This is a genomic window from Metapseudomonas boanensis (assembly GCF_018704125.1).
Lineage (GTDB): Bacteria > Pseudomonadota > Gammaproteobacteria > Pseudomonadales > Pseudomonadaceae > Metapseudomonas > Metapseudomonas boanensis.
Map to the genome: position 1 here is coordinate 631,432 of NZ_JAGTIS010000002.1, position 55,891 is coordinate 687,322.

Annotated in this window: 55 protein-coding genes and 1 pseudogene (2 of these 56 running past the window's edge); 27 read left to right on the forward strand and 29 right to left on the reverse strand. The window is 64.6% G+C overall.

Going from position 1 to position 55,891, the window contains the following annotated elements; genetic code table 11:
* Positions 1–274 carry the final stretch of an exopolyphosphatase gene (gene ppx / locus J7302_RS06885; protein ID WP_215372149.1) on the forward strand. Its footprint begins 1,229 nt before the window's first position, so only the last 274 of its 1,503 coding nucleotides appear in the window; its start codon lies beyond the left edge, outside the window; the stop codon is at positions 272–274.
* A 52-nt stretch (positions 275–326) separates the two neighbouring features.
* On the opposite strand, the gene ppk1 is transcribed toward ppx, so the two are convergent.
* Positions 327–2,561, reverse strand: coding sequence for a polyphosphate kinase 1 (gene ppk1 / locus J7302_RS06890; protein ID WP_215372151.1), 2,235 nt, complete (start codon positions 2,559–2,561; stop codon positions 327–329).
* 20 nt (positions 2,562–2,581) lie between these two features.
* Complete coding sequence (gene hemB, locus J7302_RS06895) at positions 2,582–3,595, reverse strand: porphobilinogen synthase (protein WP_215372153.1); 1,014 nt, start codon at positions 3,593–3,595, stop codon at positions 2,582–2,584.
* A 226-nt stretch (positions 3,596–3,821) separates the two neighbouring features.
* Between hemB and J7302_RS06900 the strand changes: the two genes are divergently transcribed.
* Positions 3,822–4,379, forward strand: a complete 558-nt coding sequence (locus tag J7302_RS06900) for a DedA family protein (RefSeq protein ID WP_215372155.1) — start codon at positions 3,822–3,824, stop codon at positions 4,377–4,379.
* Here the strand turns inward: J7302_RS06900 and J7302_RS06905 are convergent, their stop codons facing one another.
* Positions 4,380–5,615 carry a sterol desaturase family protein gene (locus J7302_RS06905; protein WP_215372158.1) on the reverse strand — a complete coding sequence of 412 codons (1,236 nt, stop codon included), beginning with the start codon at positions 5,613–5,615 and terminating at the stop codon, positions 4,380–4,382.
* Between the two features lie 117 nt (positions 5,616–5,732).
* On the opposite strand from J7302_RS06905, the gene J7302_RS06910 reads away from it, so the two are divergent.
* From J7302_RS06910 to J7302_RS06920, 3 genes are all read left to right on the forward strand, one after another.
* Positions 5,733–6,563 carry a dienelactone hydrolase family protein gene (locus J7302_RS06910; protein ID WP_215372160.1) on the forward strand — a complete coding sequence of 277 codons (831 nt, stop codon included), beginning with the start codon at positions 5,733–5,735 and terminating at the stop codon, positions 6,561–6,563.
* A 13-nt stretch (positions 6,564–6,576) separates the two neighbouring features.
* Positions 6,577–7,233: an isoprenoid biosynthesis glyoxalase ElbB gene (gene elbB / locus J7302_RS06915; RefSeq protein ID WP_215372162.1), complete on the forward strand. Its 657-nt coding sequence runs from the start codon at positions 6,577–6,579 to the stop codon at positions 7,231–7,233.
* Between the two features lie 133 nt (positions 7,234–7,366).
* Positions 7,367–7,837 (forward strand): thioesterase family protein, encoded by a 471-nt coding sequence (locus J7302_RS06920; RefSeq protein ID WP_215372165.1) that lies wholly within the window; start codon positions 7,367–7,369, stop codon positions 7,835–7,837.
* A gap of 6 nt (positions 7,838–7,843) precedes the next feature.
* Here J7302_RS06920 and J7302_RS06925 read toward each other — a convergent pair whose 3' ends face one another.
* The 5 genes from J7302_RS06925 to J7302_RS06945 form a co-directional block, all read right to left on the reverse strand.
* Entirely contained in the window at positions 7,844–8,296 is a 453-nt protein-coding gene (locus J7302_RS06925; RefSeq protein WP_215372168.1) for a YaiI/YqxD family protein, read from the reverse strand.
* A gap of 62 nt (positions 8,297–8,358) precedes the next feature.
* Positions 8,359–10,248, reverse strand: a complete 1,890-nt coding sequence (locus J7302_RS06930) for an FTR1 family protein (protein WP_215372170.1) — start codon at positions 10,246–10,248, stop codon at positions 8,359–8,361.
* Positions 10,249–10,378: 130 nt separating this feature from the next.
* A complete protein-coding gene (rhtB, locus tag J7302_RS06935; protein WP_215372172.1) occupies positions 10,379–11,011 on the reverse strand; it encodes a homoserine/homoserine lactone efflux protein in 633 nt (210 codons plus the stop codon).
* 77 nt (positions 11,012–11,088) lie between these two features.
* Positions 11,089–11,628 (reverse strand): mechanosensitive ion channel family protein, encoded by a 540-nt coding sequence (locus J7302_RS06940; RefSeq protein WP_215372175.1) that lies wholly within the window; start codon positions 11,626–11,628, stop codon positions 11,089–11,091.
* Positions 11,628–13,538 carry an ATP-binding cassette domain-containing protein gene (locus tag J7302_RS06945; RefSeq protein WP_215372178.1) on the reverse strand — a complete coding sequence of 637 codons (1,911 nt, stop codon included), beginning with the start codon at positions 13,536–13,538 and terminating at the stop codon, positions 11,628–11,630. Before J7302_RS06945 ends, J7302_RS06940 begins: the two co-directional genes overlap by 1 nt.
* Before the next feature lie 51 nt (positions 13,539–13,589).
* Here J7302_RS06945 and J7302_RS06950 point away from each other — a divergent pair, with 51 nt between their 5' ends.
* A complete protein-coding gene (locus tag J7302_RS06950) occupies positions 13,590–14,054 on the forward strand; it encodes a TIGR02444 family protein (RefSeq protein ID WP_215372180.1) in 465 nt (154 codons plus the stop codon).
* On the opposite strand, the gene J7302_RS06955 is transcribed toward J7302_RS06950, so the two are convergent.
* The 3 genes from J7302_RS06955 to J7302_RS06965 all read right to left on the reverse strand — a co-directional run bounded on the left by J7302_RS06955 (position 14,051) and on the right by J7302_RS06965 (position 16,600).
* Complete coding sequence (locus J7302_RS06955) at positions 14,051–15,151, reverse strand: AlgP family protein (RefSeq protein WP_215372183.1); 1,101 nt, start codon at positions 15,149–15,151, stop codon at positions 14,051–14,053. The genes J7302_RS06950 and J7302_RS06955 overlap by 4 nt on opposite strands.
* Positions 15,152–15,391: 240 nt before the next feature.
* Positions 15,392–15,862 carry a sigma D regulator gene (gene rsd / locus J7302_RS06960; RefSeq protein ID WP_215372185.1) on the reverse strand — a complete coding sequence of 157 codons (471 nt, stop codon included), beginning with the start codon at positions 15,860–15,862 and terminating at the stop codon, positions 15,392–15,394.
* Between the two features lie 246 nt (positions 15,863–16,108).
* On the reverse strand, positions 16,109–16,600 hold the full coding sequence (locus J7302_RS06965) for a disulfide bond formation protein B (protein ID WP_215372187.1): 492 nt from the start codon (positions 16,598–16,600) through the stop codon (positions 16,109–16,111).
* A 108-nt stretch (positions 16,601–16,708) separates the two neighbouring features.
* Between J7302_RS06965 and J7302_RS06970 the strand changes: the two genes are divergently transcribed.
* Entirely contained in the window at positions 16,709–17,785 is a 1,077-nt protein-coding gene (locus J7302_RS06970) for a PQQ-dependent sugar dehydrogenase (protein WP_215372190.1), read from the forward strand.
* 193 nt (positions 17,786–17,978) lie between these two features.
* Here J7302_RS06970 and J7302_RS06975 read toward each other — a convergent pair whose 3' ends face one another.
* The 6 genes from J7302_RS06975 to J7302_RS07000 form a co-directional block, all read right to left on the reverse strand.
* The gene (locus J7302_RS06975; RefSeq protein WP_215372192.1) at positions 17,979–19,229 is read right to left on the reverse strand and encodes a heme biosynthesis HemY N-terminal domain-containing protein; all 1,251 of its coding nucleotides are present in this window, start codon (positions 19,227–19,229) and stop codon (positions 17,979–17,981) included.
* Complete coding sequence (locus tag J7302_RS06980; RefSeq protein WP_215372194.1) at positions 19,226–20,353, reverse strand: uroporphyrinogen-III C-methyltransferase; 1,128 nt, start codon at positions 20,351–20,353, stop codon at positions 19,226–19,228. Before J7302_RS06980 ends, J7302_RS06975 begins: the two co-directional genes overlap by 4 nt.
* Positions 20,354–20,369: 16 nt before the next feature.
* Positions 20,370–21,140 (reverse strand): uroporphyrinogen-III synthase, encoded by a 771-nt coding sequence (locus J7302_RS06985; protein WP_215372196.1) that lies wholly within the window; start codon positions 21,138–21,140, stop codon positions 20,370–20,372.
* Positions 21,137–22,075 carry a hydroxymethylbilane synthase gene (hemC, locus tag J7302_RS06990; protein WP_215372198.1) on the reverse strand — a complete coding sequence of 313 codons (939 nt, stop codon included), beginning with the start codon at positions 22,073–22,075 and terminating at the stop codon, positions 21,137–21,139. The genes J7302_RS06985 and hemC overlap by 4 nt, the downstream gene beginning before the upstream one ends.
* 271 nt (positions 22,076–22,346) lie before the next feature.
* Positions 22,347–23,093 carry a LytR/AlgR family response regulator transcription factor gene (locus J7302_RS06995; RefSeq protein ID WP_215372200.1) on the reverse strand — a complete coding sequence of 249 codons (747 nt, stop codon included), beginning with the start codon at positions 23,091–23,093 and terminating at the stop codon, positions 22,347–22,349.
* Entirely contained in the window at positions 23,090–24,172 is a 1,083-nt protein-coding gene (locus J7302_RS07000; RefSeq protein WP_215372202.1) for a sensor histidine kinase, read from the reverse strand. Before J7302_RS07000 ends, J7302_RS06995 begins: the two co-directional genes overlap by 4 nt.
* 218 nt (positions 24,173–24,390) lie before the next feature.
* Between J7302_RS07000 and argH the strand changes: the two genes are divergently transcribed.
* The 4 genes from argH to J7302_RS07020 all read left to right on the forward strand — a co-directional run bounded on the left by argH (position 24,391) and on the right by J7302_RS07020 (position 29,458).
* The gene (gene argH, locus J7302_RS07005) at positions 24,391–25,785 is read left to right on the forward strand and encodes an argininosuccinate lyase (RefSeq protein WP_215372204.1); all 1,395 of its coding nucleotides are present in this window, start codon (positions 24,391–24,393) and stop codon (positions 25,783–25,785) included.
* A 57-nt stretch (positions 25,786–25,842) separates the two neighbouring features.
* Entirely contained in the window at positions 25,843–26,118 is a 276-nt protein-coding gene (locus J7302_RS07010) for a hypothetical protein (protein ID WP_215372206.1), read from the forward strand.
* Between the two features lie 139 nt (positions 26,119–26,257).
* On the forward strand, positions 26,258–26,500 hold the full coding sequence (locus J7302_RS07015; RefSeq protein ID WP_215372209.1) for a TIGR02647 family protein: 243 nt from the start codon (positions 26,258–26,260) through the stop codon (positions 26,498–26,500).
* A 108-nt stretch (positions 26,501–26,608) separates the two neighbouring features.
* On the forward strand, positions 26,609–29,458 hold the full coding sequence (locus J7302_RS07020; RefSeq protein WP_215372211.1) for a class I adenylate cyclase: 2,850 nt from the start codon (positions 26,609–26,611) through the stop codon (positions 29,456–29,458).
* 28 nt (positions 29,459–29,486) lie between these two features.
* Here J7302_RS07020 and rnk read toward each other — a convergent pair whose 3' ends face one another.
* From rnk to J7302_RS07040, 4 genes are all read right to left on the reverse strand, one after another.
* Positions 29,487–29,894: a nucleoside diphosphate kinase regulator gene (gene rnk / locus J7302_RS07025; RefSeq protein ID WP_215372213.1), complete on the reverse strand. Its 408-nt coding sequence runs from the start codon at positions 29,892–29,894 to the stop codon at positions 29,487–29,489.
* A 140-nt stretch (positions 29,895–30,034) separates the two neighbouring features.
* On the reverse strand, positions 30,035–30,238 hold the full coding sequence (locus J7302_RS07030; RefSeq protein ID WP_215372215.1) for a DUF1289 domain-containing protein: 204 nt from the start codon (positions 30,236–30,238) through the stop codon (positions 30,035–30,037).
* The gene (gene cyaY / locus J7302_RS07035) at positions 30,219–30,551 is read right to left on the reverse strand and encodes an iron donor protein CyaY (RefSeq protein ID WP_215372217.1); all 333 of its coding nucleotides are present in this window, start codon (positions 30,549–30,551) and stop codon (positions 30,219–30,221) included. The genes J7302_RS07030 and cyaY overlap by 20 nt, the downstream gene beginning before the upstream one ends.
* Before the next feature lie 10 nt (positions 30,552–30,561).
* Complete coding sequence (locus tag J7302_RS07040; RefSeq protein WP_215372487.1) at positions 30,562–31,605, reverse strand: AraC family transcriptional regulator; 1,044 nt, start codon at positions 31,603–31,605, stop codon at positions 30,562–30,564.
* Between the two features lie 160 nt (positions 31,606–31,765).
* Here J7302_RS07040 and lptM point away from each other — a divergent pair, with 160 nt between their 5' ends.
* From lptM to J7302_RS07070, 6 genes are read left to right on the forward strand one after another with little or no spacing between them, the layout of a single operon-like run.
* The gene (lptM, locus tag J7302_RS07045; protein ID WP_151138324.1) at positions 31,766–31,906 is read left to right on the forward strand and encodes an LPS translocon maturation chaperone LptM; all 141 of its coding nucleotides are present in this window, start codon (positions 31,766–31,768) and stop codon (positions 31,904–31,906) included.
* A gap of 14 nt (positions 31,907–31,920) precedes the next feature.
* Positions 31,921–33,168, forward strand: coding sequence for a diaminopimelate decarboxylase (gene lysA / locus J7302_RS07050; RefSeq protein ID WP_215372220.1), 1,248 nt, complete (start codon positions 31,921–31,923; stop codon positions 33,166–33,168).
* 10 nt (positions 33,169–33,178) lie between these two features.
* Entirely contained in the window at positions 33,179–34,009 is an 831-nt protein-coding gene (dapF, locus tag J7302_RS07055; protein ID WP_215372221.1) for a diaminopimelate epimerase, read from the forward strand.
* A complete protein-coding gene (locus J7302_RS07060; protein WP_215372224.1) occupies positions 34,006–34,713 on the forward strand; it encodes a DUF484 family protein in 708 nt (235 codons plus the stop codon). The genes dapF and J7302_RS07060 overlap by 4 nt, the downstream gene beginning before the upstream one ends.
* A gap of 30 nt (positions 34,714–34,743) precedes the next feature.
* Positions 34,744–35,643 carry a tyrosine recombinase XerC gene (gene xerC, locus J7302_RS07065; protein ID WP_215372226.1) on the forward strand — a complete coding sequence of 300 codons (900 nt, stop codon included), beginning with the start codon at positions 34,744–34,746 and terminating at the stop codon, positions 35,641–35,643.
* Positions 35,640–36,344 carry an HAD family hydrolase gene (locus tag J7302_RS07070; RefSeq protein WP_215372228.1) on the forward strand — a complete coding sequence of 235 codons (705 nt, stop codon included), beginning with the start codon at positions 35,640–35,642 and terminating at the stop codon, positions 36,342–36,344. The genes xerC and J7302_RS07070 overlap by 4 nt, the downstream gene beginning before the upstream one ends.
* Positions 36,345–36,565: 221 nt before the next feature.
* On the opposite strand, the gene sutA is transcribed toward J7302_RS07070, so the two are convergent.
* The 4 genes from sutA to glnK all read right to left on the reverse strand — a co-directional run bounded on the left by sutA (position 36,566) and on the right by glnK (position 39,209).
* On the reverse strand, positions 36,566–36,886 hold the full coding sequence (gene sutA / locus J7302_RS07075; RefSeq protein WP_215372231.1) for a transcriptional regulator SutA: 321 nt from the start codon (positions 36,884–36,886) through the stop codon (positions 36,566–36,568).
* Positions 36,887–36,962: 76 nt separating this feature from the next.
* On the reverse strand, positions 36,963–37,388 hold the full coding sequence (locus tag J7302_RS07080; protein ID WP_215372233.1) for a secondary thiamine-phosphate synthase enzyme YjbQ: 426 nt from the start codon (positions 37,386–37,388) through the stop codon (positions 36,963–36,965).
* Positions 37,389–37,519: 131 nt separating this feature from the next.
* A complete protein-coding gene (locus J7302_RS07085; RefSeq protein ID WP_215372235.1) occupies positions 37,520–38,836 on the reverse strand; it encodes an ammonium transporter in 1,317 nt (438 codons plus the stop codon).
* Positions 38,837–38,870: 34 nt separating this feature from the next.
* On the reverse strand, positions 38,871–39,209 hold the full coding sequence (glnK, locus tag J7302_RS07090; protein WP_003457590.1) for a P-II family nitrogen regulator: 339 nt from the start codon (positions 39,207–39,209) through the stop codon (positions 38,871–38,873).
* Between the two features lie 409 nt (positions 39,210–39,618).
* Between glnK and J7302_RS07095 the strand changes: the two genes are divergently transcribed.
* From J7302_RS07095 to J7302_RS07120, 6 genes are all read left to right on the forward strand, one after another.
* Entirely contained in the window at positions 39,619–39,879 is a 261-nt protein-coding gene (locus tag J7302_RS07095; RefSeq protein WP_215372237.1) for an accessory factor UbiK family protein, read from the forward strand.
* Between the two features lie 284 nt (positions 39,880–40,163).
* On the forward strand, positions 40,164–41,867 hold the full coding sequence (locus tag J7302_RS07100) for an AMP-binding protein (protein WP_215372239.1): 1,704 nt from the start codon (positions 40,164–40,166) through the stop codon (positions 41,865–41,867).
* A 90-nt stretch (positions 41,868–41,957) separates the two neighbouring features.
* Complete coding sequence (locus tag J7302_RS07105) at positions 41,958–43,469, forward strand: CoA-acylating methylmalonate-semialdehyde dehydrogenase (protein ID WP_215372242.1); 1,512 nt, start codon at positions 41,958–41,960, stop codon at positions 43,467–43,469.
* Between the two features lie 123 nt (positions 43,470–43,592).
* On the forward strand, positions 43,593–44,489 hold the full coding sequence (gene mmsB / locus J7302_RS07110; RefSeq protein WP_215372244.1) for a 3-hydroxyisobutyrate dehydrogenase: 897 nt from the start codon (positions 43,593–43,595) through the stop codon (positions 44,487–44,489).
* Positions 44,490–44,558: 69 nt separating this feature from the next.
* A complete protein-coding gene (locus J7302_RS07115) occupies positions 44,559–45,710 on the forward strand; it encodes an acyl-CoA dehydrogenase family protein (RefSeq protein WP_215372247.1) in 1,152 nt (383 codons plus the stop codon).
* A gap of 154 nt (positions 45,711–45,864) precedes the next feature.
* Entirely contained in the window at positions 45,865–46,545 is a 681-nt protein-coding gene (locus tag J7302_RS07120) for a TetR/AcrR family transcriptional regulator (RefSeq protein ID WP_215372249.1), read from the forward strand.
* On the opposite strand, the gene J7302_RS07125 is transcribed toward J7302_RS07120, so the two are convergent.
* The gene (locus tag J7302_RS07125; protein ID WP_215372251.1) at positions 46,527–47,477 is read right to left on the reverse strand and encodes a LysR family transcriptional regulator; all 951 of its coding nucleotides are present in this window, start codon (positions 47,475–47,477) and stop codon (positions 46,527–46,529) included. The genes J7302_RS07120 and J7302_RS07125 overlap by 19 nt on opposite strands.
* Positions 47,478–47,641: 164 nt before the next feature.
* Between J7302_RS07125 and J7302_RS07130 the strand changes: the two genes are divergently transcribed.
* From J7302_RS07130 to J7302_RS07140, 3 genes and pseudogenes are all read left to right on the forward strand, one after another.
* A complete protein-coding gene (locus J7302_RS07130) occupies positions 47,642–49,138 on the forward strand; it encodes a YifB family Mg chelatase-like AAA ATPase (protein WP_215372253.1) in 1,497 nt (498 codons plus the stop codon).
* A gap of 123 nt (positions 49,139–49,261) precedes the next feature.
* Positions 49,262–50,760 (forward strand): annotated as a pseudogene (locus J7302_RS07135) (BCCT family transporter).
* Positions 50,761–50,924: 164 nt separating this feature from the next.
* Positions 50,925–51,740 (forward strand): TlpA disulfide reductase family protein, encoded by an 816-nt coding sequence (locus J7302_RS07140; protein WP_215372255.1) that lies wholly within the window; start codon positions 50,925–50,927, stop codon positions 51,738–51,740.
* Here the strand turns inward: J7302_RS07140 and J7302_RS07145 are convergent.
* Positions 51,737–52,654 carry a LysR substrate-binding domain-containing protein gene (locus tag J7302_RS07145; RefSeq protein WP_215372257.1) on the reverse strand — a complete coding sequence of 306 codons (918 nt, stop codon included), beginning with the start codon at positions 52,652–52,654 and terminating at the stop codon, positions 51,737–51,739. The two genes, J7302_RS07140 and J7302_RS07145, sit on opposite strands and share 4 nt — an antisense overlap.
* A gap of 138 nt (positions 52,655–52,792) precedes the next feature.
* On the opposite strand from J7302_RS07145, the gene J7302_RS07150 reads away from it, so the two are divergent.
* Positions 52,793–54,187 (forward strand): NorM family multidrug efflux MATE transporter, encoded by a 1,395-nt coding sequence (locus tag J7302_RS07150; RefSeq protein WP_215372259.1) that lies wholly within the window; start codon positions 52,793–52,795, stop codon positions 54,185–54,187.
* A 49-nt stretch (positions 54,188–54,236) separates the two neighbouring features.
* On the opposite strand, the gene J7302_RS07155 is transcribed toward J7302_RS07150, so the two are convergent.
* Together J7302_RS07155 and J7302_RS07160 are read right to left on the reverse strand one after the other, a co-directional pair.
* Positions 54,237–55,595: a hypothetical protein gene (locus J7302_RS07155; RefSeq protein WP_251701888.1), complete on the reverse strand. Its 1,359-nt coding sequence runs from the start codon at positions 55,593–55,595 to the stop codon at positions 54,237–54,239.
* Between the two features lie 151 nt (positions 55,596–55,746).
* Positions 55,747–55,891, reverse strand: the final stretch of a protein-coding gene (locus J7302_RS07160) for a putative bifunctional diguanylate cyclase/phosphodiesterase (protein WP_455429744.1). Its footprint extends 1,532 nt past the window's final position; 145 of the gene's 1,677 nt are visible here — the last part of the coding sequence; its start codon lies off the right edge, out of view; it ends in the stop codon at positions 55,747–55,749.

Sequence of the window (55,891 nt, forward strand, 5' to 3'; positions counted from 1 at the left end):
CCACCGCCGCAACATCCCCCAGGACAAGTTCGCCGAGTTCGGCGACGAAGGCACCAAACTGCTGCGCCTGTGCGTGCTGCTGCGCTTCGCCATTCTCTTTCACCACATCCGCGGTACCTCGGCCATGCCCCAGGTGAAACTCAAGGCCGATGGCAACATCTTTGCCGTGCAGTTCCCCAAGGGCTGGCTGGAGGCAAATCCGCTGACCCAGGCCGATTTCGAGCAGGAGGCCCAGTGGCTGAAGCGCATCGACGTGGTGCTTAAGGTCAGCTGACCGCAGCTGCAACGAATAACGGGGCCCAAGGGCCCCGTTATTCATGGCTGGCTCAACGCACGCTGATCGGCGGGTTGGTCAGCTTGTCCAGCAGGAGCATCTGGGCATTGCGCGAGTTCTGGTTGCCGCTCGGGCTGTTGCGCAGATAGCGGCCGTCCGGTTGCAGCACCCAGCTCTGGGTGTTGTCGGCGATATAGGCTTCCAGCTCTTTCTTCACGCGGGTAAGCAGCTTCTTGCCCTCGACCGGGAAGCAGGTCTCGACGCGCATGTCGAGGTTGCGTTCCATCCAGTCGGCACTGGAGAGGTACATCTTCTCGTCACCGCCGTTGAGGAAGTAGTAGATGCGGCTGTGTTCGAGGAAGCGGCCGATGATCGAGCGCACCTGGATGTTGTGCGACACCCCCGGGATGCCCGGGCGCAGGCAACACATGCCGCGCACCACCAGGTCGATGCGCACACCGCTCTGGCTGGCCTTGTATAGGGCGCGAATGACCTTCGGATCGGTCAGCGCGTTGACCTTGACCATGATGTGCGCAGGCTTGCCTTCACTGGCGTGCAGGGTCTCGCGGGCGATCATGTCGAGGATGGTCTTCTTCAGCGTGAAGGGCGCATGCAGCAGCTTCTTCATACGCAAGGTCTTGCCCATGCCGATCAACTGGTTGAACAGCTTGTGCAAGTCTTCGCAGAGGGCATCATCGGCGGTCAGCATGCTGTAGTCGGTGTACAAGCGCGCGTTGCCGGCGTGGTAGTTGCCGGTGCCGAGGTGCGCATAGCGGCGCAGCTCGCCGTTTTCGCGACGGAGGATGAGCATCATCTTGGCGTGGGTCTTGAAACCGACCACACCATAAATCACCACCGCACCAGCCTGCTGCAGGCGGCTCGCCAGTTGCAGGTTGGACTCTTCGTCGAAGCGCGCGCGCAGCTCGATCACCGCGGTGACTTCCTTGCCGTTGCGGGCGGCCTCCACCAGGGAGTCGACGATTTCCGAGTTGGCACCGGCGCGATACAAGGTCTGCTTGATCGCCAGGACGTTCGGGTCCTTGGCCGCCTGACGCAGGAAGTCCACCACTGGGGTGAAAGACTCGAAGGGGTGCAGAAGCAGGATGTCCTGCTTGCCAACCACGTTGAACAGGTTCTCGGCTTTCTGCAGCAACTTGGGAATCACCGGGGTGAAGGTGGCGTGCTGCAGCTCCGGATGGCTTTCCAGACCAGTGATGCTGAACAGGCGGGTCAGGTTCACCGGACCATTGACCTGGTACAGCTCACTTTCCGCCAGGCCGAACTGCTTGAGCAGATAGTCGGACAGGTTCTTCGGGCAGGTGTCGGCAACTTCCAGGCGCACCGCATCGCCATAGCGGCGCGAGAACAGCTCGCCGCGCAGGGCGCGGGCCAGGTCGTCGACATCCTCGGTGTCCACCGAGAGGTCGGCGTTACGGGTCAGGCGGAACTGGTAGCAGCCCTTCACCTTCATGCCCGGGAACAGGTCGTCGGCATGGGCGTGGATCATCGAGGAGAGGAAAACGAAGTTATCCCCAGCCCCGCCGATATCCTCGGGCACGCGAATGACCCGCGGCAGTAAGCGCGGAGCGGGGATGATCGCCAGACCGGAGTCACGGCCGAAGGCGTCGACACCCTCGAGCTCGACGATGAAGTTGAGGCTCTTGTTCACCAACAACGGGAAGGGGTGCGTCGGGTCCAGGCCGATGGGGGTGATGATCGGCGCGATCTCGTCGCGGAAGTAACGACGCACCCAGCTCTTCAGCTTCGCGGTCCAGTAGCGACGGCGAATGAAGTTGACCTGGTGCTTGGCCAACTCGGGCAACAGGATGTCGTTGAGAATGGTGTACTGCCGCGCCACCTGCTCGTGCACCAGCTCGCTGATGCGTGCCATCACCTGGTGCGGCAGCAGGCCGTCAGCGCCGGCCTGCTCACGGGCGAAGGTGATCTGTTTCTTCAACCCGGCAACGCGAATCTCGAAGAATTCATCCAGGTTGCTGGAGAAGATCAGCAAGAACTTCAGACGCTCGAGAAGTGGATAGGACTCGTCCAGCGCCTGCTCCAGCACGCGGATGTTGAACTGCAGCTGGGACAGTTCGCGATGGATGTACAGGCTGCTGTCATCCAGGCTGGGCACCACCAGCGGGGCGGGGGCGGGGGCCGGCGCAGGTGCAGGTGCAGGGGCAGCGACGGGCGCCACCACCGCCTCCGGAGGCGCCGGCTCAGGGGTGATCTGAGCCTCGGCAACGGGTTCTAGCAATGCGCTGGGATTGAGTCCTTCGGTGTTCATCTGCAGTTCCTGGGGGGAGTTCAGGCTCCCGTCTTGAGCATTTCTGCGGCGCGTTTGGCGAAGTAGGTGAGAATGCCATCAGCACCGGCGCGTTTGAAGGCCACCAGGGATTCGAGGATGACCGCCTCGCTCAGCCAGCCGTTCTGGATGGCGGCCATGTGCATGGCGTACTCGCCGCTGACCTGGTAGGCAAAGGTCGGCACGCGGAATTCATCTTTCACCCGGCGCACGATATCAAGGTATGGCATGCCCGGCTTGACCATCACCATGTCGGCACCCTCGGCCAGGTCGGCCGCCACTTCATGCAGGGCTTCGTCGGTGTTGGCCGGGTCCATCTGGTAGCTGGCCTTGTTGCCCTTGCCGAGGTTGGCGGCCGAGCCGACGGCATCGCGGAAGGGGCCGTAGTAGGCGCTGGCGTACTTGGCCGAGTAGGCCATGATGCGCACGTTGGGGAAGTCGGCCAGTTCCAGGGCTTCGCGGATGGCCTGGATGCGACCGTCCATCATGTCGGATGGCGCCACTACCTGAGCGCCGGCTTCGGCGTGGGACAGCGCCTGCTTGACCAGCGCATCGACGGTGATGTCGTTCTGCACGTAGCCGTTGTCGTCGAGGATGCCGTCCTGGCCGTGGGTGGTGAAGGGGTCCAGGGCCACGTCGCTGATCACACCCAGCTCCGGGAAGCGCTCACGCAGGGCGCGAATGGCGCGCTGGGCGATGCCCTCCGGGTTCCAGGCCTCGGCGCCATCGAGGGACTTCTTCTCCAGCGGCGTCACCGGGAAGAGCGCCAGCGCCGGAATACCCAGGGCCACCCATTCGGCGGCTTCTTCGAGCAGCAGGTCGATGGAGAGGCGCTCCACCCCCGGCATCGAAGGCACGGCTTCACGGCGGTTTTCACCATCGAGTACGAACACCGGCAAGATCAGGTCATCGACGGTCAGGACGCTCTCGCGCACCAGGCGGCGGGAGAAGTCGTCACGACGATTACGGCGCAGTCGGGTGGCGGGGAACAGGCGGTTGGCAGGGGTAAAGCTCACAGCAAACTCCAGGGCCCGGATCGGACGCAGTCTGACAATATAAGCCCCGATTATGACCGAATGGTAACAATCCGCGACAGCGACCCTTGGTCGCGTTGGCACGGCCTACGACAGGCTCCGCAAGGGGCGGCCAGCCGACGACGGGCCTGCTCCGGGGGGCCAGAAGCTTTTCCCCAGACGCCATCCCGGTTAGGCTGCGCGTTCATTTCGCTGCCCAGCCCATTCCATGCTGCAACAAGCTCTTCAGGATTTCGGCTACCTCGCCCTCTTCCTCGGTACCTTCTTCGAGGGTGAGACCATCCTGGTCCTGGCCGGGTTCCTCGCCTTCCGCGGTTATATGGACATCAACTACGTGGTGGCCACGGCCTTCTTCGGCAGCTATGCCGGGGACCAGCTGTGGTACTACATGGGACGCCACAAGGGCCGCCAGATCCTGGCCCGCCGGCCACGCTGGGAGGCGATGGGCGAACGCGCACTCAAGCACATCCGCCGTCACCCGGACATCTGGGTTCTCAGCTTCCGTTTCGTTTACGGGCTACGCACCGTCATGCCTGTGGCGATTGGCCTGTCCGGTTACCCTCCTCTGCGCTACCTGATCCTCAATGGCATCGGCGCCATCATCTGGGCGCTGGCCCTGGGCTTTGCCGCTTTCCACTTCGGCGCCGTGCTCGAGGGCATGCTGGGCAATCTGAAGCGCTATGAGCTGATGGTCCTTGGCGGCCTGCTGGCAATCGGGGGGCTGCTCTGGCTACGCCGCCGATTGCGCAGCAATGGCCGGCGCTGATCAGAGCACCAGCGCCGTTTCCCGCCGAGGCAAGCCAAACAGTCCGGCCAGACTGACCAGACTGTAGGCCAGCAACAGCCATGCAGCGACGGCTCCGAATGGCAACAGCCCCAGGTCCATGGCCAACCAGAGCACCGGCCAATTCGCCAGCAGGCGGGCCAGCTCCAGGGCACACGCCCAGGGGCGGTTCTCCAGCCAGGCACCGATCACATAAAGACCGAACGCCATCCAGGCCAGCCCCAGCCACATTGTTCCGCTGCCCAGTTCAGCCCCCCTGCCCAACAGATAAGTACCTGCCGCCACGTAGGGCACGAACTGCAGCACGGCGTAACACGTCTGCCCCAGCCCCAGGGGCACCTCGAATTTGACGAACTGCCCGAGGTCCGGCTTGGCCTGTGGATACTTCGCGGCCACGTCCGCCGGCCGCCAGCCGGTGCGCATGAACCAGATGCGCAGCTTGTCCCAACGGGACTCGGCACGCATCGCGTCGTGCCACAGATGCACATAGAACTGCAGGTTGGCCCACAGCGGATTCCAGCTGGCCAGCGGTGTGGTCACACCGAAGACCACCGGGTCCTCGATCAGCTCCTCCTGGAAAGTGCCGAACAGCCGGTCCCAGAGGATGAACACCCCGCCGTAGTTGCGATCCATATAAACGGGATTCTGCGCATGGTGCACCCGATGATTGGACGGCGTGATGAACACCCACTCGAACCAGCCCAGCTTCGGCACATGGCGGGTATGCACCCAGAACTGGTAGAGCAGGTTCAATGCGCCCACAGTGAGAAAAACCAGCGGCGGCACGCCGACGATGGCCATCGGCAGGTAGAAGATCCAGCCCAAGAGGAAGCCGGTACTGGTCTGCCGGAGGGCAGTGGACAGGTTGTATTCCTCACTCTGGTGGTGCACCGAGTGGGCTGCCCAGAGCACATTACGCTCATGGCCGAGGCGGTGGTTCCAGTAGTAGCAGAAATCGTAGAAGACGAACGCCAGCAGCCACACCCACAGGCTCTGCGCCGACAGATCGAACAACGCCAGGTGCTGCCAGGCAATACTGTAGGTCAGCAGGCCCAGCCCCTTGGTCAACAGGCCACTGGTGGTGGACAGCACCCCGGCGCTGAGGCTGTTGAGCGTGTCGGCGGTGCGGTAATTGCGCATCCCGCGCAAGCGGTCGGCCAGCAGTTCGAGCCCGATCAGCAGGAAGAAGAAAGGCACTGCATAGAAGATGTAATTCATGGGCCTGCCATATCGTTATGCGTATCCAAGGACTAGGATTGCTCGTTAGGATGCTACCCCGCAGCCGGGCCAGGTCCTCGGCGTGGCGTGCCAACACAACCGGCATATGACGACAGCATGCGCAGACTCCTGAAGCCCCTACTGATCTTCCTGACAATCGCCGCTGGCGTCGCCCTGCTCGGGCTTTACCCCTATCGCAATGCCCTCTGGCCTCAGGCGGCCGACCTCGACGCCGCCAGCGCCCGCCTGGCGCCGCACCTGACGCTGCGCGCACCTATCGGCAAGGGCCCCTTCCCTACGGTGTTGGTGTTCCACGGCTGCAGCGGCCAGAGCCCCGGATTCGTCAAGAACGTGACCGGCTGGCTGCTGCCGGCCGGTTATGCCGTGCTCTTTGTCGACAGCCATGCCGCCCGTGGCATCAACGACTGGCACCCGGTCTGTGACGGCAAACAGTTATGGGGCAACGAACGCGCACTTGATGTGTATGCCGCCCTGGCCCTGGCCCATGGCTATCCCGAAATCGACCAGCAGCGCCTGGCGCTGCTTGGTTACTCCCATGGCGGCTGGACCATCCTCGACGCGCTGGCTTACGACGGCGCCGCCGGCCACGGTTTCCCCGCCACCGGCAAGGCGACGCTGGGTGGCGTGCGAGGCGTCGTTGCCTTCTACCCCTACTGCGGCTTCCCGGCGCATCTGCGCGACGGCGTGGGCAACACGGCGCCCGTCCTGATGTTCCTTGCCGGCAAGGACAGCGTCACCGATCACCAGCAATGCCTGTCCGCTCTCGACAGCCTGGACGGCGGCCGATTGCAACTCGTGCAGTACGGCAATGCCGACCATGTCTTCGACCAGCGCAGCGACCTGAATACCTACCAACCCGGGCTGGCCCAGGATGCCCAGCGGCGTACGCTGGCCTTCCTGCGGGAAACCCTCGGCCCCACCCCATGACCTGGAGATGCCTATGACCAAGAAAGTTGCCGTGATCCTGTCCGGCTGTGGCGTATACGACGGCGCAGAAATCCACGAGAGCGTGATCGCCCTGCTGCGTCTGGACCAACGCGGCGCGAAGGTGCAGTGCTTCGCACCGAACATTGCCCAGCACCATGTAATCGATCACACCACCGGCGACGAAATGCCGGAAAGCCGCAACGTCCTGGTGGAGTCGGCGCGCATCGCCCGCGGCGAAATCAAGGACGTGCGCGAACTGAAGGCCGAAGACTTCGATGCGCTGATCGTGCCTGGCGGATTCGGCGCGGCGAAAAACCTTTCCGATTTCGCCATCAGCGGTGCCAGCTGCACAGTGCAGCCCGACGTGCTGGCTGCGGCCCGTGGCTTTGCTGAAGCGCACAAGCCGGTTGGCCTTATCTGCATCTCCCCGGCCCTGGCGGCGAAGATCTATGGCGCGGGCGTCTCCTGCACCATCGGCAACGACGCCGGCACTGCCGCCGCCCTCACCGAAATGGGTGCCCAGCACGTCGAGTGTGAGGTCAGCGAGATCGTCCAGGATGAGAAGCGCAAGCTGGTGACCACCCCTGCCTACATGCTGGCGCAATCGATCAGCGAGGCCGCCGCTGGCATCAACAAGCTGGTCGACCGCGTGCTCGAACTGACGCACTGACCACCCGGGACGGGCAGTTCGCGCTGCCCGTCTGCGTGCCAATCCGGCCATTCCTCCAGCCACTCCTGCCAGGCCACTGGCACAGCGCCCCTTCCTGCGGCAGCGTCAGGCAATCGGGCATACAGGAGGCACCATGACCCCATCCGACTTCACCCTCACCCCTGAGCTTCATCAGGCCGTGAGCGGCTTCTTCGAACGCATTCCGTTCAATCGCGTGCTGGGGATCCAGTTGGGCGAGATGTCCACCGAGAAGGTGGTCATGCACCTGCCGATGAAGGACGAGCTGATCGGCAACTTCGTGCACGGCATTCTCCACGGAGGGGTGATTTCCAGCCTGCTCGATGTAGTAGGAGGCGCCATGGCGCTGATCGGCGCCTTCGAACGCCATCAGCACTTGACCGGCACGGAGCGCATGGCTCGGCTGTCCAAGCTCGGCACCATCGACCTGCGGATCGACTACCTGCGGCCCGGGCGTGGCAAACACTTCACCGCCACCGCCGTACTGCTGCGCTCAGGCAACAAGGTTGCGGTGGTGCGCTCGGAACTGCACGCGGATGACGGCACTCTGGTTGCGGTCGGGACCGGCACCTACCTCTGTGGCTAGGCAGGATCAGCTACGGCTGAGGCGCGTCAGCACTCGGTCGAGAGCATTGGCGAAAGCCTGGCGATCGCGCTCGCCATAGGCGGCCTGGCCACCGCCCATCTGCCCCTGATCACGCAGGTCCGTCAGCAGATTGCGTACCGCCAGGCGCTCGCCCATGTTGCGCTCATCGAACTCCTTGCCGCGTGGGTCCAGCGCCGCCACGCCTTTCTTGATCAGACGATCGGCCAGCGGCACATCACTACAGATCACCAGCTCCCCGGGCATGGCGCTTTCCACCAGATAGTCGTCGGCCGCATCCGGGCCGCTGGGCACGACGATCAGGCGCACGCACGCAAAAGCCGGCTTGACCTGACTCTGCCCGGCCACCAACAGCACCTCGAACTTGCGTTTCAAGGCGAACTTGATCACCTGGTCCTTGGCCGCCCGAGGGCAGGCATCGGCATCGATCCAGACACGCATGCTCGGCTTCACACCTTTCACAAACAGACAGGGCGAGGAGTATGCCACTCCCCGCCACCGGCTCAAGCCTGCGCCGTGCTCCGCTCGCGCAGCCAGCTGCGACCATAGAGCATGGCAATGGCCAACAGCACCAAGCCCTGGGCCGACAGGCTGTAAGCATCAGGATGGATGCCTAGCCAGTCGAACTCGAAGAACGGCACCGGGCGCGTGCCCAGGACACCGGCCTCCTGCAGGGCGGCTACACCATGGCCGGCAAATACCACGGACAGCGCGCAGAGCAGCGCTGCGTTGGCGCTGAAGAAGGTCCCCAGCGGCAACTTCGCCGAGCCACGCAAAATGACCCAGGCCAGCCCCACCAGCAGCACCAGCGCGGTCAAGGCCCCGGCCAACACCATGCCATGGCCGGCCGGACCCGCCTGCAGCCAGAGGGTCTCGTAGAACAGGATCACCTCGAACAGTTCGCGATACACCGAGAAGAACGCCAGCACCGCGAACCCAAAGCGTCCGCCGCCACTGAGCAGGTTCTGCTGGATGTAGTTCTGCCACGCCGCCGCATGGCGTCGGTCATGCATCCACACGCCGAGCCAGAGCACCATGACGGCAGCGAACAAGGCCGTGCAGCCCTCCATCAGCTCGCGCTGAGCGCCACCGACATCGATTACGTAAGCGGCCAGCGCCCAGGTGCCAATACCTGCCAACAGCGCTACGCCCCAGCCGATATGCACACTCCGTGCGGCATGTTCCTGGCCGGTATTGCGCAGGTACGCAAGGATAGCCGCCAGCACCAGGATGGCCTCCAGCCCTTCACGCAGGAGGATCAGCAGACTGGAGAAGAAACTCAGGGAGCCGCCAAGAGCATCGCCACCCAGGAGTTCGGCGGACTTGCCCAGCTCCGCCTTGGCCTGCTCCAGCAACTGCGCCGCCTTGCCAACCGGCTGGCGATCCTGCAGGGCTTGGCGATAGGCCATGAGGGCGCGCTCGGTGGTCTTGCGCTGTGCCGTATCGAGGTTATCGAGGGAGTTCTCCACCAGCTCGAAACCTTCCAGGTAAGCCGCCACCGAGAGGTCGTAAGCCTGCTCCGCATCTCCGGCGCGATAAGCCTTGAGGCTCTGCTCCAGGGTCGCCTGGGTATGCCCGATAAGCTGCTTGGGCCCGCGCTGCTGCAGCGGCGGCTGCGCGCGCTGCGCACGGAACAGGGCTATTGCCTCGACGCCCTGGCTGGCACCGATCTCCTCCGGCGTACGTCCCGCCAGCTCTGCCAGCGAGATGGGCGCGCCTTTCACGGCAGCATCGGCACTGAAGCCGGCAATGTAGCTGGCCAGGTCCCAGCGCTGCCGATCATCCAACTGGTCGGCGAACGCCGGCATGTCGGTGCCTTCGACACCGAGGCCGAGGGTGTTGTAGAGGTCATAGAGGCTCAACCGGTCAAGCCTGGCCTGGTCGCGCAGGTTGGCCGGAGGGGGCTCCAGGCCAACCCCGGCCGGTCCATCACCAGCACCCATGTCACCATGGCAGACGCTGCAATGCTGGGCATACAGCGGTGCGCCGCGCGCAGGGTCGGGGGTAATGGCCGGTGTCTGGCTGACGTCGTAGGCCACGGCCAGGTGAGCGGCCAATTGGCGCGCCTGACGAGCCACCTTGTCACCCTCCTGACGGGCTTCGACGGCTTGGCGCAGGCTCGCCACGCCGGATACCAGGTCCCTCTGTTCGGTGCGCGCCGGCAGGGCCACGATCAGGCCCTGCAGGACGCCAAGAAATTCAAGTTGTTCGCGGTACTCGCCCTGATCGATCACGTCGCCATTGGCGACAGTGGCCGGGTAATCGGCACCGATATAACCCAGTAGATGCAGCGCCTGGGCAGCGCCGTCGGCCGGATCGGCCATGAGGTTGAAGCTGCAAATGGCCAACAACGGCAGTAGCAGGCAGCTAAGAAACCGGGAAAACGGGAACATGTTTCAATCTCAAATGAGAATGGGGATCGAGATTGTTACGCTCCCAACGATTCAGCTCAACCCCCTATTTCCACGTCCCTTGTGACGCTTTGCCGCAACGCCCCTCTGAAACGATGCCAGCAAGGCCGTGCTAGACGGTGGCGCGACGCACGGTGGCCAGCAAGGCTGCTGCGCCGACGAACAACGCGGCAAAACTGCGATTCATCATCCGCTGTTGGCGCGGCGTCCGCAGCAGCCGCAATACGCGGGCAGCCAGGCCGGTGTAGCCAGCCATCACGATCAGGTCGACGGTGATCATGGTCGCGCCCATGACCAGGTACTGTTCAACCAGAGGTGCATGCGGATCGATGAACTGCGGCAGCACCGCGAGCATGAAGACGATGGCCTTGGGGTTGCTGAAGTTGACCAAGAAGCCGCGCAGCACCAGCGTCAGCGGGCGCCCCAGTGGACGTTCGGCGGAATCGTCGGCGAGGTCGCTCGGCAGCGCCTGCCATTGCTTCAAGGCGAGGTAAACGAGGTAAACCACGCCGAACCATTTGATCAGACTGAAGGCCAGGGCCGAAGCTGCGAGGATGGCGCCGACGCCGGCCGCGACAATGGCGATCTGCAAGGCCAGACCCAACTGCAGGCCGATGGCATTCCAGTAGCCGCGCCAGAAACCATATTGCAGGCCGGACGACATGGAGGCGATGGCACCGGCACCCGGTGACAGGCTGATCACCCAGCAGGCGACCAGAAAAGCGAGCCAGGTTTCGAGCGCCATGGCACTTACCTCGGAAATGAAAAAGGGGCAGGCCGCACAGCCTACCCCTTGTCATCCTTACTGCACAGAGCCTTGTGTCAGCGCCAGCGGCGCACAGCCTTCTGGAAGAACAGGCTGTTGGGCACCTGAACCATGGCGCCGTGATTGTCCGTACCGAGGTCTTCCAGGGTGGTGTAGAAGAGGTTGATGGAGACCACCCGCCCCTTCACCCCCAGCTTGTCAGCGCTTTCCACCACCTCCACCGTATCGCCCAGGCGGAACGGGCCGAGGGAGAAGATCAGCACCGCGCAGAACATGTTCGACAGCACGCTCCATATGGCGAAGAACGCCACCGCAGCAACGGCGGTAAAGCCGGTGAGCGCTGCCCAGAGCACCTCGGCGGAAACGCCGAAGCGCTCCAGCACCAACATGAAGGCGCTGCCCAGGATGATCCAACGCAGCAGGCCTCGCAGCGGCAGCAACAGCTCCTGCGGCAGCTGCGGGTAGCGCGCACCCAGGCGGGAGATGCCACGCGTGACGATGCGCTGAACCAACCAGGCCAACAGTAGAATCAGCAATACCTGGGCGGCGCGGATCAGCGGTTCGCTCCAGGCGGTGAGGAGTTGCAGTTCATCCATCAATCGGCTGCCTCCAACTGACGCTGCAGTTCCTCCAGGCTCTCCAGGGCGTCCAGCCAGCGTTCTTCAAGCTCGGCTTCACGACCTTTCAACTTCGCTTGCTCAGCCAGCAGGTCGCGCAGCTCGTCCTTGCGCGCGACTTCGTAGAGGGCGGAATCGCCCAACCGGGTCTCGATCTCGGCGAGTTTCTCGTGCACCTTGCCGAGCTCTTTTTCCAGCTTCTCTGCCTCGCGCTTGTGCGGGGCCAGCTGCTGGCGAAGGGCGGCGGCAGCCTGACGCTGCGCGCGCTTATCGGTCTTGTCCGGGCTTGCTGTCGCCGGGGCGACCGACGCCTGCCGCGCACGGAAATCCACCAGCCAGCGCGTGTAGTCGTCGAGGTCGCCATCGAACGGCTGTACGCGACCGTCGGCCACGAGCAGGAACTCATCCGTGGTGCTCTTGAGCAGGTGCCGGTCGTGGGACACCACCAGTACAGCACCGGCAAAATCCTGCAGGGCCATGGTCAAGGCCAGTCGCATTTCCAGATCGAGGTGGTTGGTCGGTTCGTCAAGTAGCAGCAGGTTGGGCTTCTGCCAGGCGATCAGGGCCAGGGCCAGGCGCGCCTTTTCGCCACCGGAGAAGTTCAGCACCGGCTCGTCGCAGCGGTCGCCACGGAAGTCGAACCCACCCAGGAAGTCGCGCAGGGTCTGCTCACGCTCGCCCGACGCGATGCGTTGCAGGTGCAGCAGCGGGCTGGCCTGCGGGTCCAGGGCATCCAACTGGTGTTGGGCAAAATAGCCAATGGCCAGGTTTTCGCCGCGAGCCAGACGCCCGCCAAGCGGCTCGAGCTCGCCGGCCAGGGTCTTGATCAGAGTCGACTTACCGGCTCCATTGGGGCCCAGCAGACCAATGCGTGCACCCGGCACCAGTTGCAATTTGACCTGTTCGAGCACGGCCTTTGAGCCGTAACCCAAGCGACCTTCCGCAAGGTCGAGCAACGGGCTGGAGACCTTGTCCGCCTCACGGAAGCTGAAGTCGAAAGGCGAGTCGACGTGGGCCGGCGCCAACTCTTCGAGGCGCTCCAAGGCCTTGATCCGGCTCTGCGCCTGGCGGGCCTTGGTGGCCTTGGCCTTGAAACGGGCGATGAAGCTTTCCATGTGGGCGCGCTGCGCCTGCTGCTTCTCGTAGGCCTGTTGCTGCTGCGCAAGGCGCTCGGCGCGGGTGCGCTCGAAGGCCGAGTAGCCGCCGCGATAGAGCGTCAGCTTGCGTTGCTCGAGATGCGCGACATGGTCGACGACGGCGTCGAGGAAGTCCCGGTCATGGGAGATCAGCATCAGGGTGCCGGGGTAACTCTTGAGCCACTCCTCCAGCCAGAGGATGGCGTCCAGGTCAAGGTGGTTGGTCGGCTCGTCGAGCAGCAACAGCTCGGAAGGACACATCAGCGCTTGCGCGAGGTTCAGGCGCATCCGCCAGCCACCGGAGAAGTCGCCGACGCGGCGATCCATCTGCTCCGCGGTGAAGCCCAGACCGGCCAGCAGCTTGCGGGCACGGGCATCGGCGGTGTAGCCATCGGCGCTGTCCAGCTCGATGTGCAGGCGGGCGATGGCGGTACCGTCGTGGCCTGCCTCGGCCTCGGCCAGCGCTCGCTGGACCTGACGCAGGTGCAGGTCGCCGTCGAGGACGTAGTCCACTGCCAGACGTTCGAGGTTGTCCACTTCCTGGCGCATGTGGGCAATGCGCCAGTCAGGCGGCAGGCGGCAATCACCGGCGTCCGGCCCCAGCTCGCCGCGCAGCAACGCGAACAGGCTGGATTTGCCAGCGCCATTGGCACCGATCAGGCCGACTTTCTGGCCGGCATGCAGGGTCAGCTCAGCGCCTTCTAGCAGGCGCTGCGGACCACGCTGTAGAGTGAGGTTTTGCAGTCGAATCATGATGGCGGCGGAGTGTACCAGCTTCGCCGCATCGTCGCCCGGGGGAGCGCAATGCCTTCAGACCTGTGGACCTTTTCCCTGAAGCTCTATGCCCGCCCTGGTATCGAGCAAGCCTGCCTGTACCTGCAGGATCAGGGCGCTGACATCTGCCTGCTGCTGTGCGCCTGCTGGCTTGGACGACGCGGCACCCCCTTCGAGGAGACCTACCTGGACACCCTCGAGCAACTTGCCGGGCCTTGGCAGGAAAGCGTCGTGGGTCCACTGCGGGCCCTGCGTCAGGAGTGGCGTGCAGAAGCGCAAGTGGATAGCGCACTGGCGACGTTGCGCAAACGAGTCAAGGAGCTGGAGCTGGATGCGGAGCGCGAGCTGCTGACGCGCCTGGAGCAGGCCGCACAACTCTGGCCGCGAGCAACGGCGGACGACTTGGGCGAATGGCTGCTCAACAGCGCCCCAGCGCTGGAGAAGTCAGGCCACGACGCGCTTGATCAACTGCGCGCCGCGGCCTTTGCGCTTTAGTTTGACGACGAAGTCGGTGCAGCGCTATTGCCACTGGCCGACGCAACGCTGGCAACCGGTGCAGCTGCGGCGACAGGTGCCGGAGCAGGAGCGGCAGGTGCGGGAGCCGGTGCAGGAGCTGCCGGCTTCACTGCGGGTGCCGGAGCGGCGGCCTTGGTAGCGGACTCGGGTTTCTTTGCCGCTGGCTTGGCCGGCGCTTTCTTGGCAGCAGGTTTCGCAGCACTGGCCGCAGGTGCGGTTTTAGCTGCGGGCTTGGCGGCTGGGGCAGCAGGCTTGGCTGCAGTCTTGGGGGCTGCTTTCACAGCCGGCTTGGCGGCAGCGGTCTTGGCTGCAGGTTTCGCCGCAGCAGCCTTGGCAGCCGGCTTAGCCGCTGGCTTAGCTGCAGGCTTGGCCGCAGCAGCCTTGGCTACCGGTTTAGCCGCTGGCTTGGCTGCAGGCTTGGCCGCAGCAGCCTTGGCTACCGGTTTAGCCGCTGGCTTGGCCGCAGCAACCTTGGCCACCGGCTTAGCGGTTGGCTTGGCTGCAGGTTTGGCGGCAGCAACCTTGTCCGCCGGCTTAGCGACTGGCTTGGCTGCAGGTTTGGCGGCAGCAGTCCTGGCCACCGGTTTGGCGGCTGGCTTCGCTGCAGGTTTGGCTACCGGCTTGGCAACAGCCTTGGGAGCTGGTTTGGCGGCAGCTTTCGCGGCTGGCTTGGCTTCACGAGCAGTCAATGCTTTGCCAACCGCCTCTTTCACCTTGCCGACGCCTTGGGCGAGTTTCAGACTTTCCTGAGCGTCACGCTTGAGTTGGCCGATGTAGTCGCGGGTTTCGGACTGACGAGCCTTGAGGGCTTCCAACAACTCCTCCAGCTCTGCAATCGCGTCCTTGGCCTTGGCTTGCGCCTTGGCCTTTCCGGCCTTGGCAGCATCCTGCAACTTGGCACGGGCAGCATGGAGTTTTTCCTGAGTCTTGCCGCGCTGTTTTTCCAGCTTGGTCAGCAGCTTTTCAGCATCGACCATGGCTTGGCTGCAAGCGCTTTCAAGGTGTTCAAGCAGGCTATGGGACAGTTGGTGCAACAGGTGCAGCGGAGTGCTGACGGGCTTCTTCTTGGCCGACATGGTATGCCTCCTGGCGGGCGTTATTTGGCCCATACTAGTCGCCATATCGCCTAGTCGCCAGAGCCGGCGCCACTGCAGATCACTTAGGCATTCGCCAGGTGATCTGCACGCACAAAAAACACCCCCGAAAAGCATCCGGTCATTGACTGGCGAGTGCAGCCATAAACGGCCATGCTGGCGGGCGGAAATGCGTTCAGGAAGGGAGCCCGGCGACGTTTCCGTACCGGGCCGCTGGCTAGCTCAGACCGGCAAGGCGCTCTGGCCTTGATGGGCGTTGTGCAGCACTTCGATCAGGCAGTCTTCCAGTTCGAAACGCTCGTGGAGCAACTGGCCCAGGTTGTTGAGCTCGGAGGTCAGGCAGATGTCGCGGCAATCGCCGTTATCGCAGCGATCGTTGAACGCCAGCGCGACTTCGGTAATGGCCTCGATGCGCGGATAGATCTGCTTGGCAAGCTCGAGGCCTCGCTGGTCACCGAATGCCTTGGCTTCATTCAGCAATTGTTCGTAGACCTCGAAGTGGCCGGCGGAAACGTAGTCGACGAGGACTTCGCAAAACCTCTGCAGGTCTTGCTCATTGGCACTGGGGGCCTGCGGTTTGTCGCTCAATGAACGGAACACCTTGACCAGTTCCTGGCGCTCCTGCAACCAGCGATCGATCAGCCGGTGCACGCCACCCCATCGTTCCTGAGCGTTCTGGCAACTTTCAAGCATGGTGACGACCTCACTTCCCTAATTCGGTAATGCCGTTATACGTCTGCTCCGAGACGGTTTTTTGTCGACCGGTGCAAGATCATGGGAAGACGACACCAAAACGGCAAGTTTCCGGCGTCGCGTGCGGGCCAGATTATGCCCGCCGGGCAGTGCCTTCAAGGCATCACCGCGAAAAAATTCATACATGCGTTTGATCGGTGGCCCGCGCCCTGTCTGGCTCGCGGCATGGCCATCACTTGGGTCAAATCAGGCGCGGCGAAGCATCTGGAACAGGGCGAAGAGAATGCAGCCGGCAAACGCGAGCAGGCTCCACTCCGGAATGCTCATACCGAAGAGCGTCCAGGTTACTTCCGCGCAATCGGCGGTGCCATGCAGCATCAGCCTGACGATGTCCTGGAAGGGCAGCGCCTCCATCATGTAATCAAGGCTTGGCAGGCACGCCGGCAGTTGATCCGCCGGAATTCCCTGCAGCCAGACCTGACGGCCGGCTGAAGCCGCTCCGCCCGCTGCGAAGAGCAACGCCAAGCCGGCGTAAACGCGTCGGCCACGCGCTTGCGGACCGTGCAGTGCGGCAACCAGGCAGACCAGACCGAAGGCAATGATGAAAACTCGCTGAACGATGCACAGTGGGCAGGGCTCGAGCCCAAGCGCATGCTCAAGGTATAGCGCGCCTCCCATTACGGCGACACAACCAAGGAATGCAATCAGGAACAGCGAACGCGGGCTGGCCAGGGACATGGCGGCTCCGTTGGGTGATGAGAAAGGCCGATACGGTAGAGGAAAGCGCCCCAGCCTTTCAAGGCGAGTGTCTAGGCTGTTTCGGGCAGCCCTCAGGAGACCACGCTCATGTACAGGCTACTTTTTGCCTTGCTCCTACTTCCTCTTCTGGCGAGCGCCGGGCTCCCCCTGGAGCGCATTCGTCTTCCTGAAGGCTTCCGCATAAGCCTGGTCACCGATGAGCTGCCCAACGCCCGAGAGATGGCCTGGGGAGCTCATGGGACCTTATTCGTCGGCAGCAACGCCGCCGGCAAGGTCTATGCACTGGAACCCGCCAGCGGGCGGGTCCGGGTGGTTGCAAGCGGCCTGCAGTTGCCCGTTGGCGTCGCCTTCAAGGATGGTGACCTGTATATCTCGGCCGTCAGCCAGATCCTGCGCCTGCGTGAGATCGAGTCGCGGCTGGACGCGCCCCCCGAACCCGAAGTGGTCCGCAGTGACTTCCCTCGCGAAACCCATCACGGCTGGAAGTTCATCGCCTTCGGCCCCGACGGCAAGCTCTACGTGCCGGTCGGCGCACCCTGCAACGTTTGTGCGAAGGACCCAGACCGCTACGCCACCATCCACCGCATGAACTCCGATGGCACTGAGCTGGAGCTCGTCGCACGGGGAGTGCGCAATACCGTGGGCTTCGACTGGCATCCGCAGACCGGGGAGCTGTGGTTCAGCGACAACGGCCGCGACCTTATGGGTGATGACGTGCCGGATTGTGAGCTGAACCGGCTGACCCGTCTCGGTCAGCACTTCGGCTTTCCCTTTTGCCATGCAGGCAATGTCGCTGATCCGCGGTTCTCTCAGCGCCCTTGCAGCGACTTTGTCGCCCCGGTCGCCAGGCTCGGTCCCCACGTTGCGCCGCTGGGTATTCGCTTCTACACGGGCCGGCAATTCCCTAAGGAATATCGGAACAATCTCTTCATCGCCGAGCATGGTTCTTGGAACCGCAGCGAAAAGATCGGATACCGCATCAAGCGCGTCGAGCTCAACGAAGACGGAAGCCTCAAGCGCCAGACGGTATTCGCCGAGGGCTGGCTGGAAGACGGGGATGTGTGGGGGCGTCCGGCGGATGTGCTGGTCGCCCCGGATGGCGCCCTGCTGGTCAGCGATGACTACGCCGGTGCCATCTACCGTATCGAGTACGTGGGGCGCTGAGCCTGACGTTAGGCAGGCCCGTGGCCTGCTTGGCGAATAAATTCGCCCCCACAGGAAAGGCGTACCCTGCACAACGGCGGCCGGCTTAAGTCACCCCTCTCCTACCGAGAGGGGTGGCCGGGGTGAGGGACGTTGGGCTGACAGGCCGTCGCCCGCCTCGCGAATGAGTTCGCCCACAGGGCTGCGGCCAGGATCAGGCAATGCGCTCGGTCGGCAAAGGCAAGACGGGCAAACGCTGATCGAGCAGGCCAAGTCCTTCCTGGAACAGCTGGTTGCTGCGCTCCACCTCGCCCATCTGCGACAGCAACCGCGCGAGCTCAGCGCAGGTTTCAGGATCGCGCTTGAAGCTCAGGCTGCTTTCGAAATACTCCCGCGCCTTGCCCCACAATTGATTGCGCAGGCACAGGCGGCCCAGGGTCAGGAGCAAGGCGCTTTCGCTGGGATGCTCCTTGAGCCAACCTTCGGCCGTCTGCAGCTGGCGAGCCGCATCGCGGCCGCGCAGCAGGCCGTAGAGGCGCACCAGGGCGCTGTCGTAGCTGCGTTTGATGGCATTGCGAACGGCCTCTTCGGCCTCTTCCTGCGCACCCAGCCGACGCAGCTGCTCGGCAAACGCCAGGACCAGTCGGGGTTCGTTGCGCTGACTAGAGGAGAGCTGCTGCCAGGCTTGGGTCAATGGCTGCAGTGCGATTTCACCCTTGTTCAGACCCTCTTCTCCCGCCTGGTGCAGACGAGCACTCCAGACCCGGAGCTCCAGCTCCGCCAGCTGCGCTTCAGGCAATGCCTTCTCCTTGCGCAGGTCAGGCAACAGACCGACCAGTGCGGACCAGTCGCCACGGGACTCATGCAGTGCCAACAGTTGGCGCAGCACCTGGTGATGGCGCGGATGGCGTTCGTGCATGAGCTTGAGGGTCTCCAAAGCCCCATCCACCTCACCTCGCTCCTGCTGAAGCTCGGCATGGGTCAGCGCAATAGCCAGCTCGGCCTTGGGCTGACGCTCGAGCGCGAGTTCCAGCAACTGATCGCTTTCTTCATGCAGACCCAAATTGTGCGCTGCGCGGGCCGCACCAAGGTAATACATCAGGGGTTGCGGGTCGGCATCGGCAGCCCGGCGCAGATGACGCAGGGCCCGTGCCCAGCGCCCCTCGGCGAGATCGAGCAAGCCCTGTTCGGACGCCAAGCGTGCTCGACGGCGGTTGTTGCGTCGCGACCAGGGATTGACCACTCCGCCGGAAGCCAACAGCAACGCCAGCACCAGGCGTAGACCGCGATACAGCAGCCAGATAGCCGCCAGCAGGGCCAACGTCGCCCACAAGGTGGATTCGTAGCGGAAGCCCTTGAAGGCGATGAGCACATAGCCTTTGTGCTGGGCGACTGCCGCAGCGACCAGGGTGATGGCTGCGCCGATCACCAGCAGCACCAGCAGGATCTTGAGCGCGCGCTTCATTGCTCCGCCCCCTCGCCCGGATCGGCGGCCTCGGGCCCTGTACCATCTGCTGCTTCCGGGCTGCGCTGCAGATAAGCCTGCAAGGCCGTCAGGGTCGGAGCCAGGTCAGGGACTTTCACCTCGACCGGCTGGCTGGACAACTCGTCGATACGTGCAAGCAGTGCGCGGCTGTCCGGATTTTCTTTGTTGAAGTGTCCATCCAGTACTTCGCGCGCCTGGCTCAGTGACTGCTGGTAAACCTGGGTCTGGCCATGCAGCGCCCCCCATTGAGCTTGCTCAAGGGCTAGCGAAAGCGCCAGGCGAACCTGGGACAGGCTCTGCCCCGCCAACAACGGTTTGATGTTCTGGTCAGCGTTGAGCTGGATACGGAAGTAGTGCGACAGGGTTTCCAGCCATTCTGACCAGCGACTGCGACCATCGCCTTCGGCGGCCATGTCGAGGAGCACGCCGCCTTTGTCTTCGAAGGCAGGGACCAGCGGATTGAGCTGGGCAGCCTGGTCGCGCAGCGCGCCCAGTTGTAGGAAGAGCCCGGTACGGTCCGGCTGAGTGGTGGTGCGCAGTTCCATGAGGCTCTTCGCCAACTGCTGGCGGGCTGCATAGGCTGCGGGGTCGTCCTGCTCACGCAAGATGTCGTCGGCAGCCTGGACCAGAGCAGTGGCGCTGGTGATGTCCTGCAAGGCGGACAAGCGCAGGCTGGCCAGGCGCAGCAGATGTTCTGCCTCGGCCAGGCGCCAGTCCTTGCGGCTGGCGCCGAGGATGGTTTCCAGGCGCTGCCTGAGTTGCTGCTGGTCGCCCTGCAGGTCGACCAGCAGACGCCGGCGTTCGTCGAGTTCCGCAGCGCTGGGCAGTTCGGCAAGACGGGCCGAAAGCAGCTGTTCACGCTGAACGAGTGCCTGGGTTTGGCCCCGGGCCTCCTCGACCATGCCGAGTTGCTGCTGATCGCGGCTTTCCAGGCTACGCACCTGCCAGAGTCCCCAGCCGGCCACGGCGACGCCGGCAGCGCCAACCAGCAGGGCCAGCAACGCCAGGCCATTGCCCCGCCGCGCGGGGGCAGTACCGACGGGGGGAGCAGATTCTGCGGCGGGGGTGTTTTGCTCTTGTTTCGGGAGGTCTGCTTCGCTCACGTATCCATCCTTCGCATCAGAGGGCAGGCGCCGGCTGTTGCATCAGCGCCGCCAGCAATGCCGAGGCATTCGCGCCACGACAATCCACAACATTCGCAGCACCCGCCGCACGGGCCTGCTCAGCCACCCTTGGGCTGGGCACGAACAGCACCCGGCGGGACACTTCCGGCCAGGCCTCGGCGGCGAGCCGCTGCAGGTTTTCCAGCCCTTGGCCACTGCTGACCACCAGGCCGTTCAGGTGTTCCGCCTCGATTCGCTGCACCAGGGCACCGGGGGGGTAGTCCGGCAGCTGGCGACGGTAGAGTTCCAGATAGTCGACCGCGACGCCTTGGCCGCGCAAGCGCTCGGCGAGGAACTCTCGGCCACCCTCGCCGCGCATGATCAACACGCGCGCCCCGGGTTCCGCCAGGGCTTCGGTGAACTCGGGCAGTGTCAGCAGGGCCTCGCTGTCGTCACCCGTGTCTGGCCAATGAACGGTAAGGCCATAATCCGCGAGCAGCTTGCCGGTAGCCGCGCCTACACTGAACCAGGCCTGCTGGGTTGGCGGCTGCGGCCAGTAGCGGTCGAGCAGATCGAGCCCGAGCCGCGCGGCAGGTTTGCTCACGACGATGACGGCGCAGTAGCGATCAAGCTCGAGGATGATCGCCCGCTGCCCGGGGCTCTCCACCAGCGGCTCGATCGCGAGCAAAGGCAGGCTGCTGCTGAAAATGCCCTGCTCGGCCAGGGTCGCCGACAACGCTTCGCACTCCTCGACCGGGCGGGTCAGCAAGAGACGCCATTCCGTCACGGGCGACCGGCCTCGCCGTAGACCGCTTCGAGGATTTTCCCGGCGCCTTTCTCCAGAAGTTCATCCGCCACCTTCACACCCAGCGCCTCGGCATCGACGGCAGTCGCGCGAGCCTCGGCCCGCAGCAGCTGGCCACCATCGGGCTGGCCAACCAGGCCGCGCAGCCAGAGGGTCTCACCCTCGAGCACGGCGTAGCAGGCGATGGGCACCTGGCAACCACCGTTGAGACGTTTGTTGAGGGCACGCTCGGCGGTCACGCGCACGGCCGTATCCCGATGGTGCAAGGGCGCGAGCAAGGCGTGGATTTCACTGTCGGCAGTGCGGCATTCGATACCCACTGCGCCCTGGCCGCCTGCGGGCAGGCTGTCCTCGACGCTGATGGAGGAGCGGATGCGCGCCTCGAACCCCAGACGGATCAGGCCGGCAGCGGCGAGAATGATGGCGTCGTACTCACCCGCATCGAGCTTGGCCAGGCGGGTGTTCACGTTGCCGCGCAGGAACTGGATCTTCAGGTCGGGGCGCTTGGCCAGCAATTGCGCTTGGCGACGCAAGCTGGAGGTGCCGACAACACTGCCGGGAGGCAGGGCGTCGAGGCAGTCGAAACGGTTTGAAACGAACGCATCACGCGGGTCTTCGCGCTCGCAGATGCAGAAAAGGCCGAGCCCCTCGGGGAAGTCCATCGGCACGTCTTTCATCGAGTGCACGGCAATGTCCGCTTCCTGCTCGAGCAGGGCGGTTTCCAGCTCCTTGACGAACAGGCCTTTGCCGCCAATTTTCGCCAGCGGCGCGTCCAGCAGCTTGTCGCCACGGCTGACCATGGGCACCAGGTTGACCTTGAGACCGGGATGGGCCTGCTCCAGGCGGGCTTTGACGAATTCGGCCTGCCACAGGGCCAGGGCACTTTTGCGGGTGGCGATGCGGATCTCGCGGGACATGGTCACTTCCGGGAAAAGAACTGACCGAAATCATAACAGGCCAGGGCGCCCGCGGCTCGTGGGATGGTTCTGGAGCAGATCAGCCCGCCCGGCGCCGAACCCGGCGCCACGACGCATCAGCACTGGGATCGGCAATGAATCAGTGCCCGAGTGGATCAATCGGGCAGGTCGAAATCGCGCAGTTATGGGTCGCAAATGGACAGTTGCCGGGGCGCTACGGCCCGTCCGGAGAGCACCGGGATGCCGAACGCCCGAGATCCACAGCCACCGTTCAGAGATGGTTCATCAACTTGCGCACCCCGGCCACGTGGCGCCGACTCACGGTCAGGGCATCGCCACCCAGTCCCTTCAGGAACAGCTGAAAGTGCCCCAGCGCCGTGCGCTGCAAGCGCTCGATGCGCTCACGGGCCACCAGTGCGTTGCGGTGGATCCGCACGAATCGATCCCCGAACTCGTCCTCCAGCGCCTTCAAAGGTTCGTCCAGCAGGACCTCGCCGTGCTCATGACGCAAAGTCACGTACTTGTGGTCGGCGATGAAGTAGACGACCTGGTCCAGCGGGATCAGCTCGATGCCTTTCCGGGTCCGCGCGCTGATGTGGCTTCGGGGGCCACTACCACTGACCGCAGCCGGACGGGTCAGCGCAGCAAGTTGGACACGATTGGGCCTCTCGGCTTTCTTCAGGGCCTCGGCCAGCGACTCGGAGCGCACCGGCTTGACCAGGTAGCCCACAGCGCTCACCTGGAAGGCCTCGACGGCGAACTCGTCGTGCGCTGTACAGAAGATCACCGCAGGCGGTGCCTCCCGCTCGCAAAGCTTGGCAGCCACCTGCAGGCCATCTAGGCCAGGCATTCGAATGTCGAGCAACACGACATCCGGCTTGAGGCTGTCGATCAGTGTAAGTGCCTCCTCGCCATTGCTGGCGGAAGGCTCCAGTACCCGGTAACCATCGAGCTCGCCGACCAGGCGGCTGAGGCGCTCACGGGCAAGTGGTTCGTCATCGACGATCAGGACATTCATATTGCTCGGGCTTCCTGCGTGAGTCTCGCACAAGGATAGCGTAGACAGGTGAAGTGGCGGCCGTCACGGCGCTCCACGCTGAGACTTGCCCTCGGCCCGAAAAGTGCCGTCAAGCGGGCGTCAATATTGCGCAAAGCCTGCTGGGTGCCGCGCTTGGGAGACTGCTCCGGGTCTTCGTTGTAAGGGTTGCTTACGCAAAGACTGAACATGCCCTCCCGGTAACTCGCCTCGATTCGCACCAACCCACCTTCGATGCGCGGCTGGATGCCATGGATCAGGGCATTCTCCAGCAAGGGCTGCAACGTCAGTTGAGGAATGGGCAGATCCTCTGGCACTTCATCCACCTGCCACTCCAACTGTAGCCGGTCTCCGAGACGGTATTGCTCAATCGACAGATATCGCTTGGCGAGTTCCAGTTCCTCGCCCCAGTCCACCAGCGTGCCTGGCTTGGCCAGGCTGGCCCGGAAGATGTCGGAAAGGTCGAGGACCGCTTGCTCGGCCTTGTCAGGATCGATCACCACCAGACTGGCGATGCTGTTCAGGCTGTTGAACAGGAAGTGTGGTCGGATGCGCGCCTGCAGCGACTCGATACGCGCCCGCAATTCGGCCTGCTGCTGCTTGCGCCACTGGCTTTGTAGGTAGAAGTAACGCAGCAACAAGGCAGACATGATCAGGCTGATCAGCCCATGACGCAGATACAGATTGACCTCGCCGCTACGCGGCAATGGCCCACCGAGATCGAAATAGTCAGCCAGCCCGGTGCCCGCCAGGGTCAGCGTGACCACCAGGGCGCAACACAGGCCTCCGGCCAGTGATGCGCGCATGCGCGCCAACACCGGCCGCAATTGGCACAACATTGCCGCCGAAAGCAGCACGATCCACTGCACGAACAACGAGGTCAGCGCCAGGCGAACCCAGTTGAAGTTCGGCAACATCGGTTCGGCCAGCACCAGCACCAGCACCAGCAACTCGGCCAGCAGCACCAGAGCAAGCAGCGCCTCGGGCAGGCACAACTCCGGCAGGAAGAAATCGTCGGCGGCGGTTCTGGAGCGCGTGCTGTTGTTCTGACGCTTCGGCATCCTGACTACATCCCCATGGCCCGGCGAACGACTAGCCTCGGCCGTCGGGCAAAAAACTGTTCTGAAACAGCAAACCCACCGCAGCGTCATGGCTTCACGGTAGCGCCACGCCGAACCGCAACCGGACCACGCGCGCCGGTTTTACCGGCAACACTGTTATTATCGACGGTATTTTCCAGCCCAGTGGCTTTCTTTCACCTTCTGCATCGAGTGAACCCATGAGCACCGAAAAGACCAACCAGTCCTGGGGCGGCCGTTTCAGCGAGCCAGTCGACGCCTTCGTTGCCCGCTTCACCGCGTCCGTCGACTTCGACAAGCGCCTCTACCGCCATGACATCATGGGCTCCATCGCCCATGCCACGATGCTGGCACAAGTCGGCGTGTTGAGCGATGCCGAGCGCGACGCCATCATCGACGGCCTGAAGCAGATCCAGAACGAGATCGAAGCCGGAAATTTCGACTGGCGCGTCGACCTGGAAGACGTGCACATGAACATCGAGGCACGCCTGACCGATCGCATCGGCGTGACCGGCAAGAAACTGCACACCGGCCGCAGCCGCAACGACCAGGTCGCCACCGACATCCGCCTCTGGCTGCGCGATGAGATCGACACCATCCTGGCCGAGGTCAGCCGCCTGCAGCAGGGCCTGCTGGAGCTGGCGGAGCGCGAGGCGGACACCATCATGCCCGGCTTCACCCACTTGCAGACCGCGCAACCGGTGACCTTCGGCCACCACCTGCTGGCCTGGTTCGAGATGCTCAGCCGCGACCACGAACGCCTGGTCGACTGCCGCAAACGCGTCAACCGCATGCCGCTGGGCAGCGCCGCCCTTGCCGGCACCACCTACCCGATCCAGCGGGAAATCACCTGCAAGCTGCTGGGATTCGAGGCGATCTCCGGCAACTCCCTGGATGGCGTATCCGACCGCGACTTCGCCATCGAATTCTGCGCCGCCGCCTCGCTGGCGATGATGCACCTGTCGCGCTTCTCCGAAGAGCTGGTGCTCTGGACCAGCGCCCAGTTCCAGTTCATCGACCTGCCTGACCGCTTCTGCACCGGCTCCTCGATCATGCCGCAGAAGAAAAACCCCGACGTCCCTGAACTGGTTCGCGGCAAGTCCGGCCGGGTGTTTGGCGCGCTGACCGGCCTGCTGACCCTGATGAAGGGCCAGCCACTGGCCTACAACAAGGACAACCAGGAAGACAAGGAACCGCTGTTCGACGCCGCGGACACCCTGCGTGACTCGCTGCGCGCCTTCGCCGACATGGTCCCGGCGATCAAGCCCAAGCGCGAAATCATGCGCGAAGCGGCACGCCGAGGTTTCTCCACTGCCACTGACCTCGCTGACTACCTGGTACGCAAGGGCCTGCCCTTCCGCGACTGCCACGAGATCGTCGGCCATGCGGTGAAGTACGGCGTCGACAGCGGCAAGGACCTTGCCGAAATGAGCCTCGATGAACTGCGCCAGTTCAGCGACCAGATCACCGACGACGTCTTCGCCGTACTGACCCTGGAAGGCTCGGTAAATGCCCGCGACCACATTGGCGGCACCGCGCCGAACCAGGTCCGGGCGGCTGTGCAACGTGGCCGGGAATTGCTCGCGACCCGCTGACCCCCACCGTGCGGCTCCGACCGGGAGCCGCACGATGCCCCTATGCAGGAAGACACCATGAGCGAACCAGATGACGGTGAAGAAGCCTTCGCCGAAGCGACCCTGACCCAAGCCATCGAAAACCAGATCGAAGCCGACGACCCGCCCGCAGCCCGGGCAACCTTCAATAAGCTCACCCTGGTGGGTTACGAGCGTGAGGAAATCCTCCAGTTGATGGCCCTGGTGCTGGCCCATGAAATCGACGCCATGCTGCGTGCCGACCGCCCCTTCGACACAGCCTGGTACGAACAGGCCTTGCGCGCGCTACCCGAACTGCCGGAGGATCAGGCCTGACGCCCGGGTAACCGGACCTCGCCAAGGCGCTATAGGAAAAGTCGTCGAGCGACGGGATTTTTCGTACAGAGCCTAAACTGCACAGACGCTGGCCGGTATTTGCCTGGCCCGCGCCTAATGACAAGAACAAGGAGCGACCATGGTCTTCACCCCCGAGCTGATTGCCGAGTTCGAACTGCTGGCCCTGTTCAACCTGGACAACACCCAGGAAGGCATCAAAGTGCACAACAGCGCCAACCCCCGCGTTCAGGCCGCAGTGACGCGGCTGTTCCAGAAGGGCCTGATCACCCAGGCCGACGGTGGCTACCTCACCAGCCTCGGCCTGGATGCCGCCGAGCACGTCCAGGCATTGCGCACCATCCTCCTGCCCACCCCTGCCTGACCCCACCTACGCCGCTCAAGTTGGCGGCATACCGGGCGATACAGTGCCATGGCCTGCTGCCAGTGACCGCTGCCTGGCAGGCCACTGGCATCGGGGCATGAAGTGAGCATGTGGCGTACCCAGGAAATCCACCCGGACATCGACGACGGCATCGACCGCAAGGTCCTGGCGCAGCTTCGCGCCCGCTTTCTCAAGGTCAACAGCGGCCGGCTGGAACGTGCAGTGCAGGGACTGTCGACACGCCAGCAACAGGCGCTCAAGCTGTTGCCACTGCTGTTTCACGTCAACCACCCGCTGCTGCCAGGCTACGTGTCAGGCAGCACGCCAGCAGGGCTCTCGGGCTACGAACCGGATAACGAACTGCTCGCCGAGGCCCGGCGGCTGACCCGCTCTTTCGTCTACAAGCCACGCCGAGGTGCAAGCCCTCAACCGATTTACGGCCTGTTCCTGATGGGCAGTCTGGGCACGATTGCCCAAGCTGAACAGAGCGACATGGATATCTGGGTGTGCCACGCGCCGGATCTGGACGCCCAATCCCTCGCAGAGCTGCAACGCAAATGCACACTGCTGGAAGCCTGGGCCACGAGCCAGGGCACCGAGGTTCACTGCTTCCTGGTCGACCCGGCACGCTTCGCTCTCGGCGAGCGTGAGACACGCCTGACGTCCGATGACTGCGGCACGACCCAGCACTACCTGCTGCTCGACGAGTTCTACCGTACCGCCATCTGGCTCGGTGGACGCACGCCGCTCTGGTGGCTGGTGCCGACCTACGAAGAGCCCCGCTACGAGCAGTACGTGGAGACCTTGCTGTCCAAGCGTTTCATCCGAGCCGACGAAGTGCTGGACCTCGGGCACCTGGCGTGGATCCCGCCGGGCGAGTTCATCGGCGCCAGCATGTGGCAGCTGTACAAGGGCATCGAATCACCGCACAAGTCGGTGCTCAAGCTCCTGCTGACCGAGGTCTATGCGAGTGAACATCCGCGGGTGGCGTGCCTGTCACTGCGCTTCAAGGAAGCGATTTACGCCAACCGCCTCGACCTTGACGATCTGGACCCCTACATCGCCGTGTACCGACGACTAGAGGAATACCTGCTGGGCCGGGGCGAACGCGAACGCCTTGAACTGATTCGCCGCTGCCTCTACCTCAAGGTCGACAAGAAGCTCAGCCGACCGCCACACAATCGCCGCAAAAGCTGGCAGTGGCTGTTGCTGGAACGCCTAACCGCCGACTGGAAATGGGAGGCCCGCCAGCTGGCGATGCTCGACAGCCGCAGCCAGTGGAAAGTCCGCCAGGTGCTGGCAGAGCGTCGCGCCCTGGTCAACGAGCTGACCTACAGTTATCGCTTCCTTTCCCAGTTCGCACGCAGCGGTCAGTTCAGCGGCACCCTCAGCAACCGCGACCTTGGCGTACTGGGCCGCCGTCTGTATGCCGCCTTCGAGCGCAAGGCTGGCAAGATCGAATTCATCAACCCTGGTATCGCCCCCGACATCGCCGAGGACGCCCTCACCCTGGTGCAGTGCCCCAGTCCTGGGGGTGCCAGGGGAAGCCTCTGGGCCCTGTTTGCGGGCAGCCTGAATGGGCTGGAATGGCAGGACTTCGCCCCGCTGAAACGCTCCCGTGACCTGGCCAGCCTGCTTGCCTGGTGCCATCGCAACGGAGTGATCGATGCCGGTACAGGCATGTCACTGCACCCTGGCGACAGCGACCTCGGCGAGCATGAGCTAAGCAACCTGCTGGCCAGTCTGCAACAAGCCTTTCCCCTGCCCTTGCCACCGATCGAAGAAAGCGCCCTGCTCTGCGCCAGCGCACCCGTTGAAGTGCTGTTGTTGATCAATGTCGGGGTCGACCCACTGAAACAGCACAGCCTGAAGAACGTCCACCTGACCAGCGGCCGAACCGACGCCCTGAGCTATTCTGGTGCCCGCGACAACCTGGTGCTGACCCTCGACCAGGTCACCTTGAACAGCTGGAACGAGCTGCTGGTGAGTCGCTACGACGGCCCAGACGCACTCCTCGACTGCCTGCGCGACTACCTCAACGCACTCCCCGCCGACGGCCCAAAGCCGCGATTGCGAATCCGTTGCTTCTGCCGCAATCGCGCCCGGACCATTGTCTCGCGCGTCGAGGAGCTCTTCGGCGAGGCCCAGGCATTGCTGGAAGACAGTGGCTCGACCCGCTATCTTCTGCAGGTTCAGCAACACTTTCATGTCCTGCGCCTGGAGCGCGGCCAAGTCAGCCATGCCAGCCTAACGGACCTGCATGCGCTTGTGGAGCACCTTGGCCGCGAGCAACCGAGCTACAGCCCGTTGCAACTGGACCGGCACGCCCTGGCGGACCGTGACTTGGCGCTGATCCTGCCACTTGGCAGGCCCGACTGCATCCAGGTCTTCTACCAGGTGAACGACAACCGGGCCAAGCTCAGTGTGCTCGACGAGCATAATGCACTGTGGTGCCAAAGCCTGCCGTTCCACGACGAGCAGTCACTGCTGGCACCGCTGCAGCGGTTCCTGCAGTCCCTGCTCTACCGGCGCAACGCCATGCTCCCGCTGGAAGGCCAGCAACCCGCAACCACCTTGGAGATCGCCTACTACGAAGTGGTGACGCCAACGCCCAAGCGCGACCGCCATCTGGAGCGCCGCAGCCCGCCGGCCGCGGCGGTCAGTCACCCCTATTACGACGTGCAGGTGATCGTCGAGCCGGCGGCACAGGACAAGGTGCATGCCACCCTTTACTGCAACCACCGGGAGTTTTCCGAACTGGAATATGGAGCGGGCCTGTACGCCGCGGTCGCCCGTCACATCCTGGCCCAGCGCAGCGGAGCACAACGCTACCCGTGCTACATAACCGACCTCGACCTGTCGAGGGTGCTGCCCACGGGCCAGGCGCAGACTGTCCATTACCTGCGTTATAAAACCAGCCTTGAGGAGCGGTTGAACCAGGCACTACAGGACGGCTGAGCGCCGCAACGGCGCCCAGCCAAGGGAGTCAACGGCTGTATTCACCAGCTGCTTCAGGCTGGTACTCGACAGCCAGGAGAGTCAGCTTGAGGGTCTTGCCACCCGGAACCGGCCAGTCGATATGCTGCCCGACGGAGAGCCCGAGCAATGCACTGCCAACAGGTGCCAGAATGGACACCTTGCCTTCTCCACCCGCATTTTCCGGGTAGACCAGCGTCAGGTGATAGTCCTTGCCACTGCCTTCTTCGCGGCAATGTACACGCGAGTTCATCGTCACCACGCCCGGCGGCACCTCATCGAGGCCAACCACCTGGGCGCGCGCCAACTCCCGCTCCAGCGCCTCGGCACCGGGGCCGTAGTCCTCCAGGCTATCGAGCAGACGTTCAAGACGCTGCAAGTCGAGACGGGTAATGGTGATGGCGGGCTGGCTGTTCATGATGAACGCGGAACTCCTACGTGACTCGAAAAAAGCGAAACCCCGCCCGAAGGCGGGGTTTCAGAAATTGTCGTACAAGGGCTTGGCCCTCGATGACCCGACACTACGTCAGGGTGAAGGCAGTTGGCAATACCGGCCAGTCAGCTGACGGACGGATGCAACCGTTGCTGCGCAGCTCCGCAGATTTCCCGGCGCCGCTGTTCGCTGGCCTGGCCCCACTCGCAAATTTCGGCCAACGTGCGGCCACAACCCACACAGACGTCAGCGTCATTCAGGCAGCAGCGTCGGACACAGGGCGACGGATGGCGGCCCGGGGTGACCGGCTCAGAGTTCGTCGAACTCAAGCGACTCACCTGCCTGCTCGCTGGTCACGCGGCTCAGCAGTTCGCCCAGGGGCTCTTCGCTGCTGTCGCAGATCCACAGGCCGCTTTCCTCGTCGTAATCGAAGTGGAAACCGCCCGAACGGGCCGCCACCCAGAGCTGGCGCAGTGGGGCCTGGCGACTGAGGATCAGCTGGGTGCCGTTCTCGAAGCGCACGGTCAGCACGCCACCGCTGTTCTCCAGGTCAAGGTCCAGGTCGCTATCATCGAACACGTCTTCCACGCTCTGCTGGACGGCATCGACCAGGTCATGGAAACGGGCTTCGCTCAAACTCATCGGGGCTACCTCAGGATAAAGGGGAAGTCGGGCGACGGTACTCGCCCAGGCGCTGTCCGGTCCAGCGCCGGAAGGCCCTGGCCAGCGAGCTTGGCTCACTGAAGCCGACCAGCAAGGCAATGTCTGCCAGTTCCAGGGCCGGGTCACGCAGATAGTGCAGGACCAGTTGCTGGCGCGTCTCGTCCACCAACTGGCTGAAGGATAACCCGGCCTCGCGCAAACGGCGCTGCAACGTGCGCGGACTCAGCTCCAGCGCCTCGGCTAGGCGCTCGAGGTCCGCGCCAGGACCGGACAGCTGGCCGGCCAACAGCTCACGAGCACGATCGAGTACGTGAGCGCCCTGGCGCAGTTGCGCCAGCAGGCCTTCGGCATAGCCGTCAAGCATCCGCCTGACCTGAGCGTCGGCCTGCCCCAGAGGCGTTGCCAGCAGCCGCTTGGGGAAAACCAGGGCGTTATCCGGCTGGCCGAAGAGCACCGGGCAGCGAAAGATTCGTGCGTACTCGGAGGTGTCTGCCGGCGCAGCGTGCTGGAGACGCACTTCGGTGGGTGGGATATTCAGGCCGGTGATCCAGCGGCCGAAGGTCACCCAGCCGGCCAGCGCCTCCTCCGCCAATTGGCGCCGCTGCTGGGGCAGCAAGGATTGCCAGCTGAGCGCCACCTGCGACTCCAGGCCGGCACGTGGCGGCTCGTCGGCCAGGTCCACCCGCCCCAGGTCACCAACCAGCGCTGCATAACGCGCTTGGCGGTGCAGGGCATCGGCCAGGGTCGCGCAGCTCATCAGCAGGTAGCCGAGCACACCGTAGGTGCCGGGGCGGACCGCCTCGCCCAGATGCAGGCCAAGGTTCTCATCACCGGACAGGCGCACTGCCCGCGCCAGCAACTCCAGGTACGCGCTGGCGGCAATGCGCTGGTCCCGCTGGGCAAGGACGGCCGGGGCCAGTTGCACGTACGCCAGCATTTCAGCGGACGAGACACCGCACTGGTCCATATGGTCCAGCAGGCCATGCAGGTAGGCGACCGACACTGAGCCGGCAAGGGGCGCGGCTGTGTCCAGGGGCATTCCACTCATGGCTGACAATGCTACGGCCAAGGCCTCCGACTGACCAGCCACACATGCCCACAAGCCACGTCCGGCGGGAGCTTCGGCGCATAGGCAAGGCGTCGGGGGGTCGGTATACTCCGAAACAATTCACGTTTTCTGCAAGGATTCCGTCATGAAGCGACTGCACGCCCCCTTCGTCGCCCTGCTCGCCGTTGCCTGTCTGCTGGCCGGCTGTGGCCAGAAAGGCCCGCTTTACCTGCCGGACGACGAAAAAGCCGCGAAAGAACACCAGAAAGACGTGTATATCCGCTAACCGGGGGAGCCACCATGGACGCTTTCACTTACCGCGACGGCGAGCTGTTCGCGGAAGGCGTAGCGCTGTCCGATATCGCTGCCCGCTTCGGCACGCCGACCTATGTCTACTCGCGTGCCCAGATCGAGGCCCGTTACCGGGCCTATGCCGACGCGCTGGCCGGTATGCCGCATCTGGTCTGCTACGCGGTCAAGGCCAACTCCAACCTGGGCGTGCTGAATGTGCTGGCCCGCCTGGGTGCCGGCTTCGATATCGTTTCCAGCGGCGAACTCGAGCGCGTCCTCGCTGCTGGCGGCAAGGCTGAGCGAATCGTTTTCTCCGGTGTCGGCAAGAGCCGTGACGACATGCGCCGCGCCCTGGAGGCCGGCGTGCATTGCTTCAACGTCGAATCACGCAACGAACTGGACCGCCTGCAGAACGTGGCCGCGGCCATGGAGGTGAAGGCCCCGGTTTCGCTGCGGGTCAATCCGGACGTCGACGCCGGCACCCACCCGTACATCGCCACCGGCCTGAAGGAAAACAAGTTCGGCATCGCCGTCGACGAAGCGGAAGCCGTGTATGCCCACGCCGCGACTTTGCCGAACCTGGACGTGATCGGCGTCGATTGCCATATCGGCTCCCAGCTCACCAGCCTGGCCCCTTTCCTCGACGCCCTCGACCGCCTCCTGGCACTGATCGACCGTCTGGCCGAACGCGGTATCCCAGTGCGTCACCTCGACCTCGGTGGTGGCCTGGGCGTGCGCTACCGCGACGAGCAACCGCCGCAGCCAGAAGACTACATCCGCGCCGTGCGCCAGCGCCTGGGCGGCCGCAACCTGACCCTGCTGCTCGAGCCCGGTCGCTCCATCGTCGCCAATGCCGGCGTGTTGCTGACTCAGGTGGAATACCTCAAGCACACTGAACACAAGGATTTCGCCGTGATCGACGCGGCCATGAACGACCTGATCCGCCCGGCGCTCTACGACGCCTGGATGGACGTGGTGCCGGTGCAACCGCATGCCGGTGATGAACGTCTCTACGACCTGGTCGGCCCGATCTGCGAAACCGGCGACTTCCTCGCCCGCGAGCGCAATCTGGTGCTGGCCGAGGGCGACCTGCTGGCGGTCCGTTCCGCTGGCGCGTATGGTTTCGTGATGAGTTCCAACTACAACAGCCGCGGCCGAGCAGCCGAAGTGCTGGTGGATGGGGAACAGGCCTTCGAGGTCCGTCGCCGCGAAACGATCGAAGACCTTTACGCCGGCGAAAGCCTGCTGCCGCAGTGAGGGCGCATCCATGCTATTGCGCTTCACCAAGATGCACGGCCTCGGCAACGACTTCATGGTCCTCGACCTGGTCAGCCAGCACGCCCATATCCAGCCCAAGCACGCCAAGCAGTGGGGCGACCGCCACACCGGCATCGGCTTCGACCAGCTGTTGATCGTCGAGGCACCGACCAATCCGGATGTCGATTTCCGCTACCGCATCTTCAACTCAGACGGTTCGGAGGTCGAACAGTGTGGCAACGGCGCCCGCTGTTTCGCCCGCTTCGTCCTCGACAAGCGCCTGACGGTAAAGAAGCGCATCCGCGTGGAAACCAAGGGTGGCATCATCGAACTGGACGTTCGCCCCGATGGCCAGGTGACCGTGGACATGGGTCCGCCCCGCCTGGTGCCACAGCAGATCCCCTTCATCGCCGACGGCGAAGCCTTGAGCTACCCGGTCGAGGTCGATGACCAGATGGTCGAACTGGCGGCCGTGTCCATGGGCAACCCCCATGCGGTGCTGCGCGTTGATGACGTCGCCAGTGCCCCGGTGCACAGCCTGGGACCGAAGTTGGAACACCACCCGCGCTTTCCGCAGCGGGTGAATGTCGGTTTCCTGCAAATCGTCGACCGCAAATTCGCCAAGCTGCGTGTCTGGGAACGCGGTGCCGGGGAAACCCAGGCCTGCGGCACCGGTGCCTGCGCCGCCGCCGTGGCTGCGATTCGCCAAGGCTGGATGGACTCCCCCCTGCAACTGGAACTGCCGGGCGGGCGGTTGTGCATCGAATGGGCAGGCCCTGGCCACCCCGTTATGATGACTGGCCCCGCCGTCCGCGTGTATGAAGGACAAGTACGCCTATGACCGATCAGCACCAGGAACAGGAACAGCCGCATCACCTTGATTCCGAAGTGGTGGCAGCGTACCTGCGCCACCACCCGGAGTTCTTTGTCCATCACGAAGAGCTGATTCCCGAGCTGAGCATCCCGCACCAAGCTGGTGATGCGGTGTCGCTGGTAGAGCGGCAGGTCAAGCTGCTGCGCGACCGTAACATCGAGATGCGTCATCGCCTCTCGCAGTTGATGGATGTCGCTCGCGAGAATGATCGCCTCTTCGACAAGACCCGCCGCCTGGTGCTCGATCTGCTCGACGCCGGTAGCCTCGAAGAAGTGGTCGGTGCCGTGCAGGACAGCCTGCGCCATGAGTTCCAAGTGCCCTTCGTCAGCCTGATCCTGTTCAGCGAATCAGCCCTGCCGGTAGGCCGCTGGGTCAGCACCGCCGAAGCCCACCAGAGCATCGGCGGCCTGCTCACCGGCGGCAAGACCATTTGCGGCGTGCTGCGCAGCCACGAGCTGGAGTTTCTGTTCGGAGCCGATGAACACGGTCAGGTCGGTTCCGCCGCCGTGGTCACACTCGCTCATCAGGGCATGCATGGGGTGCTGGCAATTGGCAGCCCAGATCCGCAACACTACAAGAGTTCCCTGGGCACCCTGTTCCTCGGTTACATCGCCGAAGTCCTGGCCCGGGTCCTGCCGCGCTTCGCGATGCCCCTGCGCTCGGTCAGATAAGCAGAGGCTCGCGCATCCCAAGGAAGTCCCATGCAAGCCGACCTGGATGCCTACCTCCACCACCTGCGCAACGAACGCCAGGTCTCGGCACATACCCTGGACGGCTACCAGCGTGACCTGCTGAAGGTCCTGGTGCTCAGCGAGAAGGCCGGCGTTGACGAATGGGCAGCATTGGACGGGCGCAACCTGCGCAGCTTCATCGCACGCCTGCATCTGGACGGGCAATCGAGCCGCAGCCTGTCCCGCCTGCTCTCGGCGGTCCGTGGTCTCTACCGCTACCTGATGCGCGAAGGCCGCTGCCGCCACGACCCCGCCGCCGGGATCGCTGCACCAAAGGGCGCGCGCCGCCTGCCCAAGGCACTGGATGCCGATCGCACCCTACAACTGCTGGAGGGGGCCGTGGAAGACGACTTCATCGCCCACCGCGACCAGGCCATGCTCGAGCTTTTCTACTCTTCCGGCTTGCGTCTGTCCGAACTGGTGGGCCTCGACCTGCAAGGTCTGGACCTCGCCGCAGGGCTGGTACGGGTGCACGGCAAAGGCAACAAGGTTCGCGAGCTACCGGTCGGACGAAAGGCCCGTGAGGCGCTGGAAACCTGGTTGCCGATCCGCGCATCCGCGCGCCCCGCGGACCAGGCCGTGTTCGTCAGCCAGCAGGGCCGACGCTTGTCTCCACGTGCGGTGCAGCTGCGCGTTCGCGAGGCCGGCGTGCGTGAACTGGGCCAGCATTTGCACCCGCACATGCTGCGCCATTCCTTCGCCAGCCATATGCTGGAGTCCTCCCAGGACCTGCGCGCGGTCCAGGAGCTGCTCGGTCATGCGGACATCTCCACCACGCAGATCTACACCCACCTCGATTTCCAACACCTCGCCGCGGTCTATGACCAGGCCCATCCCAGGGCCAAGCGGCGGGGGGGAGCTGACGAATGAGCATCCGGCTGATCACCTTCGACCTGGATGACACCCTCTGGGATAACCGCCCGGTCATCGAGGGTGCCGAAACAGCCATGCGCGACTGGCTGCTGGAACACACGCCAGCCTTGGGCGCCTTGCCTGTGGAACACCTGTGGGGCATTCGCGCCGAAGTGCTGGCCGCCGAACCCACGCTTAGGCACCGCCTCAGCGAGCTGCGTCGGCGCACCTTGCGTCGCGCCCTGGAAGGTGTCGGCTACCCCGCCGACGAGGCGCTGGACCTGGCCGAGGGCGCCTTCCAGGCGATGCTGCACGCCCGCCACCGCATCACCTTCTACCCCGACACCGTGCCAACCCTCGAGCGCCTGGCCAACCAATACGCCCTGGGCGTCATCACTAATGGCAATGCCGATGTACGCCGCCTGGGGCTGGCCGATTACTTCCAGTTCGCCCTTTGCGCCGAAGAGCTCGGCATTGGCAAACCCGACCCCACGCCCTTCCTTGAGGCGGTGCGCCGCGCAGGGGTCGGCGCGGCGGAAGCGGTGCATATCGGCGACCATCCCGCCGACGATATCGAGGGCGCCCGCGGCGCCGGCCTGCGCGCCATCTGGTTCAACCCCGAGGGAAAGATCTGGACCGGCGATCGTCTACCGGATGCGGAGATCAACAGCCTGGCCGAACTACCAAGCGTCCTGGCGCGCTGGGCACGCTGGCACTGAACGCAAGCGCTGCGGGATGCATGGAGAATGCATCTGCCCCCACAAGGAAACGAATTGCCGGAGCACAGAGCGCTCCCCTCTCCCTCCGGGAGAGGGCGAAAGGTGAGGGAAGCTGGAGTCCTGCCCAGCCCGCCAAGGGTAGGCTGTAGTCTGCTTCGCGAATGACTCCGCTCACCCATGAAAAAGCCCGCCGGAGGGCGGGCTTTTTCGACGGGGCGGCCTCAGATCGGGCGGCTGCCGTACTTGCTGTCCGGCTTCTTGGGTGGGTCGGCGACCACATTGGGTTCGACTTCCTGCACCTTGCCGCCACGCGCGAGGAATTCTTCCATCGCCCTGGCCAGCGCATCACGCTCTTTCTGCTTGGCTTCGATACTGGGCAACTCTTCGACTTCGACTGCAGCCTTGGCCTTGCCCTTCCCGGAGGAAGGGGCAGCAACCTCGCCATCGTCGTCGCTGTCACCGTCTTCAGCAGCAGCCAGCTCCTCGCCGTCGTCCTCGTCGGCCGCTTCCAGCTCGTCTTGTTCCAGTTCTTCGTCGCTCATGTTCTACCTCATGCCTTGCCAAAGCAGGTTAGTTATAGCCCAGCTGCGCCAGCTTTCTAACGCCGCTGAAAAAAAATCAATTCGCCTCGCCGTGGAGGGTCGCCAACACCCGTCGCGGACCGCCCTGGTCGCGATGCTCGCCCAGGTAGACTCCCTGCCATGTCCCCACCGCCAGCTGTCCATCCTGTACCGGCAGACTCAGTTGGCAACCCAGCAGGCTGCCCTTGAAGTGTGCCGGCAGATCATCCGGACCTTCATAGTCATGTTCATAGCCGCTTTCGCCCTGTGGTACCAGGCGATTGAAGAAACGCTCGAAATCTCGCCGCACAGCAGGGTCCGCGTTTTCATTGACGGTCAATGAAGCCGAGGTGTGCTGGAGCCACAGGTGCAACAGACCCACGCGGCAGCGCCGCAGTTCCGGTAACGCCTCGAGGAGTTCGTCAGTGACCAGATGGAAGCCACGCGATCTCGGGCGCAAGGTAATCAGGGTCTGCTGCCACATCCGCAAATGCCTGTCTCGGCTCGTTCGGCGGGCATTCTAGCGCGGTGGATGAAAAAACAAAGGGCGCCTTGCGGCGCCCTTTGTTTTGTTGCGATCTCCCTACCGACAGACGGCGGGAAAGGTGTTCTGCATCAGAGGTTGTAACCGCGCTCGTTGTGCTCGGCAAGGTCGAGACCGACGGACTCTGCCTCTTCATTGACCCGCAGGCCAATGACCACATCCAGCACCTTGAGGATCACGTAGGTGACGATGGCAGTGTAGGCCACGGTGAAGGCCACACCCTTGAACTGGGTGAAGAGTTGCGCGCCGATGTCCTCCACGGTACCGAAGCCGCCAAGGGCCGGGGCCGCGAACACGCCGGTCAGCAGGGCGCCGACGATGCCACCGATACCGTGTACGCCGAAGGCGTCCAGGGAGTCGTCATAGCCCAGCTTGCGCTTCAGGCTGGTGGCGCAGAAGTAGCAGACCACGCCAGCCACCAGGCCGATGATCAGTGCCCCCATCGGACCGGCAGTACCAGCAGCCGGGGTGATGGCGACCAGACCGGCGACCACACCGGAAGCGATGCCCAGCGCGCTCGGCTTACCGTGGGTCAGCCACTCGGCGAACATCCAGCCCAGGGCAGCAGCAGCTGTGGCGATCTGGGTGACCAGCATGGCCATGCCTGCGGTGCCGTTGGCGGCTACGGCAGAGCCGGCGTTGAAACCGAACCAGCCAATCCACAGCATGGCGGCGCCGACCAGGGTGTAACCCAGGTTGTGCGGGGCCATCGGGGTAGTCGGGTAGCCCTTGCGCTTGCCCAGCACCAGGCAGGCCACCAGGCCCGCGATACCGGCGTTGATGTGCACCACGGTGCCGCCAGCGAAGTCCAGCACGCCCCAGTCCCACATCAGGCCGCCATTACCGCTCCACACCATATGGGCGATCGGGGCATAGACGAGGGTGAACCAGACGGCCATGAAGATCAGCATGGCGGAAAACTTCATGCGCTCGGCGAAGGCACCGACGATCAGCGCCGGGGTGATGATGGCGAAGGTCATCTGGAAGGTGATGAAGACGCTCTCCGGCACCGCGTACACCAGGCTGCTGGTGTTAAGGCCGCTGAGGAACGCCTTGGACAGGCCGCCGATGAAGGAGTTGAAGTTGACGACGCCCTGTTCCATGCCAGTGGTGTCGAATGTCAGGCTGTAGCCGTAGACGACCCAGAGGATGCTGATCAGGCCGGTGATGGCGAAGCACTGCATCATCACCGAAAGAACGTTCTTGGACCGCACCATGCCGCTGTAGAACAGGGCCAGGCCGGGAATGGTCATGAACAGCACGAATGCGGTGGCAACGATCATCCACGCTGTGTCGCCGCTATTCAGCACAACCTCGTCAGCCATGGCCAGGCCAGGGGTTACGAGGGACAAAAGGGCTCCTAGCCCTGCGATCTTACGCAGAGTCATGTTGTTTTCTCCTGGGGCGTTGGGGTTCGGCGGCTTAAATCGCGTCGGTGCCGGTTTCGCCGGTACGGATGCGGATAGCCTGTTCCAGATTGACGACGAAAATCTTGCCGTCACCAATCTTGCCGGTATTGGCGGCCTTGGTGATGGCTTCGATGACGCGATCCAGCTGGTCGTCGGCGATGGCCACGTCGATCTTCACCTTCGGCAGGAAATCGACGACGTACTCCGCTCCACGGTACAGCTCGGTGTGACCCTTCTGGCGGCCGAAACCCTTGACCTCGGTCACGGTGATGCCCTGCACGCCGATCTCAGACAACGACTCGCGCACGTCGTCGAGCTTGAACGGCTTGATGATGGCAGTGACTAGCTTCATGAAACTCTCTCCCGTATTGGTGGACTTGCCCCAGGAAAAACGAACCCGGCTCAAGTCTAAGCGCAGTGTCTGGCTTTGTAACGCGTCGGTCCGCCCTCGCACGGCACCCGACGCCAACCATCCGCGTCTGGCGAAACATTCCCCCGCCTCGCCCGGCGCACCGGAACTGCATCCGATGCATGCGTCGCCTTGCACCAAGCAGAAAGCTTGCCAGCTCGGCACAACCCTCTATTTTTCAAACAGATAGTGGCCGGATGCCCTATCTGGCGCAGGATTGCCCTGTATGCGGTGCACGAAATCGGTGCAGTGCACCATCGTGCATTGCTCAAAAATCGTGCACTGCCAGGCTCGAACTCCCCAGCACGGAGCGCGTGATAAACTGCCACCCAATCATCTCTGGACAATCACCATGCTGCCGCCCAAAGCCCTGCTCGATACCCTCGCCACCCACGCCTCGCGCTTGTTCAGCGGTGACAGCCCGCTGCCCCGCGCCGAGTTCGAGGCTCAGTTCAAGGTCCTGCTGCAAAGCGCATTCAGCAAGCTCGATCTGGTCAGCCGCGACGAGTTCGACAGCCAGATGGTCGTGCTCGCCCGCACCCGTGCGCGACTCGAAGCCCTGGAAGCCAAGGTCGCGGAGCTGGAAGCCAAGCTGAACCCGCCCACCGAGTGATCGACGCGGCCACCGATCGCGTTGCTGAAACAGCCAGTGCAGGCGCGAACACCCTCGCGCCTGCTCGGCGTGCGCCCTACACGTCCCCTCCCGCCTCATCCCTGCCCCCCCGCAATACCGCGGACCTGACCGAGTCCTGGCCGCCCTCCCTAGTATTTTTTTGCACAACGCTCCGGTTTTTTTGCGCATTCTTACCTAATTAACGCCCACCTATACTCGAGCCCAACCCGCTTGGTCGCCCCTCGGACCAGGCACGTCGGACAACAATAAAAAGGGCTCCCACCATGACCCGCACCTGCCAGAGCTTCCTGGACGCCCGGGACTTCCTGCTCAAGCATCGCACCGACTACACCACCGCCACGCGCGACTTTCGCTGGCCAGAACTGCACGAATTCAACTGGGCGCTGGATTATTTCGACGCCATGGCCCGTGGCAACCAGGCTCGCGCCCTGTGGATAGTGGAGGAGAACGGCGAAGAGCAGCACTACAGCTTCCAGCAGCTGTCCGAGCGTTCCAACCGCGTCGCCAACCACCTGCGCGCGCTGGGTGTGAAGCGCGGCGAGCGCATCCTGCTGATGCTGGGCAACCACATCGCCCTATGGGAAACCATGCTGGCGGCCTTCAAGCTCGGCGCCGTGGTGATTCCCGCCACGGCGCTGCTCACCCCGGACGACCTGCGCGATCGCATCGAGCGTGGCGATGTCCGCCACCTTGTGGTCGGCGGCGACCACCTGGACAAGTTCGACGGCCTCGCCGAAGGCTGCACCCGCATCTGCGTGGGGCAGCCCACCATCGGCTGGGCCGAGCACGCTGCCGCGCGCAACTACCCCGCAGAGTTCCAGGCAGAGGGCATCACGCTGGCCAGCGACCCGCTGCTGCTTTACTTCACCTCGGGCACCACCTCCAAGCCGAAGATGGTGCTGCACAGCCACCAGAGCTACCCGGTCGGCCACCTCTCAACCATGTACTGGATCGGCCTGCAACCCGGCGACCTGCACCTGAACATTTCTTCACCGGGCTGGGCCAAGCACGCATGGAGCTGCTTCTTCGCCCCGTGGAATGCCGGCGCCTGCGTATTCATCCACAACACCGCACGTTTCAGCGCCCCCGCGCTGCTCCGGGTACTGGAGCGTTACGGCATCAACAGTCTGTGCGCGCCGCCGACTGTCTGGCGGATGCTGATCCAGGAAGACCTGGCCAGCTACCGTGGACGATTGCGCCTGCGCGAGCTGGTAGGCGCCGGTGAGCCGCTCAATCCGGAGATCATCGAACAGGTCCAGGCGGCCTGGGGCCTGCTGCTGCGCGACGGTTTCGGCCAGTCGGAAACCACTGCGCTGATCGGCAATACCCCGGGCCAGGTGCTCAAGCCCGGCTCCATGGGCCGGCCGCTGCCAGGCTATCGCGTCACCCTGCTGGACCCGGACGGCCGGCCAGCCAGCGAAGGCGAGGTGGCACTGCCCCTGGCACCGCGCCCGCTCGGCCTGATGCTCGGCTACGAAGACAGCCCGGAGAAGACCGCCGAAGTCATGCGCGATGGTTATTACCGCACCGGCGACACCGCAGCCATCGACGGCGAGGGCTACATCACCTTCGTTGGCCGCGCCGACGATGTGTTCAAGGCTTCCGATTACCGCATCAGTCCTTTCGAACTGGAAAGCGCCCTGATCGAGCACCCGGCCGTGATGGAAGTGGCCATCGTTCCCAGCCCTGATCCAGTCCGTCTGGCGGTGCCCAAGGCGTATCTGATCCTCGGCCACGACCAGGTGCCGGGGCCGGAGCTGGCAGGTGCCATTCTCGCCTTCGCTCGTGAGCACCTGGCGCCGTATAAGCGGGTGCGGCGCATCGAGTTCGTCAGCGAACTGCCCAAGACCATCTCCGGGAAGATCCGCCGCGTGGAGCTTCGGCAAATGGAAGTGCAACGGCGCCAGGGCGGCCAGCGCGGGCTCTACGAGTATTTCGAAGACGACTTCCCCCAGCTCAAGGCCTGAACCGGCTGGGCTCCCACACAAACCCTCGACTACTCGGGCTTACGCCCGAGGGGCCCCTCTCGACCCACTGACTGCAAGCAGGACTCGAACATGACCACCTCCAACGCCATTCCCAGCGTCAAGCTGCTCATCAACGGCGAATTCGTCGAATCGCGCACCAGCCAGTGGCGCGATGTCGTCAACCCGGCCACCCAGGAAGTGCTGGCCCGTGTCCCCTTCGCCACCACCGAGGAAATGAACGCCGCCGTGGCTAGCGCCAAGGAAGCCTTCAAGACTTGGCGCAAGACCCCGATCGGCGCCCGCGCGCGCATCTTCCTCAAGTACCAACAGCTGATCCGCGAGAACATGAAGGAACTGGCGGCCATCCTCACCGCTGAGCAGGGCAAGACCCTGCCGGATGCCGAAGGCGACATCTTCCGCGGCCTGGAAGTGGTGGAACACGCCGCCAACATCGGCACCCTGCAGATGGGTGAGCTGGCCAACAACGTCGCCGGCGGCGTCGACACCTACACCCTGCTGCAACCGCTGGGCGTGTGCGCCGGCATCACCCCGTTCAACTTCCCGGCGATGATCCCCCTGTGGATGTTCCCGATGGCCATCGCTACCGGTAATACCTTCATCCTCAAGCCCTCCGAGCAGGACCCCATGGTCACCATGCGCCTGGTGGAACTGGCGCTGGAAGCCGGGGTACCGCCGGGCGTGCTCAACGTCATCCACGGTGGCGCCGACGCGGTAAACCTCTTGTGCGACCACCCGGACATCAAGGCCGTGTCCTTCGTCGGTTCGACCAAGGTCGGCACCCACGTTTACAACCGCGCTACCCTCAACGGCAAACGTGCCCAGTGCATGATGGGCGCGAAGAACCACGCCATCGTGCTGCCCGACGCCAACAAGCAGCAGACCCTCAACAACCTCGCCGGTGCCGCGTTTGGCGCCGCCGGTCAGCGCTGCATGGCGCTCTCGGTGGTGATCCTGGTGGGTGAGGCGCAGGCCTGGCTGCCAGAGCTGGTGGAGAAGGCCAAGTCGCTGAAGATCGGTGCCGGCGTCGAGCCGGGCGCCGATGTCGGCCCGGTGATTTCCTGCGCCGCACTGGACCGCGTCAGCAGCCTGATCGCCACCGGTGAGCGCGAAGGTGCGCGCCTGGTGCTGGATGGCCGCAACCCCGAGGTCAGCGGCTACGCCCAGGGCAACTTCGTCGGCCCGACCATCTTCGATGGCGTCACCGCCGAGATGAGCATCTACCGCGAGGAAGTCTTCGGCCCGGTGCTCTGCGTCATGCACGCCGCGACCATGAACGAGGCCATCGCCCTGATCAACGCCAATCCCAACGGCAACGGCACCGCCCTGTTCACTCGCTCTGGAGCTGCAGCCCGCCACTTCCAGGAAGAGATCGACGTCGGCCAGGTGGGCATCAACGTACCGATCCCGGTACCGGTCCCGCTGTTCTCCTTCACCGGCTCGCGCGCCTCCAAGCTCGGCGACCTCGGGCCGTACGGCAAGCAGGTGGTGCAGTTCTACACCCAGACCAAGACCGTGACCCAACGCTGGTTCGACGAAGACGAAGTCGGCGGTGCGGTGAATACCACCATCACCCTCAAGTAACGCCATTGCCCTTGTAGGAGCGAGCTTGCTCGCGAATGCCCACAACGCTTCGCCAGCAAGCTCGCGCCTACGGCCAGGCGAACCGCAGCAGAACCCCCAATCCAGATTCAAGCGAGGACAACCATGAATATCGGCTTTCTCGGCCTCGGCAACATGGGCGGCCCCATGGCCCGCAACCTGCTCAAGGCCGGCCACGCGCTGACCGTCTTCGACCCCTCGAGCCAAGCGGTCGCCGGCCTGGTGGAGGCGGGCGCCAAGTCTGTCGCATCCCCCGCCGACGTGGCCCGCGCACCGGTCGAGGCGATCATCACCATGCTGCCGGCGGCCGCCCACGTGAAGCACGTCTACCTCGGTCAGGATGGCCTGCTGGCCAACGTCCGCCCGGGCGTGCTGCTGATCGACAGTTCCACCATCGACCCACTGAGCGCCCGGGAAGTCGCCAAGCTGGCCACCGCCCAAGGCAACCCGATGCTCGACGCCCCTGTCTCCGGCGGCACCGGTGGTGCCACGGCCGGCACCCTGACCTTCATGGTCGGCGGCCCCGACAGCGCCTTCGACCAAGCCCAGCCGCTGCTCGCCGCCATGGGCAAGAACATCGTGCACTGCGGCGACACGGGCAACGGTCAGGTGGCCAAGATCGCCAACAACATGTTGCTCGGCATTTCCATGGTCGGTGTGGCTGAGGCCATGGCCCTGGGTGTTGCCCTGGGGATGGACGCCAAGGTTCTGGCCGGCATCATCAACACCTCCAGTGGCCGCTGCTGGAGCTCGGAGATCAACAACCCCTTCCCCGGTGTGCTGGAAAACGCCCCCGCCTCACGCGGCTACAGCGGCGGTTTCGGCAGCGACCTGATGCTCAAGGACCTGGGCCTGGCCACCGAAGCAGCACGCCACGCGCACCAGCCGGTGATCCTCGGCGCCGCCGCCCAGCAGCTGTACCAGAGCTTCAGCCTGCAGGGCCACGGCGGCCTGGACTTCTCCGCAATCATCAATCTGTACCGCCGGGACCCCGAGGCCTGAGCCCACAAGCCGCCCCGGGCAGCCGGGGCGCCCACGCACAACCGCAATAGCCGGCAGGAGACTCTTGTAATGCTCGATATCGAATTCACCGAAGAACAACGCATGATCCGCGACATGGCCCGGGACTTCGCCCGCAGCGAAGTCGCGCCCAAGGCCCAGGCCTGGGAAAAGGCCGGCTGGATCGACGACTCGGTGGTGATGCAGATGGGCGATCTGGGCCTGCTCGGCATGGTGGTGCCGGACGCCTGGGGCGGCAGCTACACCGACTACGTGGCCTACGCCCTGGCCGTGGAAGAAATCTCCGCCGGCGACGGCGCCCTCGGCGCACTGATGAGCATCCACAACTCGGTCGGCTGCGGTCCTCTGCTCAAGTACGGCACCTCGCAGCAGCAGGACACCTGGCTGCCCCGCCTGGCCTCCGGCCAGGCCATCGGCTGCTTCTGCCTCACCGAGCCGCAGGCCGGGTCCGAGGCCCACAACCTGCGCACCCAGGCCGAACTGCGCGACGGCCAGTGGGTGCTCAACGGCACCAAGCAGTTCGTCAGCAACGGCAAACGCGCCGAGCTCGCCATCGTCTTCGCGGTGACCGACCCGACGCTGGGCAAGAAAGGTCTCTCAGCCTTCCTGGTGCCCACCCGCACGCCCGGCTTCCAGGTCGAACGTACCGAACACAAGATGGGCATCCGCGCCTCGGACACCTGCGCGGTGACCCTGACCGACTGCCGCATCCCCGAAGCGAACCTGCTGGGCGAGCGCGGCAAGGGCCTGGCCATCGCCCTGTCGAACCTGGAAGGCGGTCGCATCGGCATTGCCGCCCAGGCTCTCGGCATCGCCCGCGCAGCCTTCGAGGCGGCCCTCGGCTACGCCCGTGAACGCGTGCAGTTCGGCAAGCCGATCATCGAACACCCGAGCATCGCCAACCAACTCGCCGACATGCACACTCGGCTGAATGCCGCACGCCTACTGATCCTACATGCTGCCCGCCTGAAGAGCGCCGGCCTGCCCTGCCTGAGCGAGGCTTCGCAGGCCAAGCTGTTCGCCTCGGAAATGGCAGAGAAGGTCTGCTCCAGCGCCCTGCAGATTCATGGCGGCTATGGCTACCTGGAGGACTTCCCGGTGGAGCGTTATTACCGCGATGCGCGCATCACCCAGATCTACGAGGGCTCCAGCGAAATCCAGCGGCTGCTGATCGCCCGCGAACTGGCCAACTACGCGCTCTGATCGTGTTCGCGGGTGCCCGACCAGCACCCGCGCATTGGCCAAAACGCTCCATCAAAAAGAGCGGCGGGGACGTGGTAGGCCAGCGCCCGAGGCGTCATCGTCCGGGCTGGAATGCACCGTTCGAAGCAGCACCATCGATGGAGGTCCGGCATTCATGCCTACCGCCCTGCACATCTCGCCACCAACAGCCCACCGACCTGGACGGGCGGCCTCCGCCGACGGCGCCCACGCGCGCTACCAGGAGACCCGCACCAAGGCTCTGGAGCTATTCGCCCGCTGCGGCTTCAGCCGCGTCAGCATGCGCGACCTGGCCGACTTCCTGGGGATTCGCGCCGGCTCCATCTACCACCACATCGAAAGCAAGGAAGCGCTGCTTTTCGAGCTGATCGAGGAGCTTTACGAGAACCTGCTGCAGGGCGCGCTGCTGCTGGCCCGACGGGAGTCCTCGCCGGCCGCGCGGCTGCCGCGCCTGGTGGAGGCCCATCTGCAACTGCATGAGAGCATGGGCGCCTATTTCCGCCTGGCGGAGTACGACCTGCACTGCCTCGGCAGCGAACACCAGGCGCGGATCCAATCGCTGCGCCAACGCTACGAAACCGTGCTGGAAGTTACCTTGGAGCAGCTCACCGGCGAGCCTGCCTGCGCGGTCAGGCGAGCCGCCGTGGCAGGCATCGTCTCCCAGCTCAACCAATTACCGGCCTCGGTGGGCGACACCCCGACAGACGCCAGAGTGCGGCTCGAGTTGCTGCGCGAAATGGTGATGGGCTCGCTGCGCGGGGTGCTCCTGGCCACCCGGCGCGTGGCAGACCCGGTCACTCAGGCCGCGGGCAAGTAGGCCATCGACGTCGACTCGCCCATCAGCAGCGGCTGGTTGAGCTCGACGCAGGCCCTCAGGTACTCCGACACCAGGCTGATGCGCTTGAGCTTGCGCAAATCCTCGCTGTAGTAGATCCAGAACTGCCGGACCACCTCCACCTCGTCCGGCAACACTTCGCGCAGACGCGGGTCCGGGCAGGCGAGGAAGCACGGCAGGACAGCCAGCGCCCGTCCTTCCAGTGCGGCATGGTAATGGGCGATCACGCTGGTGCTGCGCAGCTGGCGCTGGGCACCGGGCACCAGGTCATTGAGGTAGAGCAGCTTGGAGCTGAACGCCAAGTCCTCGACGTAGGAAATGAACGGATGGCCGACGAGGTCATCCCGGCTGCGGATCGGCGCGTGGTTGGCCAGGTACTCCGGCGTGGCGTACAGGCGCAGGCGGTAGTCGCAGAGCTTGGAGCAGACATAGGGCCCGCGTTCTGGACGCTCCAGGGTGATGGCGATGTCCGCCTCGCGCCGCGACAGGCTGACGAAGTGCGGCACCGGCAGGATATCCAGCGAGATATGCGGATAGCGATCCTGGAAGCGGCTCATGTGTGGCGTGACGAAACAGGATCCAAAGCCCTCGGTGCAGCCGATACGCACGTGCCCAGACAGCTCCAGCCCAGCTCCGGAAACCTGCTCGCAAGCTGCCTGCAGGGTGCTCTCCAAGGTTTCGGCATAGCTCAGCATGCGCTGGCCTTCGATCGTGAGCACGAACCCCGCCGACCGCGATTTTTCGAACAGCAAGGCACCCAGGCTCTGCTCCAGCGCCCGGATGCGCCGCGACACCGTGGTGTAGTCGACACCCAGGCGCCGGGCCGCGCCGCTGGCCGTACGGATCCGTGCCACTTCGAGGAAAAAGCGCATGTCGTCCCAGTTCAGGCGTTCTTGATTCGTGCTTTTTTGCATGATCAGCAGGCTTTGTTAGGCATCGCCAGTGGAAATACGCCTACTTATACGCGTCTCGTCTCGACCGGGCCACCCGGACCACAGGCTGGACTCAGGCCCTCGGGTCTCCCTAGACTCCTGCGACCAGCCGCAGGAAGCGGTTGTCGATCGATCAAGGAGTGATCATGTCCCTGGCCATTGTCCACAGCCGCGCCCAGGTCGGCGTTGAAGCCCCATCCGTGACCGTCGAGGCGCACTTGGCCAACGGCCTGCCCTCGCTGGCCCTGGTCGGCCTGCCGGAAGCGGCGGTGAAAGAAAGCAAGGACCGCGTGCGCAGCGCCATTCTCAATAGCGGCTTCGATTTCCCACCCCGGCGCATCACCCTCAACCTGGCCCCTGCCGACCTCCCCAAGGACGGTGGCCGCTTCGACCTGGCCATTGCCCTCGGCGTGCTCGCCGCCAGCGGCCAACTCCCAGCCGCAAGCCTGGAGCAGGTGGAATGCCTAGGCGAGCTCGCCCTTTCCGGTACCCTGCGCCCAGTGCAGGGCGTGCTGCCAGCGGCATTGGCTGCCCGCGCAGCAGGACGCACCCTGGTGGTGCCGCGAGAAAACGCCGAGGAAGCCAGCCTCGCCAGCGGCCTGAACGTACTGGCGGTCGGACACCTGCTGGAACTGACTGCGCACTTCGCCGGCCACACCCCACTGGCGCCTTACCAGGCCCAGGGGCTGGTGCAGGAACGACCACCCTATCCCGACCTCGCCGACGTTCAAGGCCAGGCATCGGCCAAACGTGCCCTGCTGGTGGCCGCCGCCGGATCGCACAATCTACTGTTCTGCGGTCCACCCGGCACCGGCAAGACCTTGCTGGCCAGCCGCCTCCCCGGCCTGCTGCCGCCCCTGGAGGAAGACGAAGCGCTGGAAGTGGCGGCCATCCACTCGGTGGCCAGTCACGCTCCGCTGCAAGCCTGGCCCCAGCGCCCCTTCCGTCACCCGCACCACAGCGCCTCGGGGGCGGCGTTGGTGGGGGGCGGCAGCCGACCGAAACCGGGCGAAATCACCCTGGCGCATCAGGGCGTGCTGTTCCTCGACGAATTGCCGGAGTTCGACCGCAAGGTCCTGGAAGTGCTGCGCGAACCGCTGGAAAGCGGCGAGATCGTGATTGCACGCGCCCATGACAAGGTGCGCTTCCCGGCACGCTTCCAACTCGTCGCGGCGATGAACCCCTGCCCCTGTGGATATCTCGGTGACCCCGGTGGGCGCTGCCGCTGCTCACCGGACCAGATCCAGCGCTACCGTGCCAAGCTCTCCGGGCCGCTGCTCGACCGGATTGACCTGCACCTGACCGTCGCCCGCGAGGTCACCGCCCTGGAGCCCGTCGCCCAAAACGGTCCCAGCAGCCTCGAGGCCGCCACCGAAGTCGCCCGGGCCCGCCGCGTGCAACTCCAGCGCCAGGGCTGCGCCAATGCCTTCCTCGACCTCAAGGGACTGCGCCTGCACTGCGTCCTGGCCAAGCAGGACCGCGTATGGCTGGAAAGCGCCTGCGAGCGCCTCAACCTGTCGCTGCGCGCGGCCCACCGCATCCTCAAGGTGGCACGCACCCTGGCAGACCTGGAACAGACCACGAGCATAGGCCGGCCCCACTTGGCCGAGGCACTGCAATACCGTCCGGAGCCGCAGGTGTGAAACGAACGGATCACCAACAAAGCTATCAGGAGACAAACAACAAGAGATTGGCTCTATCGAATGTGCTAGGTTGCTGCGCCTTCCGCCCTTGGCGGCCATCCGATTACAAGGAGAGCTAGCTCAATGGAGGCACGTTCGTCTTCGCAATCCACCCTCAACCCGCCGGTCTTTTTCGGCTCCTCCCTGCTCATCATCGCCCTGGTCCTGTTCAGCACCCTGGCCCAGGAACAGGCTCAGACGCTGTTCGTTCACATCCAGGACTGGATCGTGGTCAACGCCAGTTGGTTCTATGTCCTGAGCGTGGCGTTGATCCTTATCACCGTGGTCTTCCTGGCCATCAGCCGCTTCGGCGACATCAAGCTTGGCCCCGACCATAGCCAGCCCGATTACCGCAACCGCACCTGGTTCGCCATGCTGTTTTCCACAGGCATGGGCATCGGCCTGATGTTCTTCGGCGTCGCCGAACCGCTGATGCACTATGCCAACCCACCAGTGGGCGATGCCAACACGGTGGCCGCCGCGAAGGAGGCGATGAAGCTCACATTCTTCCACTGGGGCCTGCATGCCTGGGCGATCTACGCCATTGTCGCGCTGATCCTGGCCTACTTCTGCTTCCGCCATGACTTGCCGCTAACCCTGCGCTCGGCGCTCTATTGGGGCTGGTGGCTGTCCTGGTCGCCTTTCGTCGGGCTGTTCATCGCCCGCATCTCCCGTGGTCGCACCATCCGCGAATTTGTCTGTGGCGTGCTCTTCGTCCCGGCCGGCTTCACCTTGCTGTGGATGACGGTATTCGGCGATACAGCCATCCACATGGTGCTCCACCAAGGCCTGACGGGCCTTAGCGAGACTGTCGCCCGGGATAGCTCGCTGGCGCTGTTTGTCTTCCTCGAGCAGTTCCCCTTCGCATCGCTGCTGTCGCTGGTGGCGGTGTGGTGGACATGCTGGCCTCCGGCGGGCGCGAGAACACGCCGCTCTGGCAGCGCCTGTTCTGGTCGATCCTGATCGGCGTGGTGGCCATGGCCCTGCTGCTGGCCGACGGCCTCAAGGCCCTGCAGACCGCCACCATCGCCAGTGCCCTGCCCTTTGCAATGGTGCTGTTGGCCGCGACCTGGGGACTGCTCAAGGCCCTGCACCGCGATGCCACCAAGCGCGGCATCCGCTACCAGGCGCTGAACCTCTCTCGCCCCGCCCATCGCCAGCAAGGTGGCTGGCAGCGGCGCCTGCGCAACATCCTGATGTTCTCGCGCCGTACCCACGTCACCCGGTTCATCGGCGAAGTGGTGCAGCCTGCCTGCGATGAAGTAGCCGAGGAGCTACGCAAGCAGGGCTACGAGGTGCAGGTGAAGAACGGCGCAGATGGTCGCTGCAAGCTCACCGTCGGGCACGGCGCGGATGTGGATTTCAGCTACGAGGTGCGTCCTCGCACCTTCCTCCTGCCGCGCTTCGCCCCCCGCGACAACAACGATGAGAGCAGCGATGCGCGCAAATACTTCCGCGCCGAGGTCTACCTGCGCGAAGGCGGGCAGGATTACGACGTGATGGGCTGGAGCCGCGAGGAAGTGATCGGCGACCTGCTCGACCAGTACGAGAAGCACCTGCACTTCCTGCATGTGGTGCGCTGAGCCAGCGAAGCCCAACAAGGGCGGCAACGCCGCCCCATGGGCTTGCACGCAACCCGTTGGGCTTCGCTCAGCTCAGCGCCAGGCCGAAACATTTATCCACAGCCTGACGCTGGCCTGCTCGCGCCAGGCTGCGATACTCGGCGGCTTTTCCAGCGGAAACCGGCATGACCAGCTTCACCCTAGGCCCCCTCGCCATTCCCACGCCGCACGCCCTGCTGTACCTGGGCTTCTTCGCCGCGCTGTTCAGCGGCTGGCTGGCCGGGCGCAAACGCAAGGCCAATCCCGAGGCGGCGCTGTTCGCCATGCTACTTGGCGGCCTGCTGGTGGCACGCCTGACATTCGTCGCGCGCTACTTCGAGCAGTACGCAGCAGTGCCCATGGGCCTGCTGGATATCCGCGATGGCGGTTTCAAGCCCTGGCCGGGCGTACTGGCAGCGGCGGCGATCGGCGCCGTGCTGGCCTGGCGCTCACCGGTCTTGCGCCGTCCGCTGGCCATCGCCCTGACTGTGGGCGGCCTGCTCTGGGGCTGCGCCAGCGCTATCCTCTCGGCCCTCGACCAGGGTCGGCAGTTGCCCGAGCTGACCCTGCACGACCTGCACGGTAACCCGATCGCCCTGCACGATCTGGACGGCCGGCCGCTGGTGGTGAACCTCTGGGCCACCTGGTGCCCGCCGTGCCGACGCGAAATTCCGGTGCTGGAAGCCGCCCAGCGAAACCATCCCGAGGTGCGCTTCGTGCTGGTGAACCAGGGGGAGCACGCCGAAGCGGTGGCCCGCTTCCTAACCGTGCAGGGCTTGAAGCCCAGCGATGTGCTGCTCGACAGCGGCAACCGCCTGGGCCAAGCCACCGGCTCATCTGGTCTGCCAACAACGCTGTTCTACGATGCCCAGGGCCGCTTGCAGCACAGCCACATGGGCGAGCTCTCAGCCGCGACCCTGGCGCATGGGCTGCGCCAGTTCCCCGATCCCGCCGGGCGCTAGCCCAACAGTTCCACCGCTGGCAGCACCAGGGAGGTCACCTCTGCCTGCAGGAAATCCCGCAACCGGCGCAAGCGGTCCTGGCCGCTGCGGGCGCGGGGCCAGACCAGGTAGTAACTCTCACCGCTGGCCACTGCGGTGGGCCAGGGCAGACCGATGCGTCCCAGGGCCACGTCCTCGGCCACCATCACCAGATCGCCAATGGAAACGCCATAGCCGCGGGTCGCGGCGACTATCCCCAGCTCCAGGGTGTCGAACACCTGGCCGCCCTTGAGCGACACCTGATCACCCAGCTCCATGCGCTGCAACCACTTGCGCCAGTCACGGCGGTCCGGCGTCGGGTGCAGCAGCTCGGTCTGCTGCAGACGTTCCAGGCTCCAGGGCTCGACCGCCTGCGAAGGCTCGCACACCGGGATCAGCCATTCACTGAACAGCAGGGTCACCTCCCAGTCCTGATTGAAGTGGCCGTCGCTGAGCAACACCGCGCAATCGAAGGGCTCGTGCTGGAAATCCACCTTATCCACATCCATCCAGGCGCTGGTGAGCTGCACCTCGACATCGGGGTTGAGGTAGCGAAAGCGGCTGAGGCGCGAGAGTAACCAGCGCATGGTCAGGGTCGAGGGCGCCTTGAGGCGCAGGGTGGCATCGTCGACCCGCAGCGTCGTGCAGGCGCGCTCCAGGGCATCGAAGCCATCGCGCAGGCCGGGTAAGAGCATGCGCGCCGGCTCGGTCAGTTGCAGATTGCGCCCCTGACGCTCGAACAGGCGGCAGGAAAAGTGCTCCTCCAGGGTGCGAATGTGGCGGCTGACCGCACTCTGGGTGATGGCCAACTCCTCGGCGGCGCGCGTGAAAGAGGCATGGCGGGCGGCGGCCTCGAAGGCGCGCAAGGCATAAAGCGGAGGAAGGCGGCGCGACATGTTCGTTTACCTATGAGTTTGACTCATGAATGGCATCATTTTTTTCCTTTTGTGCCGTCGCTTCAAGCCCAGGAAAATTAAATGTCCCTCAGTTGGTCGCAGGAAGCGGCCAAGGCACCTTGGAAGTGAGCGTTACTCATGCCACAGAACTTGCGCAACGAACTCCTGGCGATCCTCCGCCTGGCCGGCCCGCTGATCGCCGCCCAGTTGGCGCATGTGCTGATGGTGTTCACCGATACCGTGATGATGGGCCTGATCGGGCCTGAAGCGCTCGCAGGCGGAGGGTTGGGCGCGGCCAGTTACTCCTTCGTGTCGATCTTCTGTGTCGGGGTGATTGCCGCCGTCGGCAACCTGGTGGCGATCCGCCATGGAGCGAGCGATACCCTCGGCGCGGTGCGGCTGACCCAATCCGGCCTGTGGCTGGCAGGCGGCATGGCGCTGGGCGCCGGCATTCTGCTGTGGAACCTGGGGCCCATCCTGCTGGCCTTCGGCCAAGCGCCGGACAGCGTCACCGGTGCCACCCAGTTCCTCTCCACGCTGGTGTTCGCCCTGCCCGGCTACCTCGCCTTCATGGCCCTACGCGGCTTCACCAGCGCCATCGGCCGGCCGGGGCCGGTGATGGCCATCAGCATCGGTGGCGCGTTGGCCAACTTCCTTCTCAACTACGCGCTGATCCACGGCCTGTTCGGCCTGCCGCGTCTGGGGCTGGCCGGTATCGGCCTGGTCACGGCGATGGTGATGAACGCCATGGCCCTCCTGCTCGCTTGGCACATCGTGCGAAACCCCATCTACGCCGCCTACCCGCTCGCGCGCGGCCTGCTGCGCCCGTCCCGCGAGGCACTGAAGGAATTGCTGCGCCTCGGGCTGCCGATCGGCGGCACCTATGCGGTGGAATCCGGCCTGTTCGCCTTTGCTGCCTTGTGCATGGGTGCCCTGGGCAGCACCCAGCTGGCGGCACACCAGATCGCCATCCAGTCGGTGTACGTGGCCTTCATGGTGCCAGTGGGGATTTCCTACGCGGTGACGTTCCGTATCGGCCAGCAGTACGGCGCGGGCCGACTGGAGGATGCCCGCCACGCCGGGCGCCTGGGCATTGGTTTCGGCGCCGGCTGCATGCTGGCCTTCGCCGGGCTGTTCTGGCTGGCGCCGGAATGGGTGGTCGGGTTGTTCCTCGATCATGAGGCGGCGGAGTATCAGGAAGTGGTGCAATTGGCCGTGAGCCTGCTGGCGGTGGCCGCCTGGTTCGAGCTGTTCGACGGCACCCAGACCATTGCCATGGGCGCAATCCGTGGACTGAAGGATGCCAAGACCACGTTCCTTGTCGGCCTCGGCTGTTACTGGCTGGTGGGCGCGCCCGCAGCCTGGATGTTGGCCTTCCCGCTTGGCTGGGGCGCCGAGGGCGTCTGGTGGGGCCTGGCACTGGGCCTGGCTTGCGCGGCGGTTAGCCTGACGCTGGGCTTCGAATGGAAGACAGCGCGGCTACTGCGGCCGGCAGCGGATGCCACTGAAAAAAACATCTGCAGGGCGAGTTAGGTGCGGTTCTGCTCCATGGAAGGCTTGCGCATGGCCATTCGTGCCGACGCTACGCGCAGCCCGGCCCGCAGCCTGTCGCGGGGGCCGGATAAACCGGAGCGAAGCCGCCACCGGGGGTGCGGAAATTGGTGGTCTGGCCCTGATAGACCCGCGCCGCCACCCACTGCACCTCGCCCAGATAGGCGTAATTGCGCAGATCGAACTTCAGTGCCGGGCCGGCATTTGCCATCACGCGCTGGCCGGGTTGCACCAAGGCCTGCGCCACGAAATCGCCGGCGAGGATGTCCTGCCAGACCCGCTGAGTCAGCTTGTCGCCACGATAGGCTGCGCGGCTGCCGTATCCCCCGCGCGGCTTGAAGAACAGGCGCCGCCGCTCCTGCCACAGGCGCTCGGCATCCTCTGGCGTTACCACCTCGGTATGCGGGATGGCAGCCGCCAAGACCTCGGCCTCGGCTGCCGGCAGCCCGGCACGGCGCAAGAAACCACTATCGCCCAGCAGCGCCAGGTTGCGCTTGTCGGCATACAGCGCATGGCTTTGCGGGTGCGGTGTGAGCACGACCGCGCGCTGTAGATAGGCCTGCTGCAGCACGGCATTGGCTGCCTCGTCGAGGGCGAAATCGGTCAGCCGGTTGTAGACCAGGTCGATGGCCAGCTCGCCGCACCACAGGCGCCCTTCGCGCAATTCCAGGTCGGTCGGATCGGCGATCACCGCTTGCAGGCCGTGCCCCTGGAACAATTGCTGGAACAGCAGGAACTCCGGGTAAAGGTATTGCTGTGCCGGCGCCGCATCGACAATGGCGATACTTGCCAGCGGCCTCGCCTGCCCGGCCAGCGCCCACTCGCGGCGGAACATGGCGAGGATCGCCGCCTCCAGCATCTCGGCCCGTCCCGTGGGCGGCAACAGTTGCTCGATTGCGGGACAGCAGGCGCGCTGCGCCCTTGCCAGGACCGCATTGAGCAGCGCACCGCCGGCATTGCTGTTGATCTCGATCAGGCCGAAGGCATCGCCATCCAGGTGGAAGTCGTAGCCAAAAAACACCCCGCGCGGCCCCATCGCCATCCGAGCGATGGCCGGCGCCCTGGCCAGCACCTCTTCGCGATAGGCCGGCAGGGCTATGGCAGCCTCTGCGGCGCGAACCACATCAGTCATTCGCGTCAGCTCAGCCGGCGCAACGAACACCGGATGACTGGCGAACAGGTAAGGGCAGCGCTCGCGCACCAACTCATACACCCCCGGCAGCCCCAGGTGCGTCTCCAGCGCCGCGCGCAGTGCCTGCTCGTCCAGGCCGATGCAGAAGCACCGGCTGTTCAGGGCCTGCACCGACACCTCGGCGAAGGCCGACTGCACGGCCGCGGGCAAAGACTCGGTGATGGCGGTGCACGCCGGCAGATCGGTGGAATCGGACATGGATCGGCTCGTCATGCGCAGAGTAGTCATTACGATAGCCAGCGGCGGCGGGGCTGGAAAGCAGGACGCCAGGGCTCGCGGCAGGTTGCACGCTTCACGACAGGCACAAAGCCAATTACAGCCGATGAGGCCGGCCTGGCCCGGCGGTTCCCTAGGCGGAGGGCAAGCTGGCAAACATCGGCTGGCGGGTGCCGAAAACGAGGAAACGTGCCAACTCGGCCAGTGGCAACGGCCGACTGATCCAGTAGCCCTGGGCCTGGTCGCAGCCGAATTGCCGCAACAGGGCCAGCTGCTCG

Bases quoted from the DNA above. Each gene is read 5' to 3' on its own strand.
- ppk1 (WP_215372151.1), bottom strand. From the start codon at position 2,561: ATGAACACCGAAGGACTCAATCCCAGCGCATTGCTAGAACCCGTTGCC.
- J7302_RS06900 (WP_215372155.1), top strand. From the start codon at position 3,822: ATGCTGCAACAAGCTCTTCAGGATTTCGGCTACCTCGCCCTCTTCCTC.
- J7302_RS06905 (WP_215372158.1), bottom strand. From the start codon at position 5,615: ATGAATTACATCTTCTATGCAGTGCCTTTCTTCTTCCTGCTGATCGGG.
- J7302_RS06910 (WP_215372160.1), top strand. From the start codon at position 5,733: ATGCGCAGACTCCTGAAGCCCCTACTGATCTTCCTGACAATCGCCGCT.
- elbB (WP_215372162.1), top strand. From the start codon at position 6,577: ATGACCAAGAAAGTTGCCGTGATCCTGTCCGGCTGTGGCGTATACGAC.
- J7302_RS06920 (WP_215372165.1), top strand. From the start codon at position 7,367: ATGACCCCATCCGACTTCACCCTCACCCCTGAGCTTCATCAGGCCGTG.
- J7302_RS06925 (WP_215372168.1), bottom strand. From the start codon at position 8,296: ATGCGTGTCTGGATCGATGCCGATGCCTGCCCTCGGGCGGCCAAGGAC.
- J7302_RS06930 (WP_215372170.1), bottom strand. From the start codon at position 10,248: ATGTTCCCGTTTTCCCGGTTTCTTAGCTGCCTGCTACTGCCGTTGTTG.
- rhtB (WP_215372172.1), bottom strand. From the start codon at position 11,011: ATGGCGCTCGAAACCTGGCTCGCTTTTCTGGTCGCCTGCTGGGTGATC.
- J7302_RS06940 (WP_215372175.1), bottom strand. From the start codon at position 11,628: ATGGATGAACTGCAACTCCTCACCGCCTGGAGCGAACCGCTGATCCGC.
- J7302_RS06945 (WP_215372178.1), bottom strand. From the start codon at position 13,538: ATGATTCGACTGCAAAACCTCACTCTACAGCGTGGTCCGCAGCGCCTG.
- J7302_RS06950 (WP_215372180.1), top strand. From the start codon at position 13,590: ATGCCTTCAGACCTGTGGACCTTTTCCCTGAAGCTCTATGCCCGCCCT.
- J7302_RS06955 (WP_215372183.1), bottom strand. From the start codon at position 15,151: ATGTCGGCCAAGAAGAAGCCCGTCAGCACTCCGCTGCACCTGTTGCAC.
- rsd (WP_215372185.1), bottom strand. From the start codon at position 15,862: ATGCTTGAAAGTTGCCAGAACGCTCAGGAACGATGGGGTGGCGTGCAC.
- J7302_RS06965 (WP_215372187.1), bottom strand. From the start codon at position 16,600: ATGTCCCTGGCCAGCCCGCGTTCGCTGTTCCTGATTGCATTCCTTGGT.
- J7302_RS06970 (WP_215372190.1), top strand. From the start codon at position 16,709: ATGTACAGGCTACTTTTTGCCTTGCTCCTACTTCCTCTTCTGGCGAGC.
- J7302_RS06975 (WP_215372192.1), bottom strand. From the start codon at position 19,229: ATGAAGCGCGCGCTCAAGATCCTGCTGGTGCTGCTGGTGATCGGCGCA.
- hemC (WP_215372198.1), bottom strand. From the start codon at position 22,075: ATGTCCCGCGAGATCCGCATCGCCACCCGCAAAAGTGCCCTGGCCCTG.
- J7302_RS06995 (WP_215372200.1), bottom strand. From the start codon at position 23,093: ATGAATGTCCTGATCGTCGATGACGAACCACTTGCCCGTGAGCGCCTC.
- J7302_RS07000 (WP_215372202.1), bottom strand. From the start codon at position 24,172: ATGCCGAAGCGTCAGAACAACAGCACGCGCTCCAGAACCGCCGCCGAC.
- argH (WP_215372204.1), top strand. From the start codon at position 24,391: ATGAGCACCGAAAAGACCAACCAGTCCTGGGGCGGCCGTTTCAGCGAG.
- J7302_RS07010 (WP_215372206.1), top strand. From the start codon at position 25,843: ATGAGCGAACCAGATGACGGTGAAGAAGCCTTCGCCGAAGCGACCCTG.
- J7302_RS07015 (WP_215372209.1), top strand. From the start codon at position 26,258: ATGGTCTTCACCCCCGAGCTGATTGCCGAGTTCGAACTGCTGGCCCTG.
- J7302_RS07020 (WP_215372211.1), top strand. From the start codon at position 26,609: ATGTGGCGTACCCAGGAAATCCACCCGGACATCGACGACGGCATCGAC.
- rnk (WP_215372213.1), bottom strand. From the start codon at position 29,894: ATGAACAGCCAGCCCGCCATCACCATTACCCGTCTCGACTTGCAGCGT.
- cyaY (WP_215372217.1), bottom strand. From the start codon at position 30,551: ATGAGTTTGAGCGAAGCCCGTTTCCATGACCTGGTCGATGCCGTCCAG.
- lptM (WP_151138324.1), top strand. From the start codon at position 31,766: ATGAAGCGACTGCACGCCCCCTTCGTCGCCCTGCTCGCCGTTGCCTGT.
- lysA (WP_215372220.1), top strand. From the start codon at position 31,921: ATGGACGCTTTCACTTACCGCGACGGCGAGCTGTTCGCGGAAGGCGTA.
- dapF (WP_215372221.1), top strand. From the start codon at position 33,179: ATGCTATTGCGCTTCACCAAGATGCACGGCCTCGGCAACGACTTCATG.
- J7302_RS07060 (WP_215372224.1), top strand. From the start codon at position 34,006: ATGACCGATCAGCACCAGGAACAGGAACAGCCGCATCACCTTGATTCC.
- xerC (WP_215372226.1), top strand. From the start codon at position 34,744: ATGCAAGCCGACCTGGATGCCTACCTCCACCACCTGCGCAACGAACGC.
- J7302_RS07070 (WP_215372228.1), top strand. From the start codon at position 35,640: ATGAGCATCCGGCTGATCACCTTCGACCTGGATGACACCCTCTGGGAT.
- sutA (WP_215372231.1), bottom strand. From the start codon at position 36,886: ATGAGCGACGAAGAACTGGAACAAGACGAGCTGGAAGCGGCCGACGAG.
- J7302_RS07080 (WP_215372233.1), bottom strand. From the start codon at position 37,388: ATGTGGCAGCAGACCCTGATTACCTTGCGCCCGAGATCGCGTGGCTTC.
- J7302_RS07085 (WP_215372235.1), bottom strand. From the start codon at position 38,836: ATGACTCTGCGTAAGATCGCAGGGCTAGGAGCCCTTTTGTCCCTCGTA.
- glnK (WP_003457590.1), bottom strand. From the start codon at position 39,209: ATGAAGCTAGTCACTGCCATCATCAAGCCGTTCAAGCTCGACGACGTG.
- J7302_RS07095 (WP_215372237.1), top strand. From the start codon at position 39,619: ATGCTGCCGCCCAAAGCCCTGCTCGATACCCTCGCCACCCACGCCTCG.
- J7302_RS07100 (WP_215372239.1), top strand. From the start codon at position 40,164: ATGACCCGCACCTGCCAGAGCTTCCTGGACGCCCGGGACTTCCTGCTC.
- J7302_RS07105 (WP_215372242.1), top strand. From the start codon at position 41,958: ATGACCACCTCCAACGCCATTCCCAGCGTCAAGCTGCTCATCAACGGC.
- mmsB (WP_215372244.1), top strand. From the start codon at position 43,593: ATGAATATCGGCTTTCTCGGCCTCGGCAACATGGGCGGCCCCATGGCC.
- J7302_RS07115 (WP_215372247.1), top strand. From the start codon at position 44,559: ATGCTCGATATCGAATTCACCGAAGAACAACGCATGATCCGCGACATG.
- J7302_RS07120 (WP_215372249.1), top strand. From the start codon at position 45,865: ATGCCTACCGCCCTGCACATCTCGCCACCAACAGCCCACCGACCTGGA.
- J7302_RS07125 (WP_215372251.1), bottom strand. From the start codon at position 47,477: ATGCAAAAAAGCACGAATCAAGAACGCCTGAACTGGGACGACATGCGC.
- J7302_RS07130 (WP_215372253.1), top strand. From the start codon at position 47,642: ATGTCCCTGGCCATTGTCCACAGCCGCGCCCAGGTCGGCGTTGAAGCC.
- J7302_RS07140 (WP_215372255.1), top strand. From the start codon at position 50,925: ATGACCAGCTTCACCCTAGGCCCCCTCGCCATTCCCACGCCGCACGCC.
- J7302_RS07145 (WP_215372257.1), bottom strand. From the start codon at position 52,654: ATGTCGCGCCGCCTTCCTCCGCTTTATGCCTTGCGCGCCTTCGAGGCC.
- J7302_RS07150 (WP_215372259.1), top strand. From the start codon at position 52,793: ATGCCACAGAACTTGCGCAACGAACTCCTGGCGATCCTCCGCCTGGCC.
- J7302_RS07155 (WP_251701888.1), bottom strand. From the start codon at position 55,595: ATGTCCGATTCCACCGATCTGCCGGCGTGCACCGCCATCACCGAGTCT.